Annotated in this window: 51 protein-coding genes, 14 pseudogenes and 1 riboswitch (2 of these 66 cut by a window edge); of the genes and pseudogenes, 31 read left to right on the top strand and 34 right to left on the bottom strand. The window is 59.6% G+C overall.

Going from position 1 to position 55,682, the window contains the following annotated elements; translation table 11 throughout:
• Both ACFSQT_RS09255 and ACFSQT_RS09250 read left to right on the top strand, forming a co-directional pair.
• The gene (locus tag ACFSQT_RS09255; protein ID WP_379018059.1) for an IS5 family transposase occupies positions 1-244 on the top strand; it begins 508 nt to the left of the window's first position. Within the gene, positions 1-244 belong to an annotated coding region that runs on past the window's edge; the region does not span the whole gene.
• 20 nt (positions 245-264) lie between these two features.
• On the top strand, positions 265-921 hold the full coding sequence (locus ACFSQT_RS09250; protein WP_378924436.1) for an RloB family protein: 657 nt from the start codon (positions 265-267) through the stop codon (positions 919-921).
• A gap of 330 nt (positions 922-1,251) precedes the next feature.
• Here the strand turns inward: ACFSQT_RS09250 and ACFSQT_RS09245 are convergent, their stop codons facing one another.
• Both ACFSQT_RS09245 and ACFSQT_RS09240 read right to left on the bottom strand, forming a co-directional pair.
• The gene (locus tag ACFSQT_RS09245) at positions 1,252-3,336 is read right to left on the bottom strand and encodes a DNA/RNA non-specific endonuclease (RefSeq protein ID WP_379018058.1); all 2,085 of its coding nucleotides are present in this window, start codon (positions 3,334-3,336) and stop codon (positions 1,252-1,254) included.
• Positions 3,337-3,993: 657 nt separating this feature from the next.
• The gene (locus ACFSQT_RS09240; RefSeq protein ID WP_379016738.1) at positions 3,994-5,118 is read right to left on the bottom strand and encodes an IS630 family transposase; all 1,125 of its coding nucleotides are present in this window, start codon (positions 5,116-5,118) and stop codon (positions 3,994-3,996) included.
• Positions 5,119-5,163: 45 nt separating this feature from the next.
• Between ACFSQT_RS09240 and ACFSQT_RS09235 the strand changes: the two genes are divergently transcribed.
• The 5 genes and pseudogenes from ACFSQT_RS09235 to ACFSQT_RS09215 all read left to right on the top strand — a co-directional run bounded on the left by ACFSQT_RS09235 (position 5,164) and on the right by ACFSQT_RS09215 (position 9,443).
• Complete coding sequence (locus ACFSQT_RS09235; protein ID WP_245330990.1) at positions 5,164-5,469, top strand: LexA family protein; 306 nt, start codon at positions 5,164-5,166, stop codon at positions 5,467-5,469.
• A gap of 418 nt (positions 5,470-5,887) precedes the next feature.
• Positions 5,888-6,466: pseudogene (locus ACFSQT_RS09230) on the top strand (transposase); the annotation flags it as partial.
• 677 nt (positions 6,467-7,143) lie between these two features.
• Complete coding sequence (locus ACFSQT_RS09225; RefSeq protein ID WP_245331287.1) at positions 7,144-7,443, top strand: helix-turn-helix domain-containing protein; 300 nt, start codon at positions 7,144-7,146, stop codon at positions 7,441-7,443.
• Positions 7,440-8,774 (top strand): type II toxin-antitoxin system HipA family toxin, encoded by a 1,335-nt coding sequence (locus ACFSQT_RS09220; protein WP_378924448.1) that lies wholly within the window; start codon positions 7,440-7,442, stop codon positions 8,772-8,774. The genes ACFSQT_RS09225 and ACFSQT_RS09220 overlap by 4 nt, the downstream gene beginning before the upstream one ends.
• Positions 8,775-9,077: 303 nt before the next feature.
• Positions 9,078-9,443, top strand: coding sequence for a transposase (locus ACFSQT_RS09215; protein ID WP_342586889.1), 366 nt, complete (start codon positions 9,078-9,080; stop codon positions 9,441-9,443).
• A 213-nt stretch (positions 9,444-9,656) separates the two neighbouring features.
• Here ACFSQT_RS09215 and ACFSQT_RS09210 read toward each other — a convergent pair whose 3' ends face one another.
• Positions 9,657-10,553 (bottom strand): diacylglycerol/lipid kinase family protein, encoded by an 897-nt coding sequence (locus tag ACFSQT_RS09210; protein WP_379018057.1) that lies wholly within the window; start codon positions 10,551-10,553, stop codon positions 9,657-9,659.
• 313 nt (positions 10,554-10,866) lie between these two features.
• Between ACFSQT_RS09210 and ACFSQT_RS09205 the strand changes: the two genes are divergently transcribed.
• Positions 10,867-11,100 carry a hypothetical protein gene (locus ACFSQT_RS09205; protein ID WP_167392297.1) on the top strand — a complete coding sequence of 78 codons (234 nt, stop codon included), beginning with the start codon at positions 10,867-10,869 and terminating at the stop codon, positions 11,098-11,100.
• A gap of 447 nt (positions 11,101-11,547) precedes the next feature.
• On the opposite strand, the gene ACFSQT_RS09200 is transcribed toward ACFSQT_RS09205, so the two are convergent.
• The 14 genes and pseudogenes from ACFSQT_RS09200 to ACFSQT_RS09140 form a co-directional block, all read right to left on the bottom strand.
• Positions 11,548-11,769, bottom strand: coding sequence for a hypothetical protein (locus tag ACFSQT_RS09200; protein ID WP_378924453.1), 222 nt, complete (start codon positions 11,767-11,769; stop codon positions 11,548-11,550).
• A 14-nt stretch (positions 11,770-11,783) separates the two neighbouring features.
• Entirely contained in the window at positions 11,784-12,215 is a 432-nt protein-coding gene (locus tag ACFSQT_RS09195) for a hypothetical protein (RefSeq protein WP_379018056.1), read from the bottom strand.
• 175 nt (positions 12,216-12,390) lie between these two features.
• Positions 12,391-13,035 carry a TetR family transcriptional regulator gene (locus tag ACFSQT_RS09190; protein WP_095090318.1) on the bottom strand — a complete coding sequence of 215 codons (645 nt, stop codon included), beginning with the start codon at positions 13,033-13,035 and terminating at the stop codon, positions 12,391-12,393.
• Positions 13,036-13,234: 199 nt separating this feature from the next.
• On the bottom strand, positions 13,235-13,795 hold the full coding sequence (locus tag ACFSQT_RS09185) for a YagU family protein (RefSeq protein ID WP_378924459.1): 561 nt from the start codon (positions 13,793-13,795) through the stop codon (positions 13,235-13,237).
• Between the two features lie 632 nt (positions 13,796-14,427).
• Positions 14,428-15,069 carry a Fic/DOC family protein gene (locus ACFSQT_RS09180; RefSeq protein WP_378924461.1) on the bottom strand — a complete coding sequence of 214 codons (642 nt, stop codon included), beginning with the start codon at positions 15,067-15,069 and terminating at the stop codon, positions 14,428-14,430.
• Entirely contained in the window at positions 15,062-15,307 is a 246-nt protein-coding gene (locus ACFSQT_RS09175) for an antitoxin VbhA family protein (RefSeq protein WP_143748890.1), read from the bottom strand. Before ACFSQT_RS09175 ends, ACFSQT_RS09180 begins: the two co-directional genes overlap by 8 nt.
• Before the next feature lie 459 nt (positions 15,308-15,766).
• Positions 15,767-15,943 (bottom strand): annotated as a pseudogene (locus ACFSQT_RS09170) (IS110 family transposase); the annotation flags it as partial.
• Positions 15,944-16,058: 115 nt separating this feature from the next.
• Complete coding sequence (locus ACFSQT_RS39795) at positions 16,059-16,226, bottom strand: hypothetical protein (protein ID WP_446685992.1); 168 nt, start codon at positions 16,224-16,226, stop codon at positions 16,059-16,061.
• A 114-nt stretch (positions 16,227-16,340) separates the two neighbouring features.
• Positions 16,341-17,255, bottom strand: a pseudogene (locus tag ACFSQT_RS09165) (molybdopterin molybdotransferase MoeA); the annotation flags it as partial.
• 130 nt (positions 17,256-17,385) lie between these two features.
• Positions 17,386-17,736, bottom strand: coding sequence for a c-type cytochrome (locus tag ACFSQT_RS09160; RefSeq protein WP_167392321.1), 351 nt, complete (start codon positions 17,734-17,736; stop codon positions 17,386-17,388).
• A 97-nt stretch (positions 17,737-17,833) separates the two neighbouring features.
• Positions 17,834-20,148 (bottom strand): annotated as a pseudogene (locus tag ACFSQT_RS09155) (arsenate reductase (azurin) large subunit).
• Positions 20,149-20,162: 14 nt separating this feature from the next.
• Positions 20,163-20,691 (bottom strand): annotated as a pseudogene (locus tag ACFSQT_RS09150) (arsenate reductase (azurin) small subunit).
• Between the two features lie 154 nt (positions 20,692-20,845).
• Positions 20,846-21,286, bottom strand: a complete 441-nt coding sequence (locus tag ACFSQT_RS09145) for an AAA-type ATPase lid domain-containing protein (RefSeq protein WP_245331313.1) — start codon at positions 21,284-21,286, stop codon at positions 20,846-20,848.
• Complete coding sequence (locus ACFSQT_RS09140) at positions 21,283-21,597, bottom strand: sigma 54-interacting transcriptional regulator (protein WP_245331285.1); 315 nt, start codon at positions 21,595-21,597, stop codon at positions 21,283-21,285. Before ACFSQT_RS09140 ends, ACFSQT_RS09145 begins: the two co-directional genes overlap by 4 nt.
• An 80-nt stretch (positions 21,598-21,677) precedes the next feature.
• Between ACFSQT_RS09140 and ACFSQT_RS09135 the strand changes: the two are divergent.
• From ACFSQT_RS09135 to ACFSQT_RS09125, 3 genes and pseudogenes are all read left to right on the top strand, one after another.
• A pseudogene (locus ACFSQT_RS09135) lies at positions 21,678-23,331 on the top strand (MFS transporter).
• 405 nt (positions 23,332-23,736) lie between these two features.
• A complete protein-coding gene (gene pmtA, locus ACFSQT_RS09130; RefSeq protein ID WP_095090311.1) occupies positions 23,737-24,333 on the top strand; it encodes a phospholipid N-methyltransferase PmtA in 597 nt (198 codons plus the stop codon).
• A gap of 39 nt (positions 24,334-24,372) precedes the next feature.
• Positions 24,373-24,615 carry a hypothetical protein gene (locus ACFSQT_RS09125; RefSeq protein ID WP_379018054.1) on the top strand — a complete coding sequence of 81 codons (243 nt, stop codon included), beginning with the start codon at positions 24,373-24,375 and terminating at the stop codon, positions 24,613-24,615.
• Between the two features lie 3 nt (positions 24,616-24,618).
• Here the strand turns inward: ACFSQT_RS09125 and ACFSQT_RS09120 are convergent, their stop codons facing one another.
• Positions 24,619-24,921 carry a hypothetical protein gene (locus tag ACFSQT_RS09120; RefSeq protein WP_379018053.1) on the bottom strand — a complete coding sequence of 101 codons (303 nt, stop codon included), beginning with the start codon at positions 24,919-24,921 and terminating at the stop codon, positions 24,619-24,621.
• A 57-nt stretch (positions 24,922-24,978) separates the two neighbouring features.
• A complete protein-coding gene (locus tag ACFSQT_RS09115) occupies positions 24,979-25,533 on the bottom strand; it encodes a DUF309 domain-containing protein (RefSeq protein WP_379018052.1) in 555 nt (184 codons plus the stop codon).
• A 184-nt stretch (positions 25,534-25,717) separates the two neighbouring features.
• On the opposite strand from ACFSQT_RS09115, the gene panB (ACFSQT_RS09110) reads away from it, so the two are divergent.
• Together panB (ACFSQT_RS09110) and panC (ACFSQT_RS09105) are read left to right on the top strand one after the other, a co-directional pair.
• The gene (gene panB, locus ACFSQT_RS09110) at positions 25,718-26,563 is read left to right on the top strand and encodes a 3-methyl-2-oxobutanoate hydroxymethyltransferase (RefSeq protein ID WP_095090525.1); all 846 of its coding nucleotides are present in this window, start codon (positions 25,718-25,720) and stop codon (positions 26,561-26,563) included.
• Entirely contained in the window at positions 26,560-27,447 is an 888-nt protein-coding gene (panC, locus tag ACFSQT_RS09105; protein ID WP_379018051.1) for a pantoate--beta-alanine ligase, read from the top strand. The genes panB (ACFSQT_RS09110) and panC (ACFSQT_RS09105) overlap by 4 nt, the downstream gene beginning before the upstream one ends.
• Positions 27,448-27,518: 71 nt before the next feature.
• On the opposite strand, the gene ACFSQT_RS39790 is transcribed toward panC (ACFSQT_RS09105), so the two are convergent.
• The 7 genes and pseudogenes from ACFSQT_RS39790 to ACFSQT_RS09065 form a co-directional block, all read right to left on the bottom strand.
• A complete protein-coding gene (locus tag ACFSQT_RS39790) occupies positions 27,519-28,304 on the bottom strand; it encodes a bifunctional hydroxymethylpyrimidine kinase/phosphomethylpyrimidine kinase (RefSeq protein WP_465264323.1) in 786 nt (261 codons plus the stop codon).
• Positions 28,295-28,900, bottom strand: a complete 606-nt coding sequence (locus tag ACFSQT_RS09090) for a thiamine phosphate synthase (RefSeq protein ID WP_379018050.1) — start codon at positions 28,898-28,900, stop codon at positions 28,295-28,297. Before ACFSQT_RS09090 ends, ACFSQT_RS39790 begins: the two co-directional genes overlap by 10 nt.
• Positions 28,897-29,670: a thiazole synthase gene (locus tag ACFSQT_RS09085; RefSeq protein WP_379018049.1), complete on the bottom strand. Its 774-nt coding sequence runs from the start codon at positions 29,668-29,670 to the stop codon at positions 28,897-28,899. The genes ACFSQT_RS09090 and ACFSQT_RS09085 overlap by 4 nt, the downstream gene beginning before the upstream one ends.
• A gap of 1 nt (position 29,671) precedes the next feature.
• Positions 29,672-29,863 (bottom strand): sulfur carrier protein ThiS, encoded by a 192-nt coding sequence (gene thiS, locus ACFSQT_RS09080; RefSeq protein WP_379018109.1) that lies wholly within the window; start codon positions 29,861-29,863, stop codon positions 29,672-29,674.
• Positions 29,838-30,841 (bottom strand): annotated as a pseudogene (gene thiO / locus ACFSQT_RS09075) (glycine oxidase ThiO). The gene thiS and the pseudogene thiO overlap by 26 nt, the downstream one beginning before the upstream one ends.
• Positions 30,838-32,680: pseudogene (gene thiC / locus ACFSQT_RS09070) on the bottom strand (phosphomethylpyrimidine synthase ThiC). Before thiC ends, thiO begins: the two co-directional pseudogenes overlap by 4 nt.
• Positions 32,681-32,786: 106 nt before the next feature.
• A riboswitch (TPP riboswitch) is annotated at positions 32,787-32,902 on the bottom strand.
• A gap of 97 nt (positions 32,903-32,999) precedes the next feature.
• Positions 33,000-33,253, bottom strand: a pseudogene (locus ACFSQT_RS09065) (3-oxoacyl-[acyl-carrier-protein] synthase III C-terminal domain-containing protein); the annotation flags it as partial.
• A 42-nt stretch (positions 33,254-33,295) separates the two neighbouring features.
• Here ACFSQT_RS09065 and ACFSQT_RS39750 point away from each other — a divergent pair.
• Complete coding sequence (locus ACFSQT_RS39750) at positions 33,296-33,442, top strand: hypothetical protein (protein ID WP_417568613.1); 147 nt, start codon at positions 33,296-33,298, stop codon at positions 33,440-33,442.
• Between the two features lie 163 nt (positions 33,443-33,605).
• On the opposite strand, the gene ACFSQT_RS09060 is transcribed toward ACFSQT_RS39750, so the two are convergent.
• Positions 33,606-33,848: a DUF982 domain-containing protein gene (locus ACFSQT_RS09060; protein ID WP_378924779.1), complete on the bottom strand. Its 243-nt coding sequence runs from the start codon at positions 33,846-33,848 to the stop codon at positions 33,606-33,608.
• Positions 33,849-34,120: 272 nt separating this feature from the next.
• On the opposite strand from ACFSQT_RS09060, the pseudogene ACFSQT_RS09055 reads away from it, so the two are divergent.
• Positions 34,121-34,591, top strand: a pseudogene (locus tag ACFSQT_RS09055) (hypothetical protein); the annotation flags it as partial.
• A gap of 117 nt (positions 34,592-34,708) precedes the next feature.
• Positions 34,709-35,788 carry an ImmA/IrrE family metallo-endopeptidase gene (locus tag ACFSQT_RS09050; RefSeq protein WP_379018048.1) on the top strand — a complete coding sequence of 360 codons (1,080 nt, stop codon included), beginning with the start codon at positions 34,709-34,711 and terminating at the stop codon, positions 35,786-35,788.
• 266 nt (positions 35,789-36,054) lie between these two features.
• Here ACFSQT_RS09050 and ACFSQT_RS09045 read toward each other — a convergent pair whose 3' ends face one another.
• From ACFSQT_RS09045 to ACFSQT_RS09035, 3 genes are all read right to left on the bottom strand, one after another.
• Positions 36,055-37,290 (bottom strand): HAD-IA family hydrolase, encoded by a 1,236-nt coding sequence (locus tag ACFSQT_RS09045; protein ID WP_379018047.1) that lies wholly within the window; start codon positions 37,288-37,290, stop codon positions 36,055-36,057.
• A gap of 2 nt (positions 37,291-37,292) precedes the next feature.
• Positions 37,293-38,348: a DNA-processing protein DprA gene (locus tag ACFSQT_RS09040; protein WP_095090297.1), complete on the bottom strand. Its 1,056-nt coding sequence runs from the start codon at positions 38,346-38,348 to the stop codon at positions 37,293-37,295.
• 82 nt (positions 38,349-38,430) lie between these two features.
• Positions 38,431-38,811: an XRE family transcriptional regulator gene (locus ACFSQT_RS09035; protein ID WP_095090296.1), complete on the bottom strand. Its 381-nt coding sequence runs from the start codon at positions 38,809-38,811 to the stop codon at positions 38,431-38,433.
• A 306-nt stretch (positions 38,812-39,117) separates the two neighbouring features.
• Between ACFSQT_RS09035 and ACFSQT_RS09030 the strand changes: the two are divergent.
• The 7 genes and pseudogenes from ACFSQT_RS09030 to ACFSQT_RS09000 all read left to right on the top strand — a co-directional run.
• Positions 39,118-39,587: pseudogene (locus ACFSQT_RS09030) on the top strand (transposase); the annotation flags it as partial.
• Between the two features lie 320 nt (positions 39,588-39,907).
• The gene (locus ACFSQT_RS09025) at positions 39,908-41,047 is read left to right on the top strand and encodes an ISL3 family transposase (RefSeq protein ID WP_379018046.1); all 1,140 of its coding nucleotides are present in this window, start codon (positions 39,908-39,910) and stop codon (positions 41,045-41,047) included.
• A complete protein-coding gene (locus ACFSQT_RS39745; protein ID WP_417568614.1) occupies positions 40,944-41,516 on the top strand; it encodes a transposase in 573 nt (190 codons plus the stop codon). Before ACFSQT_RS09025 ends, ACFSQT_RS39745 begins: the two co-directional genes overlap by 104 nt.
• 214 nt (positions 41,517-41,730) lie before the next feature.
• Positions 41,731-42,090, top strand: a pseudogene (locus ACFSQT_RS09015) (IS21 family transposase); the annotation flags it as partial.
• A gap of 227 nt (positions 42,091-42,317) precedes the next feature.
• Entirely contained in the window at positions 42,318-42,878 is a 561-nt protein-coding gene (locus ACFSQT_RS09010) for an RNA-dependent RNA polymerase family protein (protein ID WP_379018044.1), read from the top strand.
• 1,240 nt (positions 42,879-44,118) lie between these two features.
• On the top strand, positions 44,119-44,904 hold the full coding sequence (locus ACFSQT_RS09005; protein WP_095090295.1) for a GGDEF domain-containing protein: 786 nt from the start codon (positions 44,119-44,121) through the stop codon (positions 44,902-44,904).
• Positions 44,905-45,282: 378 nt separating this feature from the next.
• The gene (locus ACFSQT_RS09000; RefSeq protein WP_379018043.1) at positions 45,283-45,495 is read left to right on the top strand and encodes a cold-shock protein; all 213 of its coding nucleotides are present in this window, start codon (positions 45,283-45,285) and stop codon (positions 45,493-45,495) included.
• 170 nt (positions 45,496-45,665) lie between these two features.
• On the opposite strand, the gene ACFSQT_RS08995 is transcribed toward ACFSQT_RS09000, so the two are convergent.
• A complete protein-coding gene (locus ACFSQT_RS08995; protein ID WP_379018042.1) occupies positions 45,666-46,133 on the bottom strand; it encodes a Ros/MucR family transcriptional regulator in 468 nt (155 codons plus the stop codon).
• A gap of 419 nt (positions 46,134-46,552) precedes the next feature.
• On the opposite strand from ACFSQT_RS08995, the pseudogene panB (ACFSQT_RS08990) reads away from it, so the two are divergent.
• A pseudogene (panB, locus tag ACFSQT_RS08990) lies at positions 46,553-47,394 on the top strand (3-methyl-2-oxobutanoate hydroxymethyltransferase).
• A pseudogene (gene panC / locus ACFSQT_RS08985) lies at positions 47,391-48,282 on the top strand (pantoate--beta-alanine ligase). Before panB (ACFSQT_RS08990) ends, panC (ACFSQT_RS08985) begins: the two co-directional pseudogenes overlap by 4 nt.
• Before the next feature lie 497 nt (positions 48,283-48,779).
• Here panC (ACFSQT_RS08985) and ACFSQT_RS08980 read toward each other — a convergent pair.
• Together ACFSQT_RS08980 and ACFSQT_RS08975 are read right to left on the bottom strand one after the other, a co-directional pair.
• Positions 48,780-49,079, bottom strand: coding sequence for a PIN domain-containing protein (locus ACFSQT_RS08980; RefSeq protein ID WP_378976967.1), 300 nt, complete (start codon positions 49,077-49,079; stop codon positions 48,780-48,782).
• Positions 49,080-49,201: 122 nt separating this feature from the next.
• Positions 49,202-49,438 carry a type II toxin-antitoxin system Phd/YefM family antitoxin gene (locus ACFSQT_RS08975; RefSeq protein WP_095090524.1) on the bottom strand — a complete coding sequence of 79 codons (237 nt, stop codon included), beginning with the start codon at positions 49,436-49,438 and terminating at the stop codon, positions 49,202-49,204.
• Positions 49,439-49,709: 271 nt separating this feature from the next.
• On the opposite strand from ACFSQT_RS08975, the gene ACFSQT_RS08970 reads away from it, so the two are divergent.
• The 4 genes from ACFSQT_RS08970 to ACFSQT_RS08955 all read left to right on the top strand — a co-directional run bounded on the left by ACFSQT_RS08970 (position 49,710) and on the right by ACFSQT_RS08955 (position 52,968).
• On the top strand, positions 49,710-50,012 hold the full coding sequence (locus tag ACFSQT_RS08970) for a DUF982 domain-containing protein (RefSeq protein WP_095090292.1): 303 nt from the start codon (positions 49,710-49,712) through the stop codon (positions 50,010-50,012).
• A 64-nt stretch (positions 50,013-50,076) separates the two neighbouring features.
• Positions 50,077-50,274, top strand: coding sequence for a hypothetical protein (locus tag ACFSQT_RS08965; protein WP_143748889.1), 198 nt, complete (start codon positions 50,077-50,079; stop codon positions 50,272-50,274).
• A gap of 363 nt (positions 50,275-50,637) precedes the next feature.
• The gene (locus tag ACFSQT_RS08960) at positions 50,638-52,284 is read left to right on the top strand and encodes an MFS transporter (RefSeq protein ID WP_095090523.1); all 1,647 of its coding nucleotides are present in this window, start codon (positions 50,638-50,640) and stop codon (positions 52,282-52,284) included.
• A 258-nt stretch (positions 52,285-52,542) separates the two neighbouring features.
• Complete coding sequence (locus ACFSQT_RS08955) at positions 52,543-52,968, top strand: hypothetical protein (protein WP_379018041.1); 426 nt, start codon at positions 52,543-52,545, stop codon at positions 52,966-52,968.
• A 470-nt stretch (positions 52,969-53,438) separates the two neighbouring features.
• Here the strand turns inward: ACFSQT_RS08955 and ACFSQT_RS08950 are convergent, their stop codons facing one another.
• Positions 53,439-54,764, bottom strand: a complete 1,326-nt coding sequence (locus ACFSQT_RS08950; RefSeq protein WP_379018040.1) for a Fic family protein — start codon at positions 54,762-54,764, stop codon at positions 53,439-53,441.
• Positions 54,765-55,465: 701 nt separating this feature from the next.
• Between ACFSQT_RS08950 and ACFSQT_RS08945 the strand changes: the two genes are divergently transcribed.
• Both ACFSQT_RS08945 and ACFSQT_RS08940 read left to right on the top strand, forming a co-directional pair.
• Complete coding sequence (locus ACFSQT_RS08945) at positions 55,466-55,678, top strand: hypothetical protein (protein WP_378926234.1); 213 nt, start codon at positions 55,466-55,468, stop codon at positions 55,676-55,678.
• Positions 55,679-55,682, top strand: the 5' end (the start) of a protein-coding gene (locus tag ACFSQT_RS08940; RefSeq protein WP_378926232.1) for a DUF982 domain-containing protein. The gene runs 245 nt beyond the window's last position; the window shows 4 of its 249 coding nt (coding positions 1-4); it begins with the start codon at positions 55,679-55,681; its stop codon lies beyond the right edge, outside the window. It abuts the gene before it with no gap.

Raw genomic sequence — 55,682 nt, 5'->3', positions numbered from 1 at the left:
CTTCGACAGCAACACCATCATCGCCGATCTGAATGAGCGTGGCGCCAAGATCGTCATCTCCCAGCATCCGCGCCGAACAAAGCCGATCCCGCTCGATGCCGAGATGTACAAATGGCGTCATCTGATCGAGAATTTCTTCTGCAAACTCAAAGAGTTCAAACGCATCGCCATGCGCGCCGACAAAACCGACAACAGCTTCAATGCCATCATTCATCTCGCAGCAGCCGTCATCAACTCCAAATGAATCTCAACAAGCCCTAGCCTATGGAGAGACGAGCACGTTCTGAATCATCGCTCCGCCGCACTCAGGGCCGCAAGAAGAGCTCGCCGCGCATTCTCATTGTCTGCGAGGGCGAAAAGACCGAGAGAAACTATTTCAATGCGATACGACGCGAACGGCGTCTCAGCGGCGCACGCGTGCAAATCTTGCCGTCAGATTACGGGACGGATCCTCTCAGCGTAGTGAATTATGCCCTAGACAAATTCCTCGCCGAGGGGAGGGCGTTCGACGAAGTCTATGCCGTTTTCGATCGCGACGATCACCATACCTACAACAATGCTTTGGACCGGGCGTCCGCGCTCAACAACAGCTATAAGAATGAGGCGGGCGTCCGTGTCCCTTTCGCGGCCGTCCCATCCGTGCCGAATTTCGAGCTATGGCTGTTACTCCATTTCAAAAGCGTTCTGGCACCCATACACCGAACTGAGGTTTACGCCGAACTGAAGAAGCCTGCCTTTTACCCGACCTACGCGAAAAACAGCGCCACAGTCTACGATGATACCAAGGGCAATATCGGGACTGCTACGCAGCGTGCGACGCACCTTCGGGAATCATTCAATCCGGCCGACGGGTCTGACCCGTACACAGACATCGACCTAGTCGCCAACAAACTCCTATCGATCCCTGTACCGTGGGGATAACCACCTTCCAAATCGTGGTCTTGTTCGGTCTTCCCCTGGATGGGAGGCCGACTTCGATCACGACGCCCGTACTCGGCATTGGGTGGACTGCGCCGCCATGCGCCTCAGCAATTACCTTTGAGCACCGATCATCTCAACCCAATGGTGCGTGCCTGGTCGAACGTGACAAAGCCTGAGGCTAGCTTGCATTACACAAATCCTTGCACACAATTAAAAAATGCGAAATATCGGCTTGTAAGCAATGGGTTGTGAAAAGGACATTCGGTCTTCTGGACCGAAGCGCACTGCAACGTGCGACCGCGAGCCGTCTCGGCGACGCTGACTGTCATGTTATGCCGCGGCGTGTGTATCGGCGCGCAAGAGGACATCGTCAAAAATAACGCCGGCCTCATGGCTGATGGCTGACAGGGCGACTTGATAGCGTGCATATTCACCGGGCGCGAATTCCACTCCGAACCGATCGACGACATCTTTCTGGGAAAGCCGGAAGCCGTAGGTGCGTAGGGACCGGCGACCGTTGGTATCGCGCGCCGAGACCGCAACCACCTTCCAGAAGACGAGAGGATACTGCACCACGCCGGTTCCAAAATCCTCAGACGGATCGTTCGCCTCCAAGATCGGTCCCGCTATGATGCAGGCGCGCGTGTCACCTGATTGTAAGTCGCGTTGAATGTGGTTTTCGAAACCGCCCCACAAGCCTTGAACTCCCGGCCATTGCTTTCCCGGTTGGGAGCGGTTGAAGGCCGCGTGCTGGGGCGTACAATTTGAGAAGTGAAACGTGTCGGAATTGGCAAACTCGATTTCCGTCGGCGTATCACCCCAGGCATTATCTTCCCTGCGCACGATATGGCCCCGGTCGATCTGTTTGGCGGGCTCATAGATGTCGGGATCGCCCAACTGGTATTTCTGGGGGATTCGCGGGTCAAACACCCAACGATCTTGACCGAAGAAGGCGCGGCCGCTGGAGGTCCTTTTCGATGCATCGTAGTCGACATTTACCGCCGACCACATCTGCATGCGCCGGGAAGCGTTCATCGCCAGGCTGAAGTGGTGGTACTTGAGCACGACGATCTGGCCATTTTCCTTGTACATCTCCTGCTCCCGCTCCTGCAAAATGCGAGGAAGCGGCACCGCGATATCGTTTTCGAGAAAATCAGGGTTGTAGCCTTCTCGATCGTCGTAGTTGGGGTCGAAGCGCAGTGCCTTCTCGAGCGCCTCGTCTGCCGCGATTTCGGCCGTCGCCAATGGAAGCTGCGATGCCGGCACGCCGCTACCAATGAAAATCGTCACTGGTCCGGAAAAATTCATGGTGACGCCGCCCATTGCGTTTCCTTTCACGTTTGCGAAAATTTTGGAGGGATCAGGTAGCAGAGGACTAAGCGCTTCTGGCGCGCGAGGCGTCGCTAGCTTCGCGACCTCATCGGTAGGATCGGTCGTGTTGGCCAGCAATTCGTCCAAAAGGCGTTTGGAGGAGGGCGTCGTCGGCACAAGTCCGCCGAAGGCCTTGACCAACGCACTTATGCGCACACCCTCATTCGCGATCCAGTCTATCCCCTCATCCGGCTGGCCAGGTGACCATGCCGAACCGTCCTTATTGAGAATAGTATTGCCTCGCATTTTCGGGATTGAGGCGTGGTGCAAACCGACTACCTCCCATATTTCCGAGGAGCAGGGTGAGCCCGACGATCCACCCTCAGTGTCGGTCTCGTACCGGAGGAAACCGTCGTCCCGCAGTTCGAGCAGCCGGCAATTCTCCATCGCATAGCGTTTTGGCCCGCCATCAGGATATTCGATCATCCGGATCGGCATTCCTGGCAGGATCTTTGACCGCGATCCATTGATCGCCAGGAAGTTGACGGAAGAAAGAAGCTCGCCAGTGACCGCCTTCGGCTTCACCGCGACGATCGCGAAATCGAGATCCTCCGCCGAGAAGAAAAGCGCATCCGGATCGAACTCAAAGATAATGCCTCGAGTGACACCCGATGCCGTTTGATCGTGAAGAAAGTTGGCGCCTGTTCCTCGAACCGAGCCGGGATCCGGAAACACATGCCAGTTGGTCAGAAGAATGTCGGGTGAAATCATGAACCCGGTCGCAAACCCGACAGGATCGACCTTCGGATCGACATTGACCACGATGCGCGCGACCGGCCGGCCAGCGGCACGGGCAGCATCGTCCGGCGGCAAGGTGTACCAGTCAAGGGTGGGGCCGATCTTGCGCTCGACGAACACCGGAAGACGGCCTTGAGCCTTCAATTCGCTCGCCTGAACGAAGCTCGAACGGCGAGCGTCGTAGCGCGCCTGTTCCGATGGCGTCACTTGCGTCGTCTCAGGCGTCGGCGGCTGCGTTTTCCATCGCTTTGCCGCTGCAATCATTACCGCGCGGCGGCGCTCGTCGAATAAATTAGTCGCGGCCATGTAGGCTCTTCCTTCTAACGGCCTGAATAAGGAAAGACGATGGACTTTGTTTGAGGATGGCGATTGAGAGATTCGACTTCATACGACAAACGCTCAAGCGGCAGAGTGTTTAAGCGGCTAACAACGTTTCACGCGAAGGCCTTTCGACTCGCGATGTTGCTCTGTCATTTTATTAAAAAATTTCAGACTCCTCTTACATCACTATGCAACAAAGCGTAACGTATGGTCAATGTGAAGAATAGAGTTCTCAACTAAGTTCCTCGCGCGGGATCGCATTTTCGGCCGTCTTTTGGCAGCAGGAGCTTCGACGCCGGCCGCCGCATGGGGGCCTGAAGATCATTCGATCACGTAGAGATCACAAAGCGGTGACATTAAGCGACGCCGCTTCAGCAGGTGCAAAGCATTCTTGGGGGAGACGTCCATGGCATCGCGTACCAGACCTGGCATGAAGTTGCGTGTCGCTCACTTCGCCGTCGCAACCCGCCGGTTCGTTCCGGTCCTTCTCATTTTACTTAGCGTGTCGGGCTGCGAAAAAAATCTCTTCCAGGCGTCGCCCCATGGTGGCACTGCCGATGTGCCGCCGGCTCCGACGTCGGACAGCGTTCTCACGCTGGTGGCACAAATTCCGTATGAGACGCTAGTACCTCTGCACAGAGGTTATGACTCTTTGGAAGTCGGCTTGGGATAGGCTTTGGCCATCTTAAGGCGTGCGTTTTCGGTAGAGAACATCCAGTTGATGCGAGCGCCACTGGTGTTTCGCAGGTGCTCCCAGGCAGCGGTCTCCGCGACGAGGCGATCATAGCTATTGATGCGACGATCGAGGCACTGGCCGCGCAGGACGCCGATTTCGATCTCGACCATGTTGAGCCAGCTGGCGTGTTTGGGCGTGTAGTGGAATTCCAGCCGTCGAAGGACGCGTCGCGCCTGTGAAGCAGGCAGAGCCTGGTAGAGCGCGGCGGCCGAGTGGGTTGACAGATTGTCGAGCACCACCCTGACGCGTTCGGCCTGCGGGTAATGGATATCGACGAGGTCGCGCATGCAATGGGCAAAGTCTTCCGCGGCGCGCCGCTCGGTGACCTTGACTTTGCGCCAGGAGCGGTGTGCGTCGAGGAAGACGAACAGGTTGGCGGTGCCGTTGCGCTTGTACTCGCAGTCATACCGCTCAAGCCGGCCCGGTTCGGCCGGGATCGGCTGTCGCACCTCGCCGATGAGTTGGGTCGGGCTTTCGTCGAAGCACACCACCGGTCGCTTCGGGTCCGGTGCCTCGGCATAGAGGTCGAGCACGTCCTCCATGCGCGCGACATACTCGGCGTCGACCTTGGGGATGCACCACATGTCCTTGCGCCAGGGCTTGAGATCGTTGTCTGCCAAGCGTCGGCGCACCGTCTCGCGCGACAGTTCCTGGTGATCGGTCAGCTTGACGAACTCACCGGCCAGCAGTTCCAGGGTCCAGCGGGCGCGGCCCGGCGGCGGACTGGAACAGGCGGTGGCCACCAGCAGGGCTTCTTCCTTGCCCGTCAGCTTGCGTTGCGCGCCTGCGCGTGGCTCTTCGCTGAGCGCCGCCTCCAGACCCATCTCCACGAAGCGGCGCTTGGTGCGATAGACAGTGGAGCCGCCGACCACCACCGTCGCGGCAATGGCCTCGTCACCCAAGCCCGCGTCGACGGCGAGCAGGATCTGCGCCCGCTTGAGCTTGCGAGCCGGCTGCTTGCCGCCTGCCAGCATCGCTGTGAGTTCATCGCGTTCGGGTTGGTCGAGATCGACACGATAGCGTAGATTCATCCAGAAAGCCTCCTCGGTTGCCAAGGGTTCCGGATGAATCGAAAATTGAATCAATTACTTGACGGGCAAACGCCTGCGGGTCCCAGCTTCACCGAAAAACAGGGCCAGTACCTCGCCTTCATCTGGGCTTATATGCAGATCAACCGCCAGCCGCCGGCCGAACGCGACATGCAACGCTATTTCGGCGTCACCCCGCCGTCCGTCCACCAGATGGTGCTAACCCTCGAACGCTCCGGCCTCATCCGCAGGCAACCAGGTGTCGCGCGCAGCATCCAACTGCTCGTCGACCACGACATCCTACCCAAACTTCAGCCGGTTCAACCCGTCATAACCTCTGTGCAGAGGTACTAGTGCGAGCGGCGCAATCGAAGATACCGCAATCCGTTCCAGTGCATGGAGATGGTCACATCGGATGTGTCGGCATTCCTCACATTGAAGGGGGACATTTGGACCATCATACCGAATGCCGCTGGGTTGTCGGCGTGCGTGTTTGCGCCGAGGTGCCAGATATTACCGCTCCGAGCATTGGCACTACGAACCAATGCGCCGACTATCATTGGCATGCTGATATCAAAACTGATGGCCCTCTTGTCGTGACCCAGGCGGGCAATGGCGTTCACGTCGAACAGCCGCTGTTTGTCAGCGGTCAGGCCGGCGTAGGCGGCGACCTTGCCAAACTGCTTTCACTTTCCGGAAAGAACTTCGAGGCTCGGCTGGTCCCCGGCGTCGATCTGCAGCTCGATATGAACGATAAGTGGTGCCCCGTGCTCTCGGGAACCCCAACGGGCAGATGCGCAAGCATGTCGCGGACCTGGAGAGCAGCACGATGGCGCGCCTTGAAGCATCGAAGACGAACAAGGTCCGCCGCTTCAAGGAGTTTTTTGACGGCGCCGCCAGTTGGAGCCGCGTAGAGCGCATCATCGCCCGCGTCGAGGTCGGCGCCCAAGGTGCCGATACCCGCTTCGTCGTCACCAACCTTGCAAGTGGCAAGGCCAAGGCGCTCTACGAGGATGTCTACTGCCGGCGCGGCGCTGCCGAGAACCACATCAAGTCGTGGAAGACGCATCTCGCCGCCGACCGCACCTCCTGCACAAGAGCGACGGCCAACCAGTTCCGGCTGTTCCTGCATGCCGGCGCCTACTGGCTGATGTGGGGCCTGCGCGCCGCGATGCCGAAACGCTCGAGCTTTGCCGTCGCCCAATTCGACACGCTGCGATTGCGCCTCATCAAGATCGCCGCCCGCGTGGTCGAGATGAAAACCCAGATCCGTCTGCACCTGCCGACATCCTGCCCCGACCAGCGTATTCTGCGCATCGTCCTCAGCCGCATCCCGCAACTCGCGACATAAACGATGGGGCGCAGACGTCCCGAAACAAACCCGCCGACCTCAACCCGCAAACCCCCGCCTTCCATCACGACGGATCATCGCCGGCGCCCGACGAGGCTTGTCAAAATGCACTCCGAGGGCGGCCAGCTCGCCATGCAGGCCGCCGAAAGCCGATCGCCGTGCATCAAGCGGGCTAGTAGCATGTGTACCAGATCGATGCTCTCGGAGTCCCTGGCGCCAGCGGCGCAGGGCAGGCGACCTGAAATCGTGAGGCTCGTCTGGTTGGCCTTCGCGCTTTCAGATCGTGACGGCATTTTCACGCGTATCGAGGCCGAGTCGGAGCACCTGTAACGGCCGTGGCTCATCAAGTGGCAGCGCAGGGGGTCCCGCATTGCGGACAGTACCGCTCGCCGTCGGTCTCCGGCCAGCACATGCGCTTGAACCATTTGTACGCCGTCTCCTCCCGGACCTTCGCCAAGTCCATGACGGTGAGTGTCGGCATCCCGGCGACAGCAGGAAATGCTGCCTTTCGGTTCGTTTTCGGACATCGCCATAGCTCAGCCCCTCCTCGGTTTGGACGGCGACCTGAGCCGCGTATTTCCAAACCTCCGGACGGGATCGGGACGAGCAAACTTGACATCTTTGATAATTGCTATTATTATTGCACTTAAATTAGCATTATGGATATAAGTGCTATCATGATAACATTTAAAATGACATCGCCGAAGGAAATCATTGAAGGTGTCGCAACACGGATGAAGCGACGACGGATTGATGCCAATTTTACCCAACGAGAGCTGGCTTCCAAGGCTGGAGTTTCCTACGGCTCCCTGCGAGTTTTTGAAGAGACCGGCAGGGCATCCTTTGAAGCTGTCGTAAAGCTCGCATTCGCTTTGGAGGCAGAAGCTGAATTTGAAAGCTTGTTTCCTTCACGACCTCCAAAGACACTTGAAGATGTCGTCGGGCATCCGGCTAGGATGAGAGTCCGCAAGAAATGAAGTTCAGGCCAATCAGAAAAGTGAAGGTGATTCTCGATCTCGAGGGTTCCCAACGAGATCTGGGAACGCTTGCCTGGAGTTCCGAGGAACGCCGAGCTTACTTTGAGTACGCAGCCGAATTCATAACCGCACCACTGCTAATTTCACCGTTCCATCTCGGATTGAAGGGAGGTCTTCTTCCAGCTCAGCATGAACCGTTCAATGGGCTGCATGGGCTCTTTAACGACAGCCTTCCAGATGGATGGGGACGCCTATTGCTGGATCGCTGCCTTCAAAAAGCGGGGGTGGACTACCATACGCTTACGGCTTTGGACCGCCTTTCTGCTGTGGGAACTTCCGGAATGGGAGCATTGGCTTTCGTTCCTGAACTTCCCGATGACAAGCATGGTGCAGGCGACTTGGACTGGTTCGTTGAGCAGGTTGAGCTTGTGCAAAAGGAGATGGACACTGCCGAGATTGACGCACTGCAGGGAGCTCAGGGCGGCTCCGCAGGCGCGCGTCCCAAGATCATGATCGGCTTGAACCCGGATCAGAATACCTTTGTGATCGATTACGGCCATCAATTGAAGCTTGGTCTCGAACGCTGGATGGTCAAATCGCGTAGCTCCGACGACCCAATAGATATCGGTGTCGAGGAGCAAGCTTATGCGCTCATGGCCCGTGCCGCCGGGTTGGAGATGGCTGATACGCGGGTGCTGCAGACAAAAAAAGGAAATCGTCTTTTCGCGACCAAGCGATTTGACCGCACATCGCATGGACGACTACATATGCATACTGCGAGCGGTCTTCTTTATGCCGACCATCGACAGGCATCACTTGACTACGGTTCGCTTCACAAACTGACGTACATGATGACTAGAGACAGCGCGGAGGTCCTCCGCATGTTCGGTCACATGGTTTTCAATGTGTATGCACGGAACCGAGATGACCATTCGAAGAACCATTCTTTCCTGATGGGATCGGATGGGCGGTGGAAACTCTCTCCGGCGTACGATCTGACCTTCTCGGCAGGCCCGGGAGGACAGCATAGCGCATCGATTGCAGGGGAGGGATTGAATCCAGGGCGGCAGCATTTGCTTGCCGTTGCTAATGGCGCTTCCATTTCCGAGCAGGAAGCTTTGAACGTGATTGAACGCATCCGATCTGCGGTCGATCGCTGGCCACTGTTCGCGGACGAAGCAGGTCTATCCAGAGCACGAAAGAATGAACTTGATCTGATCCTGAATGGACGGAGGCCTCAACCTGAACAGGCGAAACATCACGATACATCCGGTGACAATCTTGCTGTTTCCGAGCCCGTGTCGACACGAAAGAAAACGCGCAAGCGATGATGGGTACACTCCCCGTGGCCGCCGCCGTTGATGTCCTGAAGGCCCGTCTTGAGTGTTTGACATTGTAGGGGTCACAAGTTCGAACCTTGGTATCGCCCCACCATATTTTTCAATCAGTTACATGGAGCAAAATCAGGGTGTCTCCTTCCATGTAACTTTGGCGTAACCGGCTCATTCATTTCGTCGCAGTCCCTCCGCTGATGCCGACGGCGCTGAGCCGCAGGACTTCGGCAACCGAGTATTCTGCCATACACATGCGCGCCTCGTTCACATTCCTGTGATTGAGCGAGCACGCCGGCGGCTCTGCCGCTGCCGACGGATGCGGGCCGACAGCGGACGCGCCGCTCCTGGACGGTCGAGCAGAAGCTGGCGATCATGCGCGAGGTGCAGGAGTCCGGTGATCCGGTGGCGGTTGTCGCGCGGCGTCACGACATGAACGCGAACCACTTGCACATCTGGATGAAGCAAACCCGGGAACGGAGATCGGGTGACCGATCCGAGACCCCACCAATCGCCTTCATTGAAATGGGTGTGGTCGCTGTCGGGGTGCCGGTCCCGCGCCTACGTCGACCGAAAACGGCGCTTGGCGGGTCAATGTTCATCTGTCCGCGTTGGCGCAAGTGGGCTAAGTACATCGCGACGAGATTGCAGCTTGTCGACGCCGAGTGAGACGGTGCCCCTGCCCGCCCACGTCTGGATCCGCTCCGATGTGATCAATGCCACTAGCAGGGCTGTCGCCAGCAAGCCTAACCCCAGATGCCGCATCATTTTTGGGTTGCTATGTTCCATCAGATTAAAGTCCGAATTGGCTCCAGGCTCGATTTTCAGGACAGGAGGGCGGCTGTCGGCACGCTTCAATTCGTCAAAGAGGTGCGGCGTTTTTCATGGCGGCGCGAGAACGCGCAATGACCGCGGCCGTATCCGATAATGCAACGGTGGTATTGCCTCGACGGTCTCGCCGTCCATCGCAATGCGCAGGTGTCGTCGGCGCGCTTTGACCTCCAGACTTTGAACCCGGAAGAGTTCGACATCGCGGACTGGGTCGATCAGCCCGAGCGCGGCCTTGAACGGCAGCAGCGCGAGCCCCAGCCAGGACTGCGCCTTCACGACGTAGGCGCACAGCTCACCGGACGTAAGACTGCCGCGGTGGCCGAGCTCGCGCAGATCGTAGAAATTGTTGCCAACGAACACACAAAGCGTCTTCTGGCTTCGCTCGTTGCCGATAGAAATCCTGACCCTCTTCCACGATGAAACCTTGAGCGTGCGGATAAGCGCCGGGCCGAGCGCGGCAAGCTTTCCGACCCCTAGCCGCTTCTGCTCGGCGGTCCGTTCGGCGACAAGAAACGGATAGATGCCGATGGATGAGTTGTTGAGGAAGACCCGGCCGTTCACCTCCGCAACGTCGATCTGTTTCACATGGTCCGCGGTGATTGTATCCATGGCCGCCCCCAGATCATTCGACAAACCAAGATCCCTGGCGAAATGATTGAGGGTACCGAGCGGAAGAACGCCCAGGACGACATCCGTTCCCGCGACCGCCGAAGCCGCGCAACCGAGGGTGCCATCGCCGCCGCCGATCACAAGCGTCCTTGGTTTGTCGCCGGGTGATTTCGCCCAGACGAAGCTGTGGGCCATCTCCGCGATCTGGCTCCCGCCCGCCATTCGCACCTCGGCTTCCAATCCGCGCGCCTGAAGCCCGCTTCGGACGAATGCTTCGACATCGTAGTCAGCGCGCTGGATTGTGCCGGCGCTTGCATTGAGGAGGACCAGAACTGTCATGTGCGCGCCACTTGCGAAGGAGTGAAACTGGTATCGCCTGCTCGTCTCATGCAATTTCGATATTGCATCACGAATCCTCTCGATCAGGGACTGGCAACGGCACCCTGCAAGGTTCCTGTCCCCGGATTGGCCAGAATACTTCCGTCATGGGCCAGCAGGACCTTCCCGTCCCAAAGGGGTGTCGAACTATGATCGGGCCGGGTCACGAGGCGGCCGGTGTCGAGAGACACACTCGGCTACGTATGCGGACGACGCGCTACTGATACAGGCAGCGACGTCGAGCCAAGGTCTGGCAGTCGTGCGGGATGTTTCGGTGGCCGATGCTCTCGCTTCAGGAAGGGTCGTCGTTGCCATCAAAGCCTTTGTGCCAACACCGGATGGTTATTACGTCGTCGCTCCTGTAAGCAGGCCCCGTGTACCGAAGGTTCGCAGTTGGGTTTTGGGCGAGGCCGAAGCTACACAGATCTTTCAGGATCGCGGCAGCCGATCCGCCATCAACAGCGTCGACGATACGGTCGAATTCTGGCTCGCGGAGCAGCGCGATTAATGGGGAGTGAAGCGCTTCTTCAGGGCGGCGCTGACACCGTAATGGCCGGCCAGAATGCGTCATGGACGGCAGTCAGACCACCCCGAATCCGACCACTTCCTGCGACACCCTGTCAATCGGCCCGCGATTACGCGTTCTACGGGCGACGAGATCGACGACGCCGAGGTCGCCATCATTCACGAATTCGACCCTCGCCTGTCGCTTGGCAGCAAATCGTGAGAAGGCGATCGTTTCGGTTAGGTTTGGCAGCTAATTGCGAGAATGTGGTAGCTCCGATTATCAATTTAACTGCAAAGCATCCACGTGAAGGTCACGAATCCCTTGATTTTCACACCCCCGTCTTCGGTAAATTCGATGCCGCCAATGGCCGAACCCCACGCTAATCTTGATGCGCGTCGGCGACTAAGGCGTCTGCAATGGGTCGATGTTGAACCCTGGAAGCGAGGCTCAGGCCGCCGGCTTCTCGAAGATCATGGACAAACCACGCGTCGAGGCCATTTCAACAATCAATTCTTCGATCGCCTGATCGGAAAGTCGCGTTTGTGTTGCGTCCCGGATATGTTTGACAAGACCGTGGATCGCTACAGCCACGGTGTGCGCGGCGTCATCGAGAAGACGACTGATTTCAATCACAACGTCGGCATCTATGTCGCGTGGCAAATCTCGCATACATCCTCTCCCACCTACAGGAATATTGCCGCCTTCCCGTCCATTGTCGAGTCGAGCAGACGAAACGTCGGGCTGCTCGATGGGCTGAACTCCTCCCCAGCAGACCTGCTTCTCAGCTTACCGCGTACAGCAAAATCCTTTTCCGGATCGGGTTTGATGAACAAAGGCCACTGGACCTTTCCAATCGTGGGGTTCCGATCCGGAGGAATGGAGACGACTATCCTGTTGAGCGATATCGCGGCTCCGCGGCCGCCAGTATAGAGCTGGCCGAGATTTTCAGACTGCTTGCGCGTCGTCGCGACCAGCATATCCACTTGGCTGGCATCGCTGGCGGCAAGGGCCAGAGGATGAAAGGCATATTCCCCTCGGGTCGCGCAGCCGATCAGCGCGCATAATATCGCCGACATGAGCAGAACCCGCGTGGACCGGACAAGAAGGGCCGCCATTCCGTTGCATAGAAGTCCTATCGTTCGGGCGGATTCCCTGTTCGTTAGTACGCGTCGCATCACCGAGGCCGCTTTCTGGGTGCGAAACGCATTGCGGGCACAGCCGCCAGTGGCGGCGCTGGCCCATGTTGTGGGAACCGTATGACCTGCTCGTCAGGCGCATTTCCGAAGGCCATCAGGGCCTCCGCGGGCGCTTGGATGCGCTGATAGCGTCGAGGAAGCCTGTCACGACCGGCATGGTGCTGGCTGTCAGGTCGGACTCTTCGGGCGCGCGTAGCCAATCGAGAATCGATCCATTGCACAGTAGAAGGAGCGCGCGCGCCGCCAATTCCGGCGACAAGGCGGGCGCAAGCAGGCCACGCGCGGCGGCCTGTCCGATGACGGATTCAAAAATTCTCTGCAGCGCCATGTCTGCATCTCGCTGGCGCGCAATAACCGGCTGCATGTCGTCGGCATATTCGCACCGGAGCCATAGTATCGTTAGAATGCGGGGGCGTTCGAGGTGGATTTCGAATGACCGCAGTCCGTCGCCAATTGCGCCTGCCAATTCGGCCAGCGGATCAAGATCGGGGTAGGCGGCGAGGCGGGCCTTGAGCCGTTCACCGAGTTCCTCGTTTGGCACGTTGGCCCGCCGCTCAAGTGCCGTGAATATCTCTTGCTTGTTGTGGAAATGCCAGTAGATGGCGCCACGTGTTACCCCTGCCGCACTAGCGATCTGTTCAAGGGTAGCACGGGTTACGCCGCGATCGAGGAAAACATCGATTGCTGCAGCCAACACGGCCTCACGTGTCCGCTCGGCCTCGGCCTTAGTGCGTCTCATAAATCATTTCCTTCGAGGTACCTTTTTTACATACATCCCTAGCTCTTTCATCATATATACATTCATGAATGTATATGAAACACCGGGTTTTCCCGCTGTGATGTGACTACCCGTATGGACGAACAAAGTTCGGTCTGAAGGCTAAGCCCTTCACGGCTTACTCGCTCAGGGCAGCATTAAGACCGCAACGCGGGAGCAGCTACGCCCTATTTACGTCGACCCACGCTCCCTTAAGCGGCCTGGAGAAGTGAGCAAGGACTGCAATCAGACAGACTTCGATCGAAACCGACCAGTAAATGTGCCCGAGGATCTCGCTCCACAACTCATATCTATTCAGATTCCACAGCCATCCCGTTGCACCGTTTGCGTAGGACGGATTTCTGAAACCAAGTAGGGGAATTAAAAACCCATGCATGACAATTGCGATGGTCAATCCATAGAGAGCGCCATGCCAGAGTCTAATTTTTGGAAAAAAGGCTGAAACAAAAACGTATACAAACGCAAACATAAAGCTGAACAACCAATGATATAGCGTGACTGCCCCTGGTATTTTTACTCCCTGGTATACGTAATCCAGAGAATGAGAATTAACTCCAAGCCACCCGAGCCACGCATCAATGTGCGCTGCCGGAGGAGAGATCTCGCCCGGCATCCGAGGCGGCATATTGACCTCAGAGCCCCATTTAACTAGCGAGCTAAAAAAGCCGCCAATGATTGTCGTCCAAATTATTATGCCGAGATTAATTTGGCGCTCCAGCATGATGGGACTTCCTTTATTTCTTTGATATCCGTAACGGCTTGAGATCATGGTCTGACGGGGCTCATTTTCCCGTGCCTACTCGAAACTCGCGGGGTCGGCTTGCGGCGATATTCGCTAGGAATGCCTCCCCGTCCCCTTCAGAACGGGCCGGGTTGAGCCACCAATTATTGGTTAGGCTTTCGCGAAGCCTTCGCTACTATTTAGCAACGCTGCAGTCCCGGTTCCTATTGTGCGCTGGGAAAGTGAGCATTCTCGGATGCTAAAATCGGCATACTTTGGTTTACACCTCTTCGATAAGCTCAATGAAACCGCCTCCCGATGCACGCTGCCCTATGGGTGTTTCTGAGACCGAACTGATTTCGGAATGGTCAAGAGCGGCATACGTTAGTTCACCAGATTGGTAGCGCGACGTTTTTCAACCGCTTATCCCTTTCGCTCAGGGGACCGCAAGATGTTGGGTGATTGGATAGGGAAGGTATCGTTCCCTACTGGAGATTCGGCGGAACATTGGTTAATGTCAACAGGCTGGATGCAGCTGCCTACAGCTTCATGATTCGGGGAAGGCAGTCTCGTTCCGTCTCAGGTAATTGCTGCTTGCTAAACGGTCTGGACATTGACCGGGCATCAGTTTCTTAATCGTTCTCTTGGCGCACAGGATACGAGAGAGTGACCGTATTCCCTGACCTTCGTTCGGCGATCGACCTGAAATGCTGACAAATCAGGCCAAGTTCGCCGAATGACCCGTCGACGGCGGCCTTGTTATGCTCTTCCGGGAAAATCTCAGCCCAGTTCAGCTGGATTCCATAACGGCGCGCGATCAAGGAGAAGAAGACCTTCTGGGATCGCCCGTTGCCTTCACGGAATGGATGGACCTGGTTGAGGTCGACGTAGGCGCCAGCGAATTCCTCGGCGATCTTTTCGAATGGGGCATGATCGAGGTGCCGAAGCGTAGCCTTGAGTCCATCAAGCACTCGAGTCCCTTCGGCCTCGATGCGCGAGGGTTCGCAGAAACGGGATCGGCCCCGTTCGTTGTCCTTGATGAGGAAGACCGTGCGATACTCGCCGGCCCAGTCATAGACATCCCGGAAGAGAACCTTGTGGACGGTTCGCCATCCACGCATGGAGATTCGGATGTTTCGCTGCGAAGCGAACAGCTCCGCTGCCCCCACTTCGGCATAATGGTACTCGGCTTCCCAAAGTTCCTCGATCGTTGTCAGGCCGATCTCGTTTCGAAGGAGCCCTTCAGAGCCTGGAACGAGATATGGGTCAGCCATTCCGTTTCCAGCGGGAATCGATCTCCTTCCGGAACTCCTTGATCGAAATCTCGCCAGAAATGTAGCGCTCCCGAAGCGCCTTGAACGCCGGAGACGGGGTTAACCCCTCAAACCCTGATATCGCCGCGATCTGCCTCATGTCTTCATGACGACTATGCTTGCCGAAGCTCCCTGGGTTCAGAGATTCGCTGAGGCGACTATCGTCCATCGACCGATTTTTGACGGCAATCTTTCCCATGAACCGTTATTTCCTGTTTCGTGCCTACATGCCCTTAACATAAGCGATTCAGCCGCAGGAAACAAATGGAGCTTCCTTCAAATCGGGCCTTGGGTATGATGTCGGAATAGCCCGCCCAAACCGCCGGTCACTCGGCCGCCAGCGCCATGGCCGGGTGCCGCTTTGGCGGCAACGCTACGATCCTGGGAAGATTCGCATAGGGATTCGGATAGCGTCGGCTCGTCTGGCGTTCCTCGCCTTGCCGCCGCGGCGCCAGCATGGCCGCCCCGCCTTCCGACGTGCGTGATGGCGCTGATCGCCGAACTTTCGCACACCGTCAAATCCCATTGGAAGCCGCCATACGCGCCTGGATCCTTCCTCCTCCTTCAGGCGATCCACCCACCAGACGAGTTCCTCCAGCACCTTGACCCACGACGACCGATCTCTCGAAAAGTGCCTCGAATTCCTTCCTAGATGCCGTAATGGCCCGGCCTCGAGCCCAATGCGACTAACAGACAATTCCAGTTCGTCGAAATAGCGGACCAGCGCCTCCGGCTCGCTGGCGATCTTGACCTCGCGCATGATCGTTCCGGTCGCGTCAACAATGCACACGCTGCTCTCGTCCAGAGAGACATCGATTCCCGCATAATGTTCCATGGCTGTTCCTCTCATGATGTTGGAGCCGATCGCCCGGACTCCGTTTCAACACCATCATTCTGAGGGACAGCCACCCAACCTGGCTATGCTCGCGAAGGCCGGCCCATTACGGCATCTAGTTCGAGAAAGGCTCGTAGCGCAGCGGCATGCTGTCGGTGATTTCGGCGACTTCAGCCGGAAAGAGGGCAATGCCATCGGCCAAAGCAATTGCCATCAAGTTGGCTGAGGATCCACGTTCGATCAGCTCAAGCATAGGTTCACCGGTTTCGGAGCGACCGGAAATGCGGACAGGCGCAAACTCGGTCCGGCCCTGACGCTTCTTGCAGGTGAAACCGGCCACCGCGGAAAACCAGTGCGGTTGGACTTCGGTGAGGCCAGCCAATCTGCGTAACGCCGGCAGAATGATTTGCCGGAAAGCGACCAGCGCCGCATTGGGATTTCCCGGTAGTCCGGCAAAGAGCTTGCTCTGGATTGTCCCAACCTTCAACGGCTTGCCTGGTCGCATCGCCACCTTAAGGACATCGAGGCGGGCACCGTGCTGCAGCGCGGCGGCAATCATATGATCTTCTTCGCCGGCCGAGACGCCGCCAGTCGTCACCAGTGCGTCACAGGAGGCGACCGCCCGCTCGACCGCATCGGCGAGGCGGTCCGGACTGTCCGGCACAATGCCAAAGTCGACCACTTCTGCCCAAGGGCATGCCGCCAGCAGCGAGCGCAACATAACCCTGTTGGAATTATAGATTTGGCCGTGCGCGAGGGGCTCGCCCGGTTCCTTTAGTTCGGAGCCTGTCGACAGAAGCCCAATGCGGATCCTTCGAAGCACCTCGACGTCAGCGATCCCCACGGCAGCCAGCAAGGTCAAGTCCCTGGCAGACAGAGCCTTGCCCCGCGTAACGAGCTCAGATCCCGCACCGACGTCCTCGCCGGCGAGGCGGACATGTCGGCCGCGTCGCGGTCGCTCGAATACGGTCACCATGTCACTGGAGCGTTCGCATTGCTCTTGCATGACCACGGCATCGAACCCCGCCGGCACGGGTGCGCCCGTGAAGATACGAAGCGCCGTTCGCGGATCCAGATGGTCATGCGCCCGCACATCGCCAGCTGCTACCCGGCCTGCCACCCGAAATGTCCAGGGGCCGTCCCCGTTGAAATCCGACGTTCGCACCGCAAACCCGTCCATTGCGGAATTATCGAAGGGCGGGAGCGCTATCGGGGAATGAATGGCTACCGCGCAGACCCGCCCCAATGACGCGGCCAGCGAGAGATGTTCCCGGTAGCGGACAGTGTGAGCGAGCGCCACGGCCTTGGCCACCGCGGCTTCAAAAGCAATGGTTTTGCCGCTCTGCGCTGCGGAGCAGTCGGCTGGCAAAACGCGGTTCGCGGCATGAAACACGATCGCTCCTCCTTGCGTTTGCTCACGCACCACTCCCGCCAAAGGGCGTCTAGCCAGACAGGCTTTTGAGATAAGCGATGACGTTCTTGATGTCGTCGGGATTCTTGAGGCCAGGAAACCCCATTTTGTTCGTCGGCACTTTCGCCTTGGGATTGGCGAGATATTCCGTGAGGTTAGGCTCGTCCCAGACAAGACCGGCCGCGCCCGCATCTTTCATGGCTTTCGAATAGGAATAGCCGGGTACGGTCCCGGCTACTCGCCCACCCACGCCTTTCAGGGTTGGTCCGACTTTATTCGCATCGGTATCAGCGTTGTGACAGGCGGCACATTTTTTGAAGACCATCTTGCCGGCCTCTATATCCTGGGCCAGGGCGACCGGCGGCAGTAACGCCAAAATCATAGTGGCGCCGACGAGCAGGTGTTTCACGCAGGAACTCTCCATTTTGGATTGAAGGCACGGTTGCTGCCGCGGGCGTCGGCTCGCGGCAGCGTCGAACTTAGCTCGCCTGATACTCCGTGGATTTGAAGGACAGGTGCTTCACGCTTTCGGGGGCATCCGAGATCTTGCGGATGTTGGCCCAGGTCTGTTTGTAGTTGGGCAGGATCAGTTCGTTGGTGCCGGCGTTGATGACATTGCCGACTACGCCTGTCGGGAACTCGAACAGCATGAAAGTCTCGGCTTTCTTGGCGGTTGGCGTTGGATAGGCCATCGCCTGTGTCGAGCCACTTTCATTGTTGAACTCGACAAGAGCGCCGTTGTTTAGCCCAAGCTCCTTCATGTCGTCGGGGCTGATCTGGATGAACGGATACGGCCACCGATCCGTGACGAACTCGCTGTCCTGGTCGAGAAAGGCATTTTGCCAGACCAGGTTGGCGCGGCCGTTGTTGATGAACGCGGTCGACGGTTCCTGGAAGCCATTGTTGCCCATGGCCCTCAATCGTTCATAGGTGACGTTCTCGCCACCCTTGGCGTTCTGGTGGTAGCCGTCCATGGACGCGTCTTCCTCGGTCTTCCAGTCGAAGCCCTTGAACTGGTCGGCATATTTGGCGTCGCCGCCCTCGCGGATGACTTTCTCCATATGCTGGGCAAGGCCTGCGGCGATCAGGCAAGCCGGTTTGGCGGAGCCGGGTGGGTCCATGTAACGTTCGACCAGCCGCATCCGACGCTCGCCGTTCATCGAGGTGAGGTTCATCTCGCCGGATTCGGCCGGCGGCAACCAGACGTGGCTGGCAGCACCGATCTTCGATGGGATGATGTCGATGTCGACGGAGAATAGCCCACCGGCCCTGATCGCGTCGGTGATTGCCTTCACCATCGCATCGCGGTCGCCATAAGGCACGGCATTCATGGCGTCCTTCACGATGTCGGTGCGTTTCTTGAAGACCATGTTGAACTGGTGGCTGTTCAGCGTGGTCTTGTAGTGATCGCAGGCCCAGATGTGGTGGACCCCGCCCTTGCCTTCGATCAGCAGCTTGTCGACGTAGGCGGCCGGGCGGCCGACATGGGCGTCGGACGGCCGCACGTAGCCTTCCTGGTGGCCGCCCATGAGCACGCATCCCCCACCCTCGCGACCGACATTGCCGGTTGCTAGCGCCACGTTCACCAGCGCCGCGTTGGTCCGGTAATTCTCGTTGCCCCAGATGAGGCCCTTCTCGTATGCGATCATCGTCCGCCGGCGCTTGCCGTCCTTGGGTTCGGCGATCCAGGCCGCCGACTGCCTGATCTGGTCGACCGTCAGCCCGGTGATCTTCGCCGCGTCCTCAAGCGACGTCTTGTTGGCGGCAGCCGCCTTGTCGAAATCTTTCGCGGAGGCGTCAACGAAGGCTTTGTCGACCCAGCCTTTGCTGGCGATCTCGGTGAGCCAGGCGTTGAAGAGCACCATGTCCGTGCCGGAATTGATGGCAAGGTGCATGACGTTGTCCTTGCCGGCCTCGGCTTCGGCGGCGTTGATCGACACGGTCCGCCGCGGATCGACGAAAATGATCCGCCCGCTGGCGTGGGATTCACCCGGCAGCTGTGCTTTCTTCTTGTCCATGGAAGCTCCGCGCAGGTTCGGAATCCAGTGGTTCAAGAAATAGTTGGTCTGGGTTTCGAGCGGATTGTTGCCGACCGACACGATGGTATCGGCCAGTTCGGCATCCTCGTAGCAATTGTTGAGCTCGCCGACACCCATATCGCGGGTGGCATGGACTTCGGAGTTGTAGGCCGGCCGGTTGTAACTGCGGATGTTCTTGATTTTCATCGCACCAAAATAGAGCTTGCCGGTGCCCCAGGTATTTTCGTAGCCGCCGGCCGAGCCGCCATGATCGAGCACGGAAATGAACAGACCGTCCTCACCTTGATCCTTGATGACGGCCGCCGTGACCCTTGCCACGAGGTCCAGGGCGTCGTCCCACGATGTTGGCTGCATCTGCCCGTAACGCCAGACCATCGGGCTGGTCAGCCGCTGCTGCTGCGAGCCACGGGCGGTTGAGTAGCGCAGTTCGCCCATGCGTGCGCCGCGCACCGAACCGAGACCAGAGTTCACCACGCACTCGGAATCGGGCTTGAGGACGATATGCACGTCCTGCCCGTCCTGCTTGACGATGTTGTACATCGAGGCTGCATACCAGGCGTCGGTCTCGGCAGGTTGCTGCTGGGAAGGTCGACCCCGAAAGCGTTCGAAGCGGCAGCTGTGCCGCCCTGCTTGTTCGCCGGCCAAGTGTAGGCATGGTAGCCGCAACCGACGATGCAGTAATGGCAGGTGACGTTTTGTTTCTTGGCGTCGGCCGGAATGATCGGCAGACGGGCGACGTGACGTTTGTAAGCCATGATCCGATCCTCCCTTAAAGTACGTTGCTTAGGCGGCCATACAGCAGCTCGTCCACACCCTCGGCGTAGATGTCGCCCTTGGCATCGATGCGAAGTGCGTACTGGGGAAGATTGGGCCGTCGACTGGCCCCAGATCTGCTTGCCGCCGGCATCGGCGTCGAAGCGCGAATAGTGGCCGGGACAATTGAAGGAATGATCGTCCGCGTTGTAGTTCAGCGGAAAGCCCCTATGGGGACAGGTCGTCGAGAACCCGACAATGTCGCCATCCGGGCCGGCGCCGCCGTCGACCTTGGTGCCAAGTTTCAGCAACACGCCGGGCGCATTTTCATCGGGGCAGCCGACGTCGAACGGCTCGTTCGGCTTCAAGTCGGCAATGTTGGCCAGCTTGTTGGAGGGGTATTCGACAAGAGCCAGGCCAGGGGCAGCCTTGGTCTGGGCTTGCACAGGCAGTGCAACGGCCGTGGCCATCCGGGCAGCAGCAAATGCCCCGCCCCTTAGAAACTGACGCCGGCCGACGTCGACCAGCTTGTTGCAACGATCCATGCAAACCTCCCTTTGGGCGAACTTCTTCGCCAAGAGCTCTGCAACGCTTGTGCCAACCGCAGAAAATGTTGGTTTTCATCGAAAGAGCGTGGAGAAAACACGGGAAACTCCTGCTTCACGTCCGGAAATCCGAACATGCTGCGCTGCCGAAGGTTCAGGAAGTCGAACGCGCCCGATCGGCGGGGCCGAGCCGCGTCATCTTCTCCCAAAGAGTAGTCCGGGAGACTGCAAGCAGTGCGGCTGCCTTCGCGATTTGGCCGCCGGTTTCGTCCAACGCCCGCGCGATCTGACGTCGTTCTGCCGCGTCACGAACATCGGCCAGCGGAGCGAAGGTCGTATTTTCTGATTTTGCCGCACGTTCCGGGAACAGGTCGCCCGGCATGATCCATTCGCTGGTTGACAAGGCGACCGCCCGTTCGACCCTGTTCCGCAGTTCCCGCACATTTCCGGGCCAGCGATGGGCAAGAGCTGCTTCCTGCGCCAACGCGCTGAATCCGCGGATGCGCACGTCAGACCGGCTCACCGCATTTTCCAGAAATCGGTCGAGCAGCCAGGTGATGTCCTCATGGCGCTCGCGCAGGGGCGGGACTGTCACCGGCAACACGGCAAGCCGAAATCGAGGTCCTCGCGGAAGCCTGATGGTCCGCCACGCTGACCAAGGTCGCGATGCGTGGCCGAGACGACCCGTGCACGAAACTTGCAGGGGGTCTCGCCACCGACTCGGTTGAAGCTTCCGTCCTCGATCACCGTAGAAGTTTGGCTTGGAGCGGGCATCGGCATGTCGCCGATTTCATCCAGGAATAACGTGCCTGCTCCAGCTCGCTCGGCATAGCCGAGGTGCCGTTGCTGGGCGCCGGTGAACGCCCCTTTCTCATGCCCGAAAATCTTACTCCCAATCCTCGGCACCGAATAACCGCAGTTTTTAACGACCGTTCACACCCAGAGGAAAATCTCCAGCACAATCGGACGGGGGGAGGCTCAGCCCCATGAGCAGGGTGGCGCGCGAGGAAGCCAATCCAGTTTCGTCGGCAACGTTTGCGCCGCTCGAGAGTCCGACTTTTCGTCCGATCTGGCTGGCGAAACAGGTATCCAGTCTTGGCTGGCTGATGCAGACCGTTGCGATCAGTTGGCTGATGGCAACCATCTCGACTTCGGACGTGATGGTCGCCCTGGTGCAGGCTTCGAGGACGCTGCCCGTATTCATTCTGTCGATCTTCGCCGGGGCCATTGCCGACAGTTTCAGCCGCCGCCAATGTGATGATGCTCGGCTGGTGCGTGATAGCTTTGTCGTCGACGATGCTGACTGCTACTGTGGCGCTGGGGTTCTACAATCCATGGATGATCCTCGCATTCAGCTGTTTGGCCGGATGCGGCGCCGCTTTCACCGACCCTGCCTGGCACGCCTCGGTCGGTGACATCCTGCGAAAGCGGGATGTTCCAGCCGCGGTCACACTGATCTCGGTCGGCTACAACGCCATGCGAAGCATCGGTCCGGCGTTCGGCGGCATCGTCGTTGCCTCCTTCGGACCACTGACGGCTTTCGCCATCGCGACGCTGACCTATCTGACGCTGCTGTGGACCGTTGGGCGCTGCAAATGGAATGTGCGCTCTTCGCCTCTTCCGCGCGAGCCATTGACCACAGCTATGCATGACGGAGCGCGCTTCACGGCGCTGTCGGGAGAGATCAAGGCGGCAATCGCGCGCGGAGCGCTTTTCGGCCTGACTAGCATCTCCATACTGGCGCTGCTGCCCCTGGTCACCCGCGATCAATTGGGGGGAGGACCGATCGGTTATGGTATCCTGATGGCCGGCTTCGGGACGGGCGCCTTGTGCACCGGCATCTGCAACAACATCCTGCGACGGTCGCTGTCCCAAGAGCGTCTGACGACACTGGCCTGCATCGCCTGCGCTGCTTGTTGTCTTTCGCTTGCCCTGACGCCTTCACTGGCGGTGGCGGCTATTGCTTTGGCGCTCGGCGGCGCTGGCTGGGTCGTCACCTGGACGGGGCTTGACGTGAGCGTGCAACTGTCAAGCCCAAGGTGGGTCGTTGGTCGCACGCTCTCGATCTACTCTGCCCTCTCGTCGGGCGGCATCGCGGCCGGCAGCTGGCTGTGGGGCACGGTGGCTGAGAACTATTCGCTTACCGTGGCGCTGGAGAGCTCCGCTGGCGCTCTCCTGCTTGTCGCCTTCACCGGGTTACTGTTGCCTATTCGTCAATGGAAAGATTCTGACCAAGATCCTCTTGGCTTCGAAACGCCTGCGGTCGCGGTGGACTTGAAGTCGAGAAGCGGGCCGATCGTCGTCAAGATCGAGTACTCAATCCCGGAGACGAACGTCGAAGCCTTCCTGGAACAGATGCGCGAACGACGGCGAGTGCAAAGCCGTGTTGGTGCCCGGCACTGGAACCTTCAGCGCGATCTCCAGGAGCCTTCCCAGTGGACAGAGACATTCCGCACGCCGACCTGGATGGACTACCTTCGCTTGAACCATCGCCTCACAGCGGCGGACAAGGAGTTGGATCAGCGGCTGCTCGAATTGAACGTGGGCGAGCTTCCACCTCGCACGAGGCTGTCGATCGAGCGACCGACGGGAGCGACCCGTAAGCGGGATCAATCGACAGGTTTCTTTTTCCGACGGTGATCTCATCCAACGCCAACGACCGTTTTCGGCGAGACACGAAGCGCGGGAATGGACAAGGCTCTCGCCATCAGCGAATTCCCGCCGATTTGGCTTCGATCCTTTTGCGTTGGTGCCCAGCAGTTGCGAATTGTCGCTCTGGTGACGCCGCGCTTGGCCACAGAGTCTGGCCGGCTTGGGCTTCGCCTTCCAGCCTTCGTAGACAGGAACCCCACGATGAGGACTGGCGATGCAGACGCGAACGGTGCTGGCGGTCCCGATGGAGTCGAACGACCGGTCTTCGTTCCGGCCGACGCAAACCCCGGCGCCGTTTCAACGCCGTCAGCGGGGCTTGTAAATGTCGAAAAACTTGTCCAAACGTCCGTCCGTCAAAGCGACGCGGATGAATAGCCGTAGCAGGGAGTAGACATGGTCTTTCGCTTGAAGGAGCGCCTCGGCCGGAAGTTTGAGGAAGAAGTGCAATTCTTCCGGTGCTGGCAAAGGGACAAAAAAGGAGTGGGCGCGCTCATGCCGACTTCTGTTCATGCGGCGCGCCGCATGGCTAGCGTGATCAGGCCAGCGTCCGGAATGCCAGTTCTCGAGCTTGGGGCAGGGACCGGGGTAATCACCAAGGCTATCCTGGACACGGGCGTGAAGCCACAGCAGCTGGTTTCGGTCGAATATTCGAAGGATTTCTACAATCGCCTCACCCTACGTTTTCCGTGCGTAGATTTTCGATTGGGCGATGCTTTTTCGCTGGGTGAAGTGCTGGCGGAACGAAATGCCGAACAGTTCGACTGTGTCATAAGCGCGGTGCCGATGTTGAGCTTCCCGATGGAGCTGCGCATCGCCTTGCTTGAGGATTTGCTGACCCGCATCCCTGCTGGCAGGCCAGTGATGCAAATCACCTACGGACCATTGTCGCCAGTGATCAAGATGCCGGACCGCTACATCGTGTCACACTACGATTTCGTCGTCCGCAATATCCCGCCCGCGCAGCTCTGGACTTACCGACGAGCGGTCTGACTCTGAACGCAGCCAACGCGCTGCGCGCTCCGCGAAATCGTGCCTGAAGCAGAGCGAGAGCTGGCCGAGTTTATCGACCTTAAAGCAGAGCGGATGCGACTGGCGAGGCAGGTCAGTGGTCTGGAGGCTGAGATCAAAAAACTCTCCGAAAAGCTCGACAACCCAGACTTCGTTGCTCGCGCGCCGGAGGAGGTGGTCGGAGAAAACCGAGAGCGTCTAGAGACGGCCCAAGCCGCCAAGCGGCGCCTGGATGTGGTGCTCAGCCGCTTTAAGGGCTGTTGATATTCATCTGGAGCTTATGATGGCGGCGGCGAGGTGAATGAACGCGGCAAAGCTCTTGTCGGTTTTGTCGGCACGCATGGCGATGCGTTTGAACTCTTTGAGTTTGCAGAAGAAATTCTCGATCAGATGACGCCACTTGTACATCTCGGCATCGAAGGGAAGCGGCTTGGTTCGTCGCGGATGCTGGGAAATGACGATCTTGGCACCACGTTGGTCGAGGTCGGCGATGATGGAGTTGCTGTCGAAGCTGATGACCCACAGCCGTATTTTGTTGCTTGGAGGAGCTTTTTGACCATTCCGCAACACTCGCCATCCCCGCCCGGGATTTTACCTTTCATTCTTTGCATCCCAACTGTTTGCGGATTAGTGGCCCTGACAATCTGATCCGAGGACGAAATCAAACACTGGTTGAGGCCGACCAAATGGCACGGCCCGCAACGCGGCGGGGAGCCTTGTCGCTGCTTCAGCGTAGTCGGCGAGTATGGCTGGCGGGAGGCCAAGCGCGTTTTCGACAATATGTTCCGACGGGCCGTTCAGTCGACGAAACAGCATTGCGGCGCGCCGGGAGTGGCGCACCGCTGCAGCAGTTTTGCCCTCACGTATCTTCACGCCGGCTGCCGACAACAGGATCAATGCTTTAAAGAACACGCGAGAAGGGCCGCCTCGGTCCGCAACCTGCCAGAGACCTTCCCAAGCCTCATGTGCTTCCCAGTAATAACCGTGATTGAAGAGGTCGAGACCCCAGAGGAATGGATCCGAGCCAAGCGCCGCATCTGTGGCGACCGGCATCGGCTCGACAAGGTAGCTATGTCCAGCGGGATCGCGCACGGGATGCGGCTGCCTGCCGGGAGTGTACGCATAGGCAGGAAAGCTCTTTTTCGGCAGGTGGCGAGGACGCGATTTCGAACCAATGGCCATGGAGCAGGATATCACATGGATGGTCACGGCTCGATACGAAGTCCTTGTATTGCCCGGCGGTTGGCGACAATGCGTGGGAAGGCGGACGCGCGGCTTTATTGTGCGATGCAAATTTTTCTCTTCGCATCTGCACAAATTTGTGGCAAACGCTTCCATCGCGGTTGACGCAAGGGAAGGAAACCTGGTGAGCGCAACGGGAGCGGCCAAGGCGTTGACGCCGCCGGACATTGCGGCGCGCAAGGGCAAGATGCCACTTGTTTGCCTGACGGCCTATACGACGCCAATCGCAAAGCTGGTCGACGATCACTGCGATGTGGTTCTGGTCGGTGACAGCGTCGGCATGGTTCTCCATGGGCTTCCTTCGACAGTCGGCGTGACGCTCGAGATGATGATCATGCATGGCAAGGCCGTGCGGCGCGGGCTGGAAAAGGCGGTGATGGTGGTCGACATGCCTTTTGGTTCCTATGAGGAAAGTCCCGAGCAGGCCTTCCGCAATGCCGTCCGTCTGATGGCCGAAACCGGTTGTTCTGCGATCAAGCTCGAAGGCGGCGAGAGTATTGCCGGGACGATCCGGTTTCTTGCCATGCGCGGTGTTCCGGTGATGGGTCATGTCGGGCTGACGCCGCAGGCGGTCAATACTTTCGGTGGCTATCGCGTCCAAGGCCGAGGCGAGGATGCCGAGCACATCGTGCGCGATGCGATCACGGTGAGCGAGGCGGGCGCCTTCGCGGTCGTGCTTGAGAAAATACCCGAAGCGCTTGCCCGGCAGATCACACAGGAAGTCGCAATCCCCACCATTGGCATCGGCGCGTCGCCGGCTTGTGACGGGCAGATCCTGGTTGTCGATGACATGCTGGGCCTGTTTGGAACCTTCCGGCCGAAATTCGTCAAGCGCTATGCCGAGCTTGCCGGGACCGCCGAGGCAGCAATCGCGACGTATGCGAGCGAGGTGCGCGAGCGCCGCTTTCCAGCGGTCGAGCACGTCTTCGGCGACGTGCCACGTCCTGTCAATGGAGGAGAAGCCGCATGAGCATTCCGATTGTCCGGATCGTTGCCGAACTGCGCAGCATCGTCGCCGCGTGGCGCCGGGAAGGCTTCAAGGTCGCCGTTGTGCCGACCATGGGCGCCCTGCACGAGGGTCACCTGAGCTTGGTCCGTGCCGCACTTGCAAAGGCCGACCGGGTCATCGTGACGCTCTTCGTCAATCCCAAACAGTTCAACAGTGCCGGCGATCTGGCTGTCTATCCGCGCACCGAGCACGATGACGCCGCCAAGCTCGCGTCGGTCGGCACCCATATTCTGTATGCTCCCGATGCAGCCGACATATATCCGCAAGGCTTTGCCACAACGGTTTCGGTCACCGGAGTGAGCGAGGGTCTGTGCGGAGCGTTCCGGCCCGGCCATTTCGACGGCGTGGCGACCGTGGTGACGAAGCTGTTCCTGCAGACCGGCGCCAATCTGGCGTTTTTCGGTGAAAAGGACTTTCAGCAGCTGCAAGTCGTGCGACGCCTGGTGCGTGACCTTGATATTCCGATCGAGATCGTCGCCTGTCCGACCGTGCGTGAAGCGGATGGGCTGGCGATGTCGTCGCGCAACACGCGACTGTCCGCCGCCGAGCGCCCCTCCGCGCCCCGACTGGCAGAGATCCTGTTCGAAACTGCCGGGCGGCTAAGCTCCGGAGAACCCGTAGAGCGCCTGCTGCATGAGGCTCGACAGGCGATCCTGGCTGCGGGCTTTTCGCGGGTGGAGTATCTCGAACTTCGCGCCGGCGATAATCTTGCCCTGATGGCCACGCCGGGTCGACCGGCGCGGCTGCTCGTCGCCGCCTGGCTCGGCCAGACGCGGCTGATCGACAATGTCGAGGTGGAGTCGGCGCAACGCTCGGTTCAAGCGTTGAAGCAAGCCGCTGCCTGACCCTCCTTCGCGGGGCCGAAGGAGCCAGATATCGGTCTCCCCATTGCAAACGGCCGAGCTGGCGACGGGCCTCAACTCGGCATGCGGGCTGCGGTCATTCGGTTGAATTCCTCTGAAGCTGCTCGAACACAAACCGCTTGCCTTCGCGCACACTGTCTTCGAGCCGCTTTGCCTTTGCAAGATGCGCCGCAATCGCGCTGGCAAGCATGCAGCCTGTGCCACGCATCGATACTGCAAGACGCGGCGCATCGAAGCGAATGGGTTCTTGACCGGAGCGCAGCAGGATATCCGTCGAACGAAGTCCCTGTTGCATGGCCGCCCTTGATCAGCAGGGCCTGCACTCCGGCGTTCAGCAGCTCCTGGCCTTGCAACACTGCGCCGTCCTCATCCGGTGCCAGTTCCGAGGCAACCAAGAGCGCCAGCTCGATGAGATTGGGTGTGACGAGACGGCAAAGCGGCATCAGTTCACGCTTCATGGCGACGACGGCGTCGGCTTCCAGCAGCGCCCGGCCTGAGGTCGAGGTGAGCACGGGGTCGAGGATTGCCGGTACCTGCGGAATTTCGAGCAGCACGGCGGCAACGGCAGCGATGATCTCAGCGGTTGCGAGCATGCCGATCTTGATGGCCGCCACCTCGTTGGCCTGAAGTGCCGCCCGCATTTGATCGGCCACTAGGCCGGGTTGCAGATGACGGATGTCCCTGACGGTGTCGTGTGTCTGCACCGTCACTGCAGTGAGAGCAAGGCAGGTGCGCACGCCAATGGAAGAGATCGTCTCGATGTCGCGCGCAATTCCGGCACCACCGCTGGAGTCCGATCCACCGACGACAAGTACATGCGGTTCTCGCTTCAGCGCCATCGGTCTGTCTTTTCGATCCATTCTCGCGTGCGCGCCTCGGCATCGGCATTCAATGTAATGTCGGTGACCACCGCCGCGCAGCCGGCGCCAGCCGCGAAGACACCGTTGAGCCGGTCAGGGTTGAGGCCGCCTATGGCGACTAGGGGAGTCGGCGCGACTCGCCGCCTCCACTCGCTGATCCGTTCGACCCCTTGCGGCGCCCATTTCATCTTTTTCAGGATGGTGGGATAGATCGGACCGAGCGCGATGTAGTCGGGTCTGGCCGCCATGGCCGTTTCCAGCTCGGCATGATCGTGGGTGCTCAGTCCGAGCCTTAGGCCGGCTGCCCGTATCCGCGAGAGGTCGGCGCTTTGCAAATCCTCTTGGCCGAGATGCACGAAGTCGCAGCCTTCCTCGATTGCCAGGCGCCAATGGTCGTTGACGATGAGCTGGCAGTGGTGCTGGGCGCACAAGGCCTTTGCCTTCCGGATCTCCGCGCGCAACGCGGCCTTATCCACGGTCTTGATGCGAAGCTGAACCAGATTGACGCCGAGTGGGACCAGCCGTTCGATCCAGGCGGCACTATCGACGATCAGGTAGAAGGGATCGAGCTTCATGAAAAAACTGCCCTTCCGATCGTCGGTGTTGACGGCATCGCGACCTCGCGCGGTTCGAGCATTCCAGAACAGAAGGCTTCGCGGCCGGCATCGACCGCCTTGGCGAATGCTCGCGCCATGCCGACCGGATCGGCCGCCTTGGCGACCGCCGTGTTCAGGAGCACGGCGTCAAAGCCGAGTTCCATCACGGTTGCCGCGTGCGACGGACGTCCAAGTCCGGCATCGACAATCAACGGAACGTTGGGGAAATGCCCGCGCATCGAGCGCAGCGCCGGGATGTTGACTGGCCCGAGGGCTGAACCGATCGGCGCGCACCACGGCATCAAGACCCTGCAGCCAGCCTCCAGCAGCCGCTCGGCGACGACGAGGTCGTCGGTGGTATAAGGGAATACCGAAAAGCCGTCCTCGCACAAGATGCGGGCGGCTTCGACAAGGCCGAACACGTCCGGCTGTAGTGTGTCGTGGTTGCCGATCACTTCGAGCTTGATCCAACTCGTTCCGAACACTTCGCGCGCCATGTTCGCAGTCGTGACCGCTTCCTTGATGGAGTGGCAGCCAGCAGTGTTGGGCAGGATTTTCGTGCCGAGCGATCGGATCAGCGACCAGAATTTTTCGCCGGCCCTGCCGCCCGCCATCTCACGCCGCAAGGAGACGGTCACCACGGAGCTGCCCGACGCCGTGACCGCATCAGCAAGGATGGCCGGCGAAGGATATTGCGCCGTGCCGAGAAGCAGCCGGGAGGGAAGTGGCGTCCCGAAAAGCTCGAACATGCTAGCCTCCCTGCATCGGCGAGAGGATTTCGATCCAGTCGCCGTCGCTCAACTGGAATTCGGCCCGCCTGGCCTTGTGCACGAGGTCGCTGTTGACGGCCGTCGCCAGCCAATCGCCCTCATAGTCGAGCGCTGCAAGCAGCTCTGCCAGCGTGGTCGCGGCAACCTCATGCGCTTCGCCGTTTACGGTCAATTTCATGAGGCAAGCTCCACGGGTTTGTCTTTGCTGAGGAGAAATTCGGCCGCCTGGCGCGCCATGGCCGGGGCCAGAAGAAAGCCATGACGATAGAGGCCGTTGATCCTGACGGTGTCTCCGCTCGCTTCGACCAGCGGCAGATTGTTGGGAAAAGCTGGACGAACCCCGACGCCGGTTTCAAGGACCTCAGCCTCGCCAAAGGCCGGATGCAGAGCGCAGGCAGTGCCGAGCAACTCCATCATCGAACGGACTGTGATCGATCCCCCGGACTGGCTTTCGATCATCGTCGCGCCGATCATGAAACGGTAGTCGGTGCGCGGCACCACATAGAGCGGAAAGCGCGGATGCAGCAGCCGGACCGGGGCGCGACAGCGAGACGTCGGGCGTGCGCAGGATCAACATCTCGCCGCGAACGCCGCGCAGCCTGTCGTCGACCGCTGCCATACCCGTGCAGTCGATCCAGCGATCGAAACCCAAAGCATGCCGGGCGTCGGCGCCGAAGCAGAATTCGACACCCATGGCCGTGAGCCTGTCATGGAGTGCCGTCATGGCCTGGCGCGGGTCGAGATGAGCCTCGTCGGGGAAAAGCAGTCCACGGCGGAAGCGACCGGCGAGGTCGGGCTCCAGTAGCGCGATTTCGTCTTCGTCGACACGCCGATGGCCTGACGTGCGGCTGGCGAAGCGGTCGAGCTCGCCCGCGTCGCGCGGCGCGGCCACAACCAGTGTTCCGGCCTGTGTCACCTGGCCGGGCAACACCGCCTCCCACCATTCGGCGGCATCGCGTCCGAGATCCAGCACCAGCTGCTCGGCGCTTTCCCGCTCGCACCATGGCGCCAGCATGCCGCCGGCGAACCACGACGCATTGCCGCCAAGGCCATGCCTTGTCTCCGCAACGGTCACGGTCGCGCCGCGCGTGGCAAGCTCGAAGGCCGCGGTGAGGCCAGCGACGCCGGCCCCTTTGACCAGGACCTTCATGACGGCTCATGCGCCTCCGCCGGCGTAGGCGGTTTGCCGGCCTCATCCGCCGGCATGTAGAGGTCGCCGCCTGCGCGATATTTCTCGGCCATCGCCGCCATGCCCTCTTTTTGCGCCTCGGCGCGGATGTCGTGAGAAATGCGCATGGAGCAGAATTTCGGCCCGCACATCGAGCAGAAATGCGCCACCTTGTGTGCTTCCTTGGGCAAGGTCTGGTCGTGGAAGGAACGCGCGGTTTCGGGATCGAGCGACAGGTTGAACTGGTCTTCCCAGCGGAACTCGAAGCGCGCGCGGGAAAGGGCATCATCCCTGACTTTCGCTGCCGGGTGCCCCTTTGCCAGGTCGGCGGCATGCGCGGCGATCTTGTAGGTGATCACGCCGGTCTTGACGTCATTGCGGTCGGGAAGCCCGAGATGCTCCTTCGGCGTGACGTAGCAGAGCATGGCGGTGCCGAACCAGCCGATCATCGCCGCACCGATGCCCGGAGGTGATGTGGTCGTAGCCCGGCGCGATGTCGGTCGTCAGCGGCCCCAGCGTATAAAACGGTGCCTCGCCGCAGACGGCGAGCTGCTTGTCCATGTTCTGCTTGATCTTGTGCATCGGGCACGTGGCCGGGGCCCTCGATCATCACCTGGCAGTCCTTCGCCCAGGCGATCTGCGTCAGCTCGCCGAGCGTCTCCAACTCGGCGAATTGTGCAGCGTCGTTGGCGTCGGCGATCGAGCCGGGACGAAGGCCGTCGCCGAGCGAAAAGGACACGTCATAGGCGCGGCAGATGTCGCAGATTTCCTCGAAATGCTCGTAGAGGAAGCTCTCCCGGTGATGGTGCAGGCACCATTTAGCCATGATCGAGCCGCCGCGAGAGACGATGCCCGTGACCCGGTCGACGGTCAGCGGGATATAGTGCAGTCGCACACCGGCGTGGATGGTGAAATAGTCGACGCCCTGTTCGGCCTGCTCGATCAGCGTGTCGCGATAGACCTCCCAGGTCAGCTCCTCGGCGATGCCGCCGACCTTTTCCAGCGCCTGGTAAAGCGGCACCGTGCCGATCGGCACCGGCGCATTGCGCACGATCCATTCGCGAATGTTGTGGATGTTGCGGCCCGTAGACAGGTCCATCACCGTGTCGGCGCCCCAGCGGATCGCCCAGACCATCTTTTTCGACCTCTTCGGCCATCGATGAAGTGACCGCCGAATTGCCGATATTGGCGTTGATCTTCACCAGGAAATTGCGGCCGATGATCATCGGCTCGCTCTCGGGATGATTGATGTTGGCGGGAATGATCGCCCGCCCGCGCGCCACCTCGTCGCGCACGAATTCCGGCGAGACGAAGTCGGGGATCGCCGCGCCGAAGCTCTCACCGTCGCGCGGCAGCTTGCCGCGCATGATCTCGCGTCCAAGGTTCTCGCGGATGGCGACGAACTCCATTTCGGGCGTGATGATGCCGGCGCGCGCGTAGGCGAGCTGTGTCACCGCCTTGCCGGCCTTGGCCCTGAGCGGGCCGGTTGCGGACCGGAAATTCCGGCGTCAAGCGCTCGCCCGCCGCGAATCCGTTGTCTTCCGGCCGGACATGACGGCCCTCATAGGCTTCGACATCGCCGCGTGCCGTAATCCATTCGTGGCGAAGCCGGGCGAGGCCTTTTCGATGCTGGTTTCGACAGTCGGGTCCGTGTAGGGGCCCGACGGATCGTAGACGATGACGGGCGGTTCACCCGCCGTCGGATGGACGGAGATTTCGCGCATCGGCACCTTGATGTGCGGATGGAGGACGCCGGATTTGTGGATCTTTGCGTGAAGCGGGCAGTGGTCCCGTCGACACGGCGGGGGTGAGGGCATTCATCTTGAGGCTCCTTTGCTCATGCATTGGAGACCCAGTTCTGTGCCGGAAGGATGAAAAGACGCTTTGATCTACCTGCTTGGAAACAGGTCTTCGGGCGTGAACTCCCGCAAAGCGCTTGCACCGTCCCTACGCCAGTATGAACTGGATCAGGTTCAACGGGTCACTGCGCCGCGAAAGCCAGCAGTATCTCAGCCCCTTGCCGGGACTCCCCCTGGTGAATGTCTCAGGTTGAACGGGCAGGCGCGGCTTTGTCAAGCGCCTGTCGACCGGCCATCCATATCACTCGGACAGTTTTGGCCCGTGGGCGGCCACCGCTCGGCTATATTCCAACGACGACAGCGCCGCCGCTCAAGCCCGCTCCCGCCGCCGCCAGAAGAACTTTTTCGCCAGGCCGAAATGGCTTCGTCTGGTGGCCAGTGACAGCGACAGCGGGATCGTCGCGGCGGAAGAATTGCCGTATTCGGCGATCGTCTTGACGACAGCACGATCGGCAAGGCCAAGGTTTTTCCCTACGGCATCAAAAATGCGGGCATTGGCCTGGTGCGGCACGAAGCGGTCGATGTCCTGCGGCTTGTGCGTGAGGCGGCTTCTTCTTCGACAACTCCAGAGGCCCTCATGCAGGTCATCGACGGCGAGCCCGTCGTCGTGGAGATCCGCAAGGGGGGCAGCGCCGACGGCGTGCCGGAGAAGCAATGCGGCCCTTCTGGCGGCGACGACAGGGTTGCGTTCCACCAACCGGAAAGACCTCCGCCGCAAACCTGAGCTTGGCGGATGATCCAACGAATCAATCTTGCGCGACGAGCGCAGCACTCGATACGCAGCTATGTATCGCGGCTACAAGAGTAAGCGTTCGTTCGATCTATTTGTCTGCGTTACTGCTCTTGCGGGGGTTTTGAAGTAATTGAGGCTATTATAATCTTGGAACTCAATCACTGCGCAGAATTTTCGCTTCTAACGCCGCCACAACGAAAGCCCGTCTGGCAACCAGCGGGTGGGCTTCGCCACGCAGAACCTGAAGGCATGCATCCATAGCCAGTTTCCGCTTCTTCGTCTGATCATGGAAGCTCCGGAGCAGAATCGTGGCCGCGTCGTTCACATCGAAAATGACGCGCTCACGGTCATGTCGGCCAACTTGCACCACCACGGGTCGGACGAACCTGCTCGACATCCAATTACACCCTCAATACCGAGCTTGGTGCGGTCTGCGCCTGCCATGACGTCGGCTCGTTTCATACATGTATTGCCGAGGGCCGAATAGGGCCAGCAGACCTTGCCGGCCTTCACACTTCGTGCGCCAGCCACCTGGCGCAAACTCTGCTGCAATGCCGGCGCTTCTGGCGGCGGGCGGGGATGCCGGCAGAGGTAGAGGGCGGGCGGGCCTGCAGCGGCGGGTGAAGGTCCGGGAGAGAGGCTCCCGGCGTCCGCCGCGGAGCAGCAACCATGACACAAATGGAATTTCACACGCCCGTCCGTAACGCGCGTGCCGGTTACAAGGTCGACGTCAGCCGCGGCCAGCGTATCGGTCGCGTGTCGTCGGAGTGGTTCAATCGGCCGGCCGACGAGCGCTACCTTTCTCTCACCGATCTCCATAATTCGGTGAAATGGCGAACCGAACGCATCAAGACCCGCCTCGTCGAAAGCGAACTGATCCGCGTCGACGCCAGCCGCGACGATCGGGAGCGCCTGTGGCTAATGCTGCCCGATGCGCATGCCCCTGTTGCACCCACGCATTGGAGTTTTGGCCAACTCGCCAGCCTGGTCGGCGCGCCGGCCACCTATCTGCGCCAGCTTCCAGCGCCGCTGGCTGCCATCAATCTGCAGCACGGCCTGCTGTCCCATCGCGAGCTTGTGAAAACCTTGGAGGCAAAAGACGGGCGCAGCGAGCTTCGCGCCGTCACCGGCCCGGATTATAACTGACTGGGGAGAGCGCATCTTCATTCCGTTGCCGGGTGTGGACGGTGGAGTGCCGGTCGAAGACCCGATCGAAGACGTCGAGATTGATGTGCCGGTGAAGCGCAAGGCGGCATAATGTTTAATAGATCGCGGCTTACCGTGGCTCGTAAGCGGGCCGGCCTGACGATGAAAGAACTCGCTGCAAAGACTGGTATCGAACCACGTACGGTCACGGGCTATGAAGCGGGGGAGTATCTTCCGAGCGAGGATGTTGCCAAGAAGCTTGCTCGCACTTTGGGATTTCCCCTTTCCTTTTTTCTGTCGGATGATCTGGACATTCCGCGCGAAGAGGGGGTCAGCTTCCGATCGATGAGCAAAATGACGGCCCGCCAGCGAGACGGGGCGATTGCCGCAGGGGCAATTGCGTTCTTGATGTCTGACTGGTTGGATACAGAGTTTGATCTGCCCGTCTCTGCTGTGCCCGATATGCGAGAAGACACACCTCAAAGTGCTGCAGCCGGCCTCCGTGATTTTTGGGGCCTTGGCAACCGGTCCATCAAGAACATGGTGCACCTTCTGGAGTTGAGGGGGGGGCGCGTCTTTTCCCTAGGCGAGGATGGAAAGGAGGTTGATGCCTTTTCAGTCTGGCGTGGGGAAAAACCTTACGTATTTCTCATTTCCCAAAAGTCTGCCGAGCGAAGCCGTTTCGACGCTGCCCATGAGTTAGGGCATCTTGTCTTGCATAAGCACGCGGCGCCAAATGGTCTTGAGGCCGAAAAACAAGCGAACGAATTCGCTGCGGCTTTCCTTATGCCAGAAGGTCCTCTACGGGCGGTAGGTCGCATCACAGGGCTGCCAAAAGTTGTCGAACTTAAGCGAGCGTGGTCGGTTTCAGTGGCCGCAATGACGTATCGGCTTCATGAACTCGGTTTGGTATCGAAGTGGACCTATCAGCAGTTGTTTATGGAGATTTCTCGGCGGGGTTGGCGAACGGATGAACCAATGCAGATGTGCCGTGAGCAGTCGCAGGTGTGGAAGAAGGTCCTTGATAATCTCCGTCAGGATGGGGCCGGTGTGGATCGACTTTCGAGCAACCTGTCCGTTCCTGAATCAGAGGTTGTCAAACTTCTTTTTGGCCTTGTGACTATGGGCGTGCCATCCACGCCAAATGCTTTGACAACCCCCAGAAGGGGAAATTTGCGGCTTGTGAAGTGAGGCAGATCGCTCCCTGTAAGGGCAACCGTCCTCGTGACAGCTGTTCGGCGATCCGGCAAGGTCGCTGCCTGCTCTATCCTGTCATAATCCGCAGTGTTTAACCAAGCTTGACTAGTCATGCACCGCGATCGGACAAGCGGTCAGATTTCATTCGCCACGGCTCCATGCAAATGGCGCTGTGACAACCGGCGTTCAACGTCCAGTGCCCGCTGGTGGCTGAAACCAGGCGGCGGAGAGTCCGGACAAGGTGTCCAGACCCGATAGGGTTAGAAGTCTTCCGTGTGCTGGCAGTTATGCGGATAACCCGAACAGCCCCAAAATTTTACATGCGTCGCGTGATTCTCGCGTATCTTCATCGATCGCCCGCAGGCAGAACAGGTCTTGCGCGCGAAGACGCGCTGATCCTTGGCGATCGCCATCACCCGGACCTCGCCGGCCCCGTTGGCGTTAAGAATGCGCACACACTCTCTCGTCGTCTCTCCGGTCGTGTAGACATCGTCGAGCAGCAGAATCTTGGCGCCACCCCAAGTGTAATCCGTGTCAAAGGCACCCTTTATGGCCTCCGCACGCTCCAGCGCGTTCATCTGCTTATAGCCTTCGACCTCCTTGACGGTTTTCAGGCCATTGAGTTCGACCTCAATATCCTCGTCGAAATGGTCGGCAGCGCTTTCGAGCAGTTCCTTGAAGCGGTTGCGCTCCTGCGACGGCTTCATGGGTACGGGGATGATGCAGTCGGGTTTCCAGTCGAAAAGGTCGACGGCGCGGCCAACGCATTCGCCGAGGACTTGCGCCTGGCTGTCATTATTTTTCAAAGACAACACGGCCGCGCTCAAGGCACTCGTCGCATGCCGCGGATCGGAAGCCGTGAAATAGCGGCCGAGTGCATAAACGACGGGCTCGTCGTCGCAATGGAGAATAGAGCCCCAATGGCTGTGGAAGGGCCAATTGCTGGTCAGCGCTTCGCCGATGTAGCCGCGCCCACCGATGCGGTCTCGGCGTAGCAGCGTCGAGGCCTTCGACACGAAAATGTCGGGCGCACTGGACGAAAGCTCGAAGATCGACGTGGGCCCCCAGCGGACTGCTACAGAGGCCAATCCGGCGTGGTAGGCGGCCTCTACGTCTCCGACATCATCGCCGATGTAGAGCGAGTCCCGACTTGCGGCGATGCCAAGGCGCCGGAGTGCTTCCTGGATCGGCGCAGGATCGGGCTTGTGATTCTCGGTGTCGCCGTAGCTGACCAGCACGTCATAAGGGATACGGAACTGTTGAAGAACAGTGGTCGCGTACCATTCAGGCGACGACGTAACGATGCCAACTGCTTGTCCGTCGGCCCGCAGCAGGGCAGGAAGTTCATGCGGCGCGACCCGGCCTTGCGCCGGAAAAGGTCGGATCAGATTCATATTCTGACGAACGGCATCCCACATTTGCGAGCGTCGCAGATGCGCAAGCGCCGAGCTGTCGACCAGCGTCATATCGAGGTCGAAGAGGAAGACGTTCGGCATGGTCAGAGCATCGACATCTGCGCGGGCGACGATGGCCGAACCGGCGCGTCCTGAGCTGCATCACCAGCCACTCGATTTTCCAGCAGCTCTAGCATAGAGGTGTAATCCTCCTTGCTGGCGAGCGGCACAGCCACGGGGTCGTTGCGATATCGTTCAACTAGGATGCGCCGATAGTCGCCTTCGGCGCGCGCGGCGTCAGCGAAGCGGGTCGCCGAAAACCGCGTCATCGCGAGAATGCCCTGACTCTTGGGTTCTGCGGCATGGCGGCCCTGCGGTACTGGCGCGAACAGCAAGCGGTTCTGCTGGATCGTGAAGCGGACGGTGTGCATCGACCCGCCCTTGATGTCGGTTTGCATGACGAAGGTCGCGATCGAAAGCCCGCTCTGCAGGCGATCGCGCTGAACGAGATTACGCGGCGAAGGCGGCACGCCGAAAGGCTGCTCACTGACCAGTGCGCCGTTCCTCTCCAGGATCTCGTCGGCAAGCTTGGTGTTTTGTTTTGGGTAGATTCCGTCAAGACCGCCTGCCAATACGGCGATGGTCTGCCCGCCATGGCGCAGCGCCGCTTGGTGGCTCAGTGTGTCGACGCCGGTCGCCAGACCGCTAACGATCGCCCAATTCGCAGCAACTAGTGTTTCCACGATCCTGTCGCTGACGATTTCGCCGAACTCGGAGGGCTCGCGAGTACCGATGCAGGCGACGCTCCGACGGGGCGGCAAAGTGCCCTTGACGAAGAGGATGGGCGGACGATCGGAGAGCGAGCGAAGGGCGTCCGGATAGTCGACGTCGAAGATGGAAAGCACACGCACGTCACGACGGTGAGCCTCGTCGAGCACCCGCTGCGCCTTCTCACCGGCGTTGACGATGGCAGTCGGCTCGTGAAGACTTTCGGCGACGGCAGCCGAGACGACGGATCGAAGCTTCGCAGGCTCGGCGCCGATGATTGCGTCAAGTAGCAAAAATCGTTCCGCAAGGCGTTCAGCCGTGGCGGGCCCGATGCCGCGCAACGCTGTGAGCGTGAGAATGCCTGCTGCGGTTCGTGTTTCGATGCCAATCATGGAATTCAACGCCTTTCAAAATTGCGGCCGGCCTTCAGCGTTCTGTAGCGATAGCTTCGCGGAAGGTTGCGGATTGGTTGGGTCATCCGCGGTGTCCGGCCTTGGCGAGAGAAGTTTTGGGAGGGGCGAGATTTTCGGAGATCGTGGCAGCGATCTCTCCGAGAGCATGGATACGCACGGTCGGCTGCTTCGGCAGCCTGACCGTCAACTCAAGCTTTCCGCCGACGGCTTCGACATAGCTGCGAAGCGTCGAAACGTACATATCAACTTGGTTTTCGATCTTCGAAACAGACGGTTGTTTGATCTTCAGAGCGGCCGCAACATCTGCTTGGGCCTTGCCTGCGATCCGGCGCAGTGCCCGAAGACCTTCTACCTCCTGGATCTCCTCCGTATACCGCGCATCGATGCGATCCCGCGGTCTTTGCGGAAAGGATGCGATGACGCTATCGAGACCGCGTCCCATGAAATTGACTCCGTAATGTTGGCGCCCGCACTTCCGTCTATACGGAAACATTAGATTTGCGAGAGGGGTCGCGCGATGGCTACGAGGTAAGTCAACAACTCGATTGTGCTATCCCGAACGCTCTATCGAACTATCGGAATGCCGACTCTCTTACCGAATATAGCTCTCAGGCTATGTTGGGTCAACGATAGGTAGCATGGGGATGGATGCAGGACCATGCCTTGTATCTGAGGCGATTTTTCGGTCGTGCCCCGCTGAGTGGTGTAGCTCGGCGGTGACGAAGCCGCTCGCGAGCGCGCCCCCGACATGATGAACCTGCGCGCGCTCGTGGAGAAGAGCCCTGATTGCGATCTCCTGGCGAGATGATCGGCTTTGCCGCCGAGCGTCTGATGGAGCTGGAGGTGGGAACCGCCACCGGCGCCGCCTATGGCGAGAAGAACCCGCTGCGGACGGCTCAGCGCAACGGCTATCGCGATCGCGATTGGGAGACGCGGGCCGGCACCGTCGAGCTGCGCATCCCCAAGCTCAGGAAGGGCTCCTACTTTCCGGGCTTCCTCGAACCGCGGCGCATGGCGGAGAAGGCGCTGACGGCCGTCATCCAGGAGGCCTACGTCCAGGGTATCTCGACCCGCTCGGTCGACGACCTGGTCAAGGCCATGGGCATGAGCGGCATCTCCAAGAGCCAGGTCTCGCGGCTGTGCGAAGAGATCGACGGCAAGGTCAAAGCGTTCCTTGAAAGACCCATCGAGGGCGACTGGCCATACCTGTGGATCGATGGTGCGCCGTGCGGCGCGGGAGGTGCGCATGAGTTAGCGTGACCTCTCAAGTTTGCCGACTTTCAACTGGCGGCTGAGATGCCGCCCGATTTACAGGAGCAGTGGATCGAAGGGGGCCGAGAAGCCTGACCGGGCGTCGTCGGTTGGGTTGCATAAACAGATTGGCCTTAAGTGTGCCGGATGCGGGCCATCAACCTGCGGCGCGGCAATCAACGTGAGAGCGCAGCGTCAATCAGGGGTTCTTCCGCACATTTGGTGCAGGTGCGGGGATTCACGGACGGTGCGAATAAGTTCATAGAGTCGGAATCGCAGTCGACGCCGTGATTTTGCCCGTGCTCCATGCCTTCCGCCCGCTGATTTCGCCCGAGCTTACGATTGTCCAAATTCTCCCGCAGGCCGACAGGGTAGTGCTTGTGGCCCGGCCGAAGGCGATGGAATCGTGCTGTCCCATCTGCGGTTGCTACACGCGGCGGGTCCACAGTCACTACATGCGCCGGCTCGCCGATCTGCCGTGGCAAGGGCGAATTGTCGAAATCCGGCTTCACGCACGACGGTTTCGGTGCGCCGATCCACAATGCCCGCGACGGATCTTCACCGAGCGGCTGCCGGAGACGGTGCGGCCGAAAGCAAGACGCACCGCCCGGCTCGGCGAAAGCCAGCTGGCGATCAGCTTCGCGGTGGGTGGCGAGCCGGGCTCACGCTTGTCGGACAGGCTCGCCATGCCGGTGAGCGGCGACACACTGTTGCGGATGATCCGCGCGGCCTCCTTCGAGCCGCCGCAAGCGCCGCGTGTGGTCGGCATCGACGACTGGGCCTGGCGCAAAGGGCAGCGCTACGGAACGATCATCTGCGATCTGGAGCGCAACCGTGTCCTCGATCTGTTGCCGGATCGCAATGCCGACACGGTTGCATCATGGCTGGGACGCCATCCGGGCATCGAGGTCATCGCGCGCGATCGTGCCGGCGTCTATGCCAAGGGCGCCCGTCGCGGTGCGCCCGATGCAACGCAGGTCGCCGACCGCTGGCATCTGCTGCAGAACCTGGGGGAAGCGTTGCACCTGGCCGTCGGCCGCCATCGCAAAGCCGTTGGTGCCGCCGGAAAGGCCATGGCGTACGAGATGGCCGGAAACGCCGAAGCCGAGCCGGAACCACCGGTAGAACCTTCCCCGAAACTTGATTGCCTGCGCCGGTCGAGGCGCAACCAGCGCAGTGAGTTCTATGCTGAAATCCTTGACTTGCGGGAGGCCGGCATGTCGCCGCGACAGATCGCGCCGCGGATTGGCATGAACGTGAGAACTGTCGAACGCTGGCTTGCGGCGGGCGGAGAACCCGAGCACCGGCGGCCGCCGGCGCGCTCTGTTCTCATGGATCCTTTCCGCGATTATCTCGAACAGTGTTGGCAGGCAGGCCAGCAAAACGGGTTGGCAGCTGTGGAGCGAAATCAAGCGCCGCGGCTTTGAAGGCAGCAAGGCGACCGTCTACAGATGGATCGCCGCCCGCAAGGAGCGGTCATCGACCGCTCCACCAAACTCGCGGTGGCGGTCGCCATCGCGCCGCAACTGTGCATGGCTGCTGAGCGAAGACCCGGCGTCGCTCGATGAGCTGACCGGGCGGTTCTTGCACCATCTCTACGAAACAGCGCCGGAGCTTGCAGTGGCGGGCGAACTCGCCCGACGCTTCGCCGCACTGATCCGCGGCGACGATGATGCCGGCCTCCATCTATGGCTCAAGGATGCCACGGACAGCGAACTGGCCTCGCTTGCGGCAGGCATCGGCCGCGACATCGAGGCCGTCCGGGCGGCGATCACCCAGCCATGGAGCACGAGCCCGGTCGAAGGACAGATCAACCGGCTCAAGACAATCAAGCGCCAGATGTATGGGCGCTCAGGCTATCCGCTGCTGAGAAACAGGCTGTTGGCAATCGCCTGAACCACCCCCGGCAAAGGGCCAGACGAGAAGCTCTCGCCCTTGCACCAAATGTGCGGAAGAACCCAATCAGGATGAGAATGCCGGCGACTTGAGACGCAGGGAGGGCGGAGCCCGACCGTAGTTTCAAGTCGCCGGCGGCGCTCGTTTGGGGCGTCGTCTGGTGATCGCGGCCGACCGGTATGCCGGTGGTTTTTCCAATTGGAGGAATCACTTTGTGCCCGGCCGCCACGTAACCGATCACCAGATGAGGCTTTTCATGAAGTTCCGTAAGACCCATACGACGGCCGTCGCGGCGGCGAAGGCGTCGATCAGCACAGCCACGGCCTATCGCATTGAGAAGGATGCGAGGCTGCCTTCGCAAAAGAATACGCCGCGGGATCGTCGGCGGCCCGATCCGCTTGCCGATATTTTCGACACCGAGATCGTGCCTCTGCTGCGGGCCGCATCTGGCATCCGGTCGGTCGCCATCTTCGAGGAGATGTTGCGGCGCCACCCCGAACTGGGCGCCGGCATCCGCCGCACGATCGAGCGCCGCGTCCGATCCTGGCGCGCTGTTCATGGCGAGGAGCAGGAAGGCGATGGGATTGCAACGACGGAGGAGTGATCTGTGGACATGGATCATCGGACAGACAAAGTCTGGGTACTCGGCATTCAAAGCAAACTCTATCAGTGGAGTAAGGCTAATCCCGACGACCAGTGGTGCGACATGTGGGGTTGGTTGACCGACCTCAGGGTGTGCTGCGTCACGCCTGGCAGCGCGTTTCCTCCAACAAAGGTGGGCGCACGGCTGGGGTTGACGGGATGACGGTGGGACGCATTCGGAACAGGAGTGAACATCGCTTTCTGGTCGATCTCCAGGCGGATCTGCGCCGCGGCGCATACCGGCCAAGTCCGGCCAGACGCAAGTTCATTCCAAAGGCCGGGAAACCTGGGCAATTCCGGCCCTTGGGCATCCCCACCATCAGAGACCGCGTCGTACAAGGCGCGGTCAAGATTCTTCTGGAGCCGATCTTCGAGGCACAGTTCTGGCATGTCTCTTACGGGTTTCGGCCCGGCAGGAACACCCATGGTGCCTTGGAGTACATTCGTCGGGCAGCCTTGCCGCAGAAGCGGGACAGGGACACCCGTTCCGTTCTTTGCCAGAAGATTGACGTAGTAGGGGCGCAGGGGAATCGCGCCGAAATCAAGCCCCTGGTCTTCCTCATCGACAAAGAGGAATGGTTCGTTCCTTATATCGAACGGAAGTGGTTTGTCGCTGAGACGGCGCTTCGCGAATGTGTCGGCCAGAACGACCTCTACGATCTCTACTCTGACGTCGGCGAGCTTTTGTTTAAGGTCAGCCAGTACGTGGCCTGCGGTTAGAAAGCAGACCGAGCCTCCGATGTCGATCAGCGTTCCGTTGTATGCGGCAAAGGACAGTGCGTCGTTTTTGGAAGCGTTCGCTAATCGTTAGGTGACACAAATCGCCAAGAGATGACGGCCAAAGAACTCTAGGGTGTCGATGCTGCCCCACTCTGAGCTGTCGTCTGTCTGGTCCATCTATTCGACTCGAGGATGGTTCGCCCGTTCGTCCGGCAGACTGCATGATCGGCGTTGGCAAGGCAATCGAGGCGGCAAACCATTGCTTGAGATGAGTAACCAACCGGCCACCTCCACCGGATCGGCACGCTGTGTACAACGGAAACACAGCGCCTTGGCAGCCCTCGGAATCCCAGCCGCCGCCCATGCAAACTTCGCACGATCTCTCCTGCGGAATACGAGGGCTTTGCGCCACCATCAAAGCGCTCGGCAAGCATATTTTCCGAAGCCGATGCCTGAAAGGGCGGAGATTTGATTACACAAATCCTTGCACAAAGTAAGAAAACATGCCAATTATCTGTTTATAAACAAGTAGAAGTAAGAAGGTCGTTCGGTCTTACGAACCGTTCGCCAGCGTCTTGGTCCAACAGCCATTCGCCCAGGAGATCATTCGTCGCATAGCTCGTGCCCTGCTCGGCGCCGTCCGTTTCGCGTATCGCATCGTAGCCGTAGAGCGTTTCCTAAAGTGAGCCCAGTGCGTTGGCCCTGTTGAGCGAGCGGCGGCGTGTGAATAATCGGACCGCGAGCCGGGGTCCCGCCACAACGGCGATCTTCGGATCTACCCCTCGCATGTGGGCGCGACACTAGAGCCGCTTCGGCATCCACGCTATGCATTGTTCGAGGCGTGCCACCAGTCGAACCTTCTGCGAACGAAGCTCGTGACCAACGTTTTGCAACTTGGATTTGCCTTTGGACGCGGCCGCAGAAATCAGTTCGCATTCAAGCCAAGCTATTCGATCTCGCAGGTGCTGAGCCTCAGCCTGCCGTATATCTCTAATCCAGCCTGGACCACGCATATTCCACGCTCACCATCTGTGAAGGCTGGGTAGCATCCGAAAACTAACGCCGGCAGATTCGAAAAACTCGAATTTTAACCGTCGCTAAAATTAGCCGCGCCGCCGGCAACTGGCTCGCTGCATCAACCTTTGTACGGCGACAGTTGCGCTTCCTTGCCCTTCGCGTCCGAAATAATCTTAATGGACTTCGTAAGAGCTTGTTCAGCGCCAGTATCTAAAGGAACCGCATGACACCGCGTCGCAGGCGTATTCTGGGCAAATCAATAGTCGTGACGATAATTGCAGTCGTCGCAACCTTCGGTTTGTCTTTTACGGCTCGGCTTGCGCTGCAGATGCCGATCGACTGGCTGAGCTGGGTGGAATGCACCTTCATTCCCATCCTCATCGGGATGCCGGTCAGTGCCTACATTTTCACCCAGGCGGAAACGATCCAGGAGACATGTGACAAGTTGGAGAAGTCTCATGCAGCCCTGAAAGAGACGCATAGCAGGCTCACCTTCGTCACCAGTCATGACCCGATGACAGGACTTCTTAGTCGCGGTGAATTCATCGCAAGGATGGATAGAAGCCGCGATGAAGGGGAATGCGACACCCTTCTCCTCATCGATCCCGATCACTTCTCGTCAATCAACGACAAGCACGGCCATGCCAAGGGTGACGAAGCTCTGGTTCGGATTGCGAAGGCGCTCATCTATACAACGCGCCCAGGAGACGGGATCGGTCGCCTTGGCGGGGAAGAGTTTGGGGTGTTGCTACGTCACATCCGCAAAGAGCATGCAAAGACCATTGCGGAGAAGATCCGTCGTCATATCGAGCGGGTTCCTGGCGTGAAAGGGCAACAAGACGGCGTGAAGGTGACCGTCAGCATCGGTGGTGCGGAAATCCCTCATGGTGCAGATACTCAGGATGTCCTCCGCACTGCCGCACGATGCCTTTTTGAAGCGAAACAACGTGGGCGGAACCGCGTTTCGTTCGATTATGAAGCAGCCAAGTTGCGAGTCGTGACACCGTAACCAACCCCGTCTGGGAGAGAGGCCGATGGAAAAACACGCCGCGGCCTGGTGGTGCTGATGGCTTTTTGGTGACCGGTGGCCGTCGGTGCCACATTCACTACGTCGGCCCGGCAGCGCTAGGCCTGGATTTGCAATTCCTCGGAGCGATGAGACCGCCCGGGCTTCAGATCGCGGGTCGTTCTGGGCCATGCGCGAGAGCGAGAGCGCAGGACGTGCTTGCTGACAATAGGGTCATTGCAGTGAGCGAGCTGCCGGCCGCCGATCTACCGGGCCTTGCAATTTTTCGTTTTTTGCTGCGCCCAACTCCAAAGTTCGGTTATGAATCGGGACTGGCCGGACGGCCTGCCCACGTTGCAATTGTTACAAAGGAACACGCATATGGCGACTGGAACCGTGAAGTGGTTCAACGGCAGTAAGGGATTTGGATTTATCCAGCCTGACAATGGCGGTCAGGATGTTTTCGTTCACATTTCCGCCGTTGAGCGAGCGGGGCTCTCGACCCTCGCCGATGGCCAGAAGATCAACTATGAAATCGAACAGGACCGCCGCACTGGCAAGTCCTCTGCTGGCAGCCTCAGCAAAGCTGGCTGAATCTTCTCCAGCGTCCTGGCAACAGCCGATGGACAAGGTGCATCCAGGCTGGGAAGCCAAAGCTGTTTGAAAGGGAAGGCGGGGCTGGACCCCGCCTTTTCACATTCCGGGCAGATGCAGATGGTGCCGATGGCAGCTTGCGCGCTCCAGAAAAACCTCGATTTCTGAAATCAAGCTGCGACCTTCTTGCGGGTCCGCTTCGCCGGCGCCGGCGTTTCCGGCTCTTTCGGTTTGCGGCCGAGCCCCATCGTCTTGGCCAACGCCGAACGCGTTGCGGCGTAATTCGGCGCGACCATGGGATAATCCGCCGACAGACCCCATTTGGCGCGATAGTCGTCCGGCGTCAGCCCATAATGCGTCGACAGATGGCGCTTCAGCGATTTGAATTTCTTGCCGTCCTCAAGGCAGATGATGTAGTCCGGTGTCACCGACTTCCTGATCGATACCGCAGGCTTGAGAGCCTCCGCTTCTTCTGCGGAAACGCTGGCGCCGGCAGTGCCTTTGAGTGCCGCGTAGACCTGGCTGATCAGGGCAGGGAGATCAGCTACCGGGACCGGATTGTTGGACACATACGCTGAGACGACATCGGCGGTGAGCTCGATGAGAGTGTCGATGTTGTTTTTGGCTTCTTCCGTCATGAAACTCTCCAGATGGCTTGAAAGACAGTCGGGGAAGCGTCGCTACATAGTGGCGGTTGCCGCGGAAAGCAATAAAGCCCAGGCAAGACTATTGCGATGCTCGTCCTGCACCGCGGTTGGTAGCAACGCTTCCCGCCCATATCACGTTGATGGCGAAGCTGATCGGCACTGCGGCACTGCGGTTGTCGGCGAAAGTACCGCCATAGTGCGGGATCGCCTATCATCCAACTTGATCGTTGCGCTGGAGCTGAATGAATGCGCCTGGCAAGGGTGCAGTCGGGGCTGGGACTGCACCGATGGTCCGTGGGCATGCCTTTCGGCGCCAATCCCGAGAGGTAGCCGTTTTGCTCTTCGCAGTTGCACAAAAATATGCCAAAGGCGACACCCGCGATGGATAACGCTAGGGAAGGAGGCTTCGCTTGAGCATATCTGCTGAGACCAAGGCGATCACGCCGCCGGACATTCGCTTGCTGTAAAGGCCAGGCTCCGCTCGTCTGCCTGACAGCTGACCCCGGTCGCCCGGTTCATCGATCCGCACTGCGATGTTGTGCTGGTGGGCGACAGCGTCGGCATGGTGCTCCACGGCCTGCCTTCGACTCTCGGCGTGACGCTCGACATGATGATCCTGCACGGCAAGGCGGTGCGGCGTGGCCTCAAGCGTGCGCTCATGGTCGTCGACATGCCGTTCGGCTCGTATGAGGAAGGTCCCGGGCAGGCTTTCCGAAACGCAGCCCGGGTGATGGCCGAGACCGGTTGTGCGGCCATCAAGATCGAGGGTGGCGAGGCAATGGCGCAGACGATCCATTTTCTCGCCGCGCGTGGCGTACCGGTCATGGCCCATGTCGGCCTGACCCCGCAGGCGGTCAATACTTTCGGCGGCTATCCTGTGCAGGGCTGGGGCGAGGACGGTGAGCGCATCCGGCGCGATGCCAAGGCAGTGGCGCAGGCCGGTGCTTTTTCGGTCGTTCTGGAAAAGGTGCCTGAGCCGCTCGCCCGGCGGATCACCGAAGAGGTGGCCGTCCCGACGATCGGAATCGGGGCCTCGCCGGCCTGCGACGGGCAGATCCTGGTGGTCGACGACATGCTTGGCCTGTTCGGCGACTTCCGCCCGAAATTCGTCAAGCGTTACGCAGAGCTCGGACAAATTGCCGAGGCGGCGATCGCGGCTTATGCACAGGATGTTCGCGAGCGCCATTTTCCAGCGGCCGAGCATGTCTTCGGCGATGCGCCAAAAACCGTCAAAGGAGGAGCGGCAGCGTGAGCATACCGATCGTCCGGACTGTCGCGAAATTGCGCAGCATTGTTTCAGCCTGGCGTCGCGAAGGCCTCAAGGTTGCCGTCGTGCCGACGATGGGCGTGCTGCATGAAGGTCATCTCAGCCTGGTGCGATCGGCACTAGAGCGCGTGGATCGGGTGATCGTGACACTCTTCATCAACCCGAGACAGTTCAACAATGAGGCTGACCTTGCCGCCTATCCACGAACGGAGCACGAGGACGCTGCCAAGCTCGCGCCGCTGGGCGCCCATATGCTCTACGCACCCGATGCCTCTGAAATGTATCCGGAAGGTTTCGCCACCACGGTCTCGGTGAGCGGGGTGAGCGATGGGTTGTGCGGTGCGTACCGCCCCGGCCATTTCGACGGCGTGGCAACTGTCGTAGCCAAGCTCTTTCTGCAGACGGGCGCCGATCTTGCCTTCTTCGGAGAGAAGGACTTCCAGCAGTTGCACGTCGTGCGCCGGCTGACGCGCGATCTCGATATTCCGATCGAGATAGTCGCTTGCCCGACGGTGCGCGAAGCCGACGGTCTGGCAATGTCGTCGCGCAACCTTCGCCTCTCGTCCGTACTGCGACAGGCGGCGCCGAGCCTCGTGGAAATCCTGTTCGCGTCGGCCGAGCGGCTGGCGACAGGGGCGACAGCCGACGACGTACTCATTGAGGCGCGGCAGGCAATCCTGGCGGCCGGCTACAAAGAAGTCGAGTATCTTGAACTGCGGGCCGACGATGACCTCGCGCCGCTCGACGCCGCGGACAGATCGACACGCATCCTCGTGGCCGCATGGCTGGGGGGACATCCGGCTCGTTGACAATGTGTGCGTCCGGCCAAAGCAAAGCACTTCCAAAAGGTTTGCTTCACCTGCAGCCGCTTAAGTCTCTGACGCATCCAAGTCTGCCTCAAAACCCTCGACTCCCTGCGCGGGTGAGCTTGCCACCCCGATAGCACGGATGTTTCCGGCGGTGGCGTACGCAGTTTCCGGCCCCATTCGAAGCGCCTCGCTGGTCCATGTTCCCATCACGGGCTATTTCACCGAGTTCACCGGCTACGTCACCAACAATGCCGGATCATTCCGAATTGGTCGAGCGACCTCGCTATTGCGAAACTATTGCGAAGCGGTTTGGGCCATTCCACGGTTACCCGGATCATCGCCAAGCGTTTCGCCAAAAATGAACGGCGCTTAGCCAACGGCCGAGAAGCTAAAGGAAATTATCGGCGGGAAGGTTCGCAAGCGCGCCTCCACAAGAGCCCAGAGACGTAAGAGCTATCTTGAGATTTTCGAGGCGGCGGTTCCCGACCCGGCGGATATTGGCTTGGCAGGTGAGTGAGGCCCGAACCGTCACTGCAGTCGGGTTTCCTAGGATAGACAAGGTCACGGTTGCCCATGTTCCAACCAGTTTTCGAGTGCCAGTCCAGGCACGAGGGAAAACTCGCGCTCATTGTCTGCGACCGGCGTGGCGTCGATCGCCAACGCTTGCGCGGCAATCCATGTATCGTTGGCCCCAATTGGCGTTCCTTGAAGCTCCAGAAATGCTCGAACCTTCGCATAATGTCGCGTTGTGTCGTAGTCGACTCCGACAAACGGGAGCCGTTGAGCCAGCGCGGCCAAGCGAGCGCGGTTGCGGTCGCCATAAGCGCTGTTCTCGGCGCCGAATTCTAGTTCGCCCAGCACACAATGGCAGAGAGCCGCATGGCGCTCAGTTGCTCGGACTCCAATCGTCCACGCACCTCGATTCGACCTTTCATAGCCGCTATCAGGATATTCGTGTCGAGAAGGTAGAGTGACGTCACAATCTAACCGTCCAACGAAGTCTCATGTTCAGCCTGCTTGTCGTCAGGCGCGACCAGATCGATTTCATCGGCGTCTGCCCAAAAATCACGAAAGGCGTCGGCCGCCACGCGGGGATGGTCGGGAACAAGGCGCGCGATCACCTTGCCGTGCCTGGTGACGGCGATTTCTTCGCCAGCTTCGACTTCCGCCAGCAAAGCTGAGAAGCGGGATTTCGCCTCCACTACGGTGATGCTTTTCATCGGCGTCTCCATAAAATGACCACGTGGCCAGAATATATGTGCAAGAGCACGTCGTCAAACGAACCCTGCACCGTCGGGTCACAGACGTGATTCCGCAGCCTCATGTAAGATTCGTCGAATTGCACCTGCGGACTTCTCGATCACAACTCCGCAAGCCGCCGCTTTCGTGTTGAACCGTCATCGCCTTGACAACACATTCAGCTATCGTGAGCGGGTTCCGGTGATGCATCTGTTCGCACAAATTAGCTGTTCAGCAGATCGGGAGGAAAGAATGAACGCTGAGGCTTTCGGCACCCCGCTGTTCGTGAAACGTGACACATACATCGTACAAGAGATTGCGGACCTCGCGGACGCCATCGATTTCCTCACTGAATGGCCAGACGATCGCAGGGACGGAGTCCACGAGATCGCCCTTAGGACGTGCTATGATGCCTATGATGGGCGAAAGCCTGTGAGTGCTGCCCGCAACGCCTTTTTTGGCTTTGCGAAACGGGTCGCCATATTGGAGGATGAAACTTCCGCGATGCAGTGGCTCGCCGCCTGCAAGTCGGGCACCGGAAAGGTGCAAGCATAGGTTTTGGCCACTTCTGCTGCTGGGACTTCGTGGATGGCTAGAGGCGCGTTGAGGGAGGTTCGCCATGCCGCATAACAGTTTTGCTCGTCCAGAGCAATTGGCAATGCTCAGCAAGGCCCTCGCGGAGCTAGGCGGCCATTTCCCGCCGGACAGCCCCGAACGCGAGGCCTTGGCCGCGAAGATCATGGCGCTGTTCGAAAGCGGGGCCGGCACGCTGAAAGAGATCAAGAAGGCGCTGAGCGACCGAGACGCTGCTCCTTGAACCTCACTGGCCTTGTCCGGTCCCAAGGGGTGAAAGCGGCTCGCCCGTAGCAGCAGGCGGTTTCCGTTCTTGCTGCGGATCCAGCCGATGGGCGCTGCCAGCCTGCGGCCGTTTGACAAGCCGGCCATCGGGGCGCTAGCACCATCCAAAGCTGAGAGTCGCAGGGCAGAACTGACCGCATCCATCGGGCTGCGCGACCTCGACCGGCTTACACCCAACTGGACTTATCGCGCATCAGCATGGTGATGCGACATCTCCTGTGTTGAGAGCGCGATGACGGAGCTTGGTTGTGACGCAGCTGTGCGCGAAGCGCCCAGCTGTCGGCAGGTGAGCGAAGAACGACTTGGTGGAGGTGAGATAGTCATGCGGCGTGAAGATTCCCCGCCCTTTGCGGCAACCACACTGATGCCTCTTCAGAACCCGGTCTTTCGCTCGATCTGGACAGCCACGCAGATTTCCAGCCTCGGCTGGCTCGTCCAGAGCGTGGCTATCGGCTGGCTCATGGCGACGATTTCAGCCTCCGACCTGATGGTGGCACTCGTTCAGGCTGCATCTACACTGCCCGCCTTCTTCTTGTCGATCCTTGCTGGAGCCATTGCAGACAGTTTTAGCCGCCGCGGGGTGATGCTTGCCGGACATTGCCTGATCGCACTGGCGTCCACGACGCTGGCTCTCGCTGTCGGTCTGGGCTTTGTCAGTCCGTGGTTGATCCTCGGATTGGGTTTTCTGGCCGGATGCGGCTTTGCCTTGAATGATCCAGCCTGGCACGCCTCCGTCGGTGATATCCTGGAAAAGCGCGAGATACCCGCTGCGGTGACACTGATGTCGGTGGGATATAATATTGTCCGAAGCGTAGGTCCCGCACTGGGCGGTGTTATTTTGGCCTTCCTTGGCCCGCTGGCAGCATTTGCATTGGCGGCGCTGAGCGACCTGGTCCCGTTGAGCGCTGTCCTGCGCACCAAGTGGCAGGTTCGCTCTTCGCCTCTTCCGCGCGAGCGCATGGCGACCGCCATTCATGATGGCATGCGCTTCACCGCGATCTCCTCGGAGATCAGAGTGGCGATTGTGCGTGCAACCCTGTTCGGGCTGTCGAGCATCTCGATCCTTGCTCTCCTTCCCCTCCTCGTCCGCGATCAGCTGGCGGGTGGGCCACTTGTTTACGGCGTCCTGTTGGCCGGCTTCGGCACAGGTGCCTTTGTCGCAGGCATTAGCAATGGTTACTTGAGACGCATTGCGACCCAAGAGCGATTGGTCACGCTGGCGTCCGTTGCCTGCGCAACGTGTTGCCTTTTGCTGGCCGTCACATCATCCGTGACGGTGGCGGCGATCGCGCTTGCAATCGGTGGCGCAGGCTGGGTCGTCACCTGGACCGGAACCGACGTGTGTGTGCAGTTGGCAAGCCCAAGGTGGGTCGTTGGTCGCACTCTGTCGATCTATTACGCTTTGACCTACGGCGGTATGGCAGCCGGCAGCTGGATCTGGGGAGCTGTCGCGCAGAACTATTCCCTGACGTGGGCTTTGGAAGGTGCTGCAGTGGCACTGTTGCTGGTTGCAGCAGCGGGAAAGGTATTGCCGATACGACTATGGGAAGAATCGGATCAAGGGGCTGCCGACTTCATCCCACCAGAACTGGCCCTTACTCTCCGGCCGAGGAGCGGTCCAATCGTGGTCAAGGTGGAGTACTCGATCCCCGAACCTAATATCGAGGCGTTTCTGCGCTGCATGCGCGAAAGGCGGCGCGTTCAGACCCGTGCCGGTGCGCGCAATTGGACGCTGCAGCGAAATCTTCAGAATCCGACTCTTTGGACTGAGACATTCCGCACTCCGACATGGACGGATTACCTTCGTCTAAATCATCGCCTGACTTTGGCTGACAGGGAGGTAGCCGAGCGCCTAGCCGCTCTGCAGGCTGATGGGTCTTCTCCTCATCTCGCACTTTCGATCGAACGGTCGACAAGCCCTGCCTCTGGCAGCGAAGTTCAGCCTGTGCCCTTTGTATCGCGCCCGTAGCTGACGTTTGAAACGGCGCTCGGCGGGCACTCTCGCAGTTTTTGGGAAACCTGATTCGCAATTGACGCGAGCAGTTGTTGATCTACGTCACGATCTAGCTATTGCCTTGGCAGGCTGTGCAGCCTGCCGCTCGCTCCTCCTGGAATGGTGAATGCACAATCCTTACGGTTTGACCCTCGTGGGTGGCCGTCAGCAACGCGAGCACTGACACTGACTACAGAAGGGATGAACCATGATGCTCTCCGGCGTTCCCAGTCCATGGCCAAAGCATTGCGAAAAGCTTTGGCCATGCGGCAGATCGATTTGTCGGCAGCGAATGCCCATGAAGTAGTCCCTCAGCAGCATGGCATTTCAGACGGGAACGTTCTCAAGTCGGTTTGCGGTGTTGGGATATCACTCTCACTGACGATTTTTGTGGAGCATGGTGGGCAGCAGGGAGCTGCGTCGTTCTATCAAGCCGCATTCGGAGCAGTGCAAACCAATGCGCATTTTCAAAAGAGACGAAGTGAGCTGATGGCCGTCGACATGCGGCTTGGGGATCGGACGATCTCTGTTTGCGGCGCTAACCCTCGTCGTGAAACTGAGCCACTTCGGGGCGGCCCATTTTTCCCGAAAGAACTTGGCTCGGTCAGCACGACGGCCTCGGGAGGCCGCGAAATCAGTGCCGTATGCGTATCCGCCTGAACATGAGGCAGGCCCTTAGTGGGTCTGGCCGCAGGAGTCGATCGGTTCTTTGACCGGGGGTTAACGAAAAGTAGCGGGCGAGCGCATCACTGCCACTTTCCCAGCTTTCCGCCGACGGTAACACTGAAATCGGAGGAGACTGGAAATGGATGCCAACGTCCCCGGCCTATAAGAGGTCAGTATGGACCGCGCACCTGTTTCGGAAATTTTTGGAAGAATTTCGGCAAATGGCACGACAAGGCGCGCCAGGCGTCACGGCAGAGCTCATTTCGGCCGACGACCCTATCGTGAGGGTCGCCGCCTCATACATAGCTTGTCATCGACCTGGATGACGTGAAATGTCCATCGCCGCTGCACTCGAATTTCTAAGGCCGCGTCCTCGGCTATGAATAAAACGCCTGTAAATAGTCAATAATAATCATATGTTTGGCCGTTCCGTCGGTGGCTTGATGAATGGTGAATAAAACATACTAAGTGCCATGGGTTTTGGATCTGCCGCTGATGTAGGCGACTACCCTGTCAGGGTCGACGTTCCATGCCCTCGCGTTTTCCGGTGTGATCGCCGTGATTATCTCGGCCACTAACCCAACGAGGTGGTCCCGGTCTTCATCATTCAGGTTCTGGAAATAATCCGAAGCGAACGACCGCACGTCGTCTTCCGGGAGGCCATCCTCCACGATGGTACGGACAGCCTCGTCGATGCGCCTCCGCTCACGCAGTTCGACAGACTTCGGCACCCGCCTGGTCGCCACCGCAGCCGTGTAGTTTTTCGACGTCTCCTCATAGGCGTCGGCCACGGCGCCGGCCATCAATGACGCGTCGCCCAGTTCGTAGAAGAGGATGAGTCCGGACAGGTATGCGCTGCGGTTGATGCCGATGAACGAGATCGGCGGCAGGCCCTGCCATAGCAATGGCACGTTGGCCATGAGCCGCCCCATCCGCTTGTCGCCGTCAATGAAAGCCTGCAGGTAGGAGAACTCGGTCAGCAGCAGGAAGCTTGCCTCGAACGGGTCCTCGACTTGTTCCGCTTTCCAGAGCAGCTGGCCCAGGTCCTGCGTGAGCTGGGTGCGATCGCCGCTCGGCTGGTAGCTGGAGCCTTGAATCTTGACCGGGTTTCCCCGCACCCGCCCAAGGTCTTCGGGCAAGATCAGGTCGCGAAGGAGCATCGCGTGGATTCGGGCGGCGAACTGGGGGTTGAGGACGGGCCTCCCCACGCTATCGAGCAGCTCGGAAATCGCGTGCTTGTGGTTGAGGATCATGGTTGCCTCCGCCAGTTCGTGGCCGCTCGCTTTCTGGCCGTATTGAAGGAGGACTTCCGTGTCGAGATAGGTGTACGTGTTCCCTTCAAGGTTCGATGATGCCCAGGCGAGGTCAATCAGGAAGCGTTCCGCGATCGCCCTGCTATATGTCGATGCATCCAGGGCCTGGTTTACGCCTTCCGCGGCGGCCCTGATGCGCGCCAACTGTTCCGCTGGAAGCCATGTTGTTGTGTTCGGGACGTAACCTCCGATCCGCTCAGGGTCATACGGAACCTCGGGGCGGTAGTGCGGTGCCTTCGAGAACCAAGACGCTGCTGGGGACAAATCGAACGATGCGCCGCGGGTTTCTCCCGTTTTGATGACGATTCCGTCGGCGACGAGCCTGGCCATCGCCCGGGACACGGTTGGCTGGCTGGCGCGGCTAGTCAGTTTCGCTACGATGCCAGTCTGCGACATGCCGATCCCGGCGCGGGAAAGGATGCTGACGATCTCCTTCTGAAGAGTGTCCAAATTTCGAAGTGCCATCACGGGATGCATGGGATTCACCATTCACAAGTTCACGCAGGGACGACTAAGCGCCCGCCGCCCTGCAAAAATCAAATGAGAATATCGCCATTCATGAATAAATAGAAGCATAAAAACGATTTGTTTACAACGATATAAAAACTACCGGAAGGTGTCTGAATGAATGAAGAATAAATCGTTCACCTCGGACCGACCGCAGATGTAGCCTCAGTTCTCGGTGAGCTAAGCCGAGTGGCCAGTGAGCGCGCCTCCGCCTTGACAAGGCGACGCGCGTCTAACTTTGGATGCCTTGTACGGACCTGGAGCTCCATAGGATCGACTGATCGCGACAAGGGCGAACGGCGTCTCGATGCGCTCTGGAGAAGCCTGACTCCCTTACGGGAACGGGGCGACGGGCGCTGGTCTTTCTGGAGTAAGGTCCAGGTTGAAGCGTTAATTTGGGAGTTGGTGGCGGTTGCTACCGAATTAGCGCAAAATTGCCTGAAACTGCATTGTCAGGAGAGGGTTCTGGGGGATGCGGATCATGCTCATACCGGGGGTGCCGTCATGCGCTCCTGTGTGGTTGGCCGCGACGGCGTGGCCGGAAGAAAGCCGCGCCAACATGCAGGGGATGAGAAAATCCAACAGCCCCATATCGGTAAGAATTGCACGTTGATTTTTTTGGACATTGCTCCAACGTGGGGGTAGTTCGATTCCGGCCTGGAGTGCGGCTAATGGTCGACCAGGAGGCCGCTGTCATCGCCAAAGAACTCGTTCGATTGCCGCTCCAAACCGCCGAGCTTGGCGATAAGATCTCCATCAAGGCAACCGTCGCGGCAGATCGCAACCGCGGTCCGGACCTGAGCGGAACGGACTGTGAGCTTACCGAACGCATCGTCTTGGAGACCCATGTTTCTCGCCGCGTTCGTTATTTTCGATCTACATGAATGA

Source organism: Mesorhizobium calcicola (assembly GCF_042682105.1).
Classification (GTDB): Bacteria; Pseudomonadota; Alphaproteobacteria; order Rhizobiales; family Rhizobiaceae; genus Mesorhizobium; species Mesorhizobium calcicola.
Note: the sequence above shows the minus strand (reverse complement) of the source record. Positions and strands in the feature narration are given on the sequence as shown.

What these genes read in the sequence shown, in the direction of transcription:
- ACFSQT_RS09250 (WP_378924436.1), top strand. Translation starts at nt 265, where the DNA reads ATGGAGAGACGAGCACGTTCTGAATCATCGCTCCGCCGCACTCAGGGC.
- ACFSQT_RS09245 (WP_379018058.1), bottom strand. Translation starts at nt 3,336, where the DNA reads ATGGCCGCGACTAATTTATTCGACGAGCGCCGCCGCGCGGTAATGATT.
- ACFSQT_RS09240 (WP_379016738.1), bottom strand. Translation starts at nt 5,118, where the DNA reads ATGAATCTACGCTATCGTGTCGATCTCGACCAACCCGAACGCGATGAA.
- ACFSQT_RS09225 (WP_245331287.1), top strand. Translation starts at nt 7,144, where the DNA reads ATGATAACATTTAAAATGACATCGCCGAAGGAAATCATTGAAGGTGTC.
- ACFSQT_RS09220 (WP_378924448.1), top strand. Translation starts at nt 7,440, where the DNA reads ATGAAGTTCAGGCCAATCAGAAAAGTGAAGGTGATTCTCGATCTCGAG.
- ACFSQT_RS09210 (WP_379018057.1), bottom strand. Translation starts at nt 10,553, where the DNA reads ATGACAGTTCTGGTCCTCCTCAATGCAAGCGCCGGCACAATCCAGCGC.
- ACFSQT_RS09200 (WP_378924453.1), bottom strand. Translation starts at nt 11,769, where the DNA reads ATGCGAGATTTGCCACGCGACATAGATGCCGACGTTGTGATTGAAATC.
- ACFSQT_RS09195 (WP_379018056.1), bottom strand. Translation starts at nt 12,215, where the DNA reads ATGGCGGCCCTTCTTGTCCGGTCCACGCGGGTTCTGCTCATGTCGGCG.
- ACFSQT_RS09190 (WP_095090318.1), bottom strand. Translation starts at nt 13,035, where the DNA reads ATGAGACGCACTAAGGCCGAGGCCGAGCGGACACGTGAGGCCGTGTTG.
- ACFSQT_RS09185 (WP_378924459.1), bottom strand. Translation starts at nt 13,795, where the DNA reads ATGCTGGAGCGCCAAATTAATCTCGGCATAATAATTTGGACGACAATC.
- ACFSQT_RS09180 (WP_378924461.1), bottom strand. Translation starts at nt 15,069, where the DNA reads ATGGCTGACCCATATCTCGTTCCAGGCTCTGAAGGGCTCCTTCGAAAC.
- ACFSQT_RS09175 (WP_143748890.1), bottom strand. Translation starts at nt 15,307, where the DNA reads ATGGGAAAGATTGCCGTCAAAAATCGGTCGATGGACGATAGTCGCCTC.
- ACFSQT_RS09160 (WP_167392321.1), bottom strand. Translation starts at nt 17,736, where the DNA reads ATGATTTTGGCGTTACTGCCGCCGGTCGCCCTGGCCCAGGATATAGAG.
- pmtA (WP_095090311.1), top strand. Translation starts at nt 23,737, where the DNA reads ATGGTCTTTCGCTTGAAGGAGCGCCTCGGCCGGAAGTTTGAGGAAGAA.
- ACFSQT_RS09115 (WP_379018052.1), bottom strand. Translation starts at nt 25,533, where the DNA reads ATGGCCATTGGTTCGAAATCGCGTCCTCGCCACCTGCCGAAAAAGAGC.
- panC (WP_379018051.1), top strand. Translation starts at nt 26,560, where the DNA reads ATGAGCATTCCGATTGTCCGGATCGTTGCCGAACTGCGCAGCATCGTC.
- ACFSQT_RS39790 (WP_465264323.1), bottom strand. Translation starts at nt 28,304, where the DNA reads ATGGCGCTGAAGCGAGAACCGCATGTACTTGTCGTCGGTGGATCGGAC.
- ACFSQT_RS09090 (WP_379018050.1), bottom strand. Translation starts at nt 28,900, where the DNA reads ATGAAGCTCGATCCCTTCTACCTGATCGTCGATAGTGCCGCCTGGATC.
- ACFSQT_RS09085 (WP_379018049.1), bottom strand. Translation starts at nt 29,670, where the DNA reads ATGTTCGAGCTTTTCGGGACGCCACTTCCCTCCCGGCTGCTTCTCGGC.
- ACFSQT_RS39750 (WP_417568613.1), top strand. Translation starts at nt 33,296, where the DNA reads ATGCAGGTCATCGACGGCGAGCCCGTCGTCGTGGAGATCCGCAAGGGG.
- ACFSQT_RS09060 (WP_378924779.1), bottom strand. Translation starts at nt 33,848, where the DNA reads ATGTCGAGCAGGTTCGTCCGACCCGTGGTGGTGCAAGTTGGCCGACAT.
- ACFSQT_RS09050 (WP_379018048.1), top strand. Translation starts at nt 34,709, where the DNA reads ATGTTTAATAGATCGCGGCTTACCGTGGCTCGTAAGCGGGCCGGCCTG.
- ACFSQT_RS09045 (WP_379018047.1), bottom strand. Translation starts at nt 37,290, where the DNA reads ATGCCGAACGTCTTCCTCTTCGACCTCGATATGACGCTGGTCGACAGC.
- ACFSQT_RS09040 (WP_095090297.1), bottom strand. Translation starts at nt 38,348, where the DNA reads ATGATTGGCATCGAAACACGAACCGCAGCAGGCATTCTCACGCTCACA.
- ACFSQT_RS09035 (WP_095090296.1), bottom strand. Translation starts at nt 38,811, where the DNA reads ATGGGACGCGGTCTCGATAGCGTCATCGCATCCTTTCCGCAAAGACCG.
- ACFSQT_RS09010 (WP_379018044.1), top strand. Translation starts at nt 42,318, where the DNA reads ATGACGGTGGGACGCATTCGGAACAGGAGTGAACATCGCTTTCTGGTC.
- ACFSQT_RS09005 (WP_095090295.1), top strand. Translation starts at nt 44,119, where the DNA reads ATGACACCGCGTCGCAGGCGTATTCTGGGCAAATCAATAGTCGTGACG.
- ACFSQT_RS09000 (WP_379018043.1), top strand. Translation starts at nt 45,283, where the DNA reads ATGGCGACTGGAACCGTGAAGTGGTTCAACGGCAGTAAGGGATTTGGA.
- ACFSQT_RS08995 (WP_379018042.1), bottom strand. Translation starts at nt 46,133, where the DNA reads ATGACGGAAGAAGCCAAAAACAACATCGACACTCTCATCGAGCTCACC.
- ACFSQT_RS08975 (WP_095090524.1), bottom strand. Translation starts at nt 49,438, where the DNA reads ATGAAAAGCATCACCGTAGTGGAGGCGAAATCCCGCTTCTCAGCTTTG.
- ACFSQT_RS08970 (WP_095090292.1), top strand. Translation starts at nt 49,710, where the DNA reads ATGAACGCTGAGGCTTTCGGCACCCCGCTGTTCGTGAAACGTGACACA.
- ACFSQT_RS08965 (WP_143748889.1), top strand. Translation starts at nt 50,077, where the DNA reads ATGCCGCATAACAGTTTTGCTCGTCCAGAGCAATTGGCAATGCTCAGC.
- ACFSQT_RS08960 (WP_095090523.1), top strand. Translation starts at nt 50,638, where the DNA reads ATGCGGCGTGAAGATTCCCCGCCCTTTGCGGCAACCACACTGATGCCT.
- ACFSQT_RS08955 (WP_379018041.1), top strand. Translation starts at nt 52,543, where the DNA reads ATGGCCAAAGCATTGCGAAAAGCTTTGGCCATGCGGCAGATCGATTTG.
- ACFSQT_RS08950 (WP_379018040.1), bottom strand. Translation starts at nt 54,764, where the DNA reads ATGCATCCCGTGATGGCACTTCGAAATTTGGACACTCTTCAGAAGGAG.
- ACFSQT_RS08945 (WP_378926234.1), top strand. Translation starts at nt 55,466, where the DNA reads ATGGTCGACCAGGAGGCCGCTGTCATCGCCAAAGAACTCGTTCGATTG.